We start from the raw sequence: 43,345 nt of genomic DNA on the forward strand, positions 1-43,345 counted from the left end.
CGGGGAGTGGGACCTTTCGGGAGGGGGCGGGTCAGTGGGTGAGACCGTAGTGCAGCGTGGGGTCGAGGTGTTCGATGTCGACGAGGCGGTTGTACTTCGCGACCCTCTCGCCGCGCGCGGGGGCGCCGGATTTGATCTGCCCGACTCCGGTTCCCACCGAGAGGTCGGCGATGAAGGTGTCGAGGGTCTCGCCGGAGCGGTGGGAGACCATGCAGCGCATGCCGGCGTCGTGCGCGGCCGCGATCGCGTCGAGGGTGCCGGTGATGGTGCCGATCTGATTGGGCTTGATGAGTGCGGCGTTGGAGTAGCCGTTGCGGGCTCCGTCGCGGATGCGGTCGGCGTCGGTGACGTAGAGGTCGTCTCCCACGAGCTGCACCCGGTCGCTGATGGCGTGGGCGAGGAGGGCCCAGCCCTCGTGGTCGTCCTCGGCGAAGCCGTCCTCGATGCTGCGGATCGGGTAGTCGGCGATCAGCTTCTCGTAGTAGCGGGCGAGTGCGTCGCGGTCGAGATCGGTGCCGGCGACGGTGTAGTGGCCGTCGCCGTGGAAGAAGCCGTTCGCGGCGGGATCCATCGCGATCGCGATGTCACCGGTGCCGGGCTGGTATCCGGCGTCGGTGATCGCTGCGACGAGGAGGTCCAGGGCGTCTTCGGGCCGGTCGATGGGGGGCGCGAAGCCGCCCTCGTCGCCGAGCCCGGAGGTGCCGTAGGCGGTGCGGACGCGGGCGGCGAGGGCGTGATAGATCTCGGCGCCGACCTGCACGGCCTCCTCCTCGGTGCCGGCGGAGACGGGGGCGATCATGAACTCTTGGAAGTCGAGGCCGTTCGCGGCGTGCGCGCCACCGTTGATGACGTTGAAGTGCGGGACGGGCAGGGAGGCGGTCGCCCCGGTGTGATCGGCGATCCACCGGTGAAGGGGCAGGCCGGTGCGCGCGGCGAAGGCGCGGGCGGCCGCGATGGAGACGGCGACGACGGAGTTCGCTCCGAGGCGGGCGAGGTTCGCGGTTCCATCCAGTGCTCGCAGCGCTTCGTCGATCTCGCGAAGCGAAGTCCAGGAGTGATCGAGCAGGAGGGCGCGGATCTCGCCGTCGACGGCCGCGACAGCGGAGCGGACTCCGCGTCCGCCGAACGCGGGGCCGCCGTCGCGCAGCTCGACCGCTTCGAACGCGCCCGTCGAGGCGCCCGCGGGGGCGGAGGCGTCCAGGACGGTGTCGTCGTCCAGACGCAGGGTGACAGCGACGGTCGGGAAGCCGCGGGAGTCGAGGATCTGCCGTGCGGCGACGTCGGTGATGACCAGCGGCTGTCCGGCGGGGTGGGTGACGTACTCGCCCGTCCCGTGGATGCTGGTGCGGGTGTGGCTGATGTAGGCGTTCATCAGGTTCCTCCTTCGTGGGCGAGCGTGATCGCCGCCCGGTCGGCTCTTGCGGGGTCGAGGTAGCGTCCGCTCCTCGAGATCGGTGTCCCGGACGGCCCGGTGTCGTACAGGTACGGCTGACCCGTCGGGATGTTCAGATCGCGGACCGCGGCATCGCCGAGGTCCTCGAGAAGGGCGCGCAGCGCGCGCAGGGAGTTGCCGTGCCCGACGATGAGCACCGTCTCGCCCTCCTGGAGGGCGGGCAGGATGCGCTCCTCGAGGAGCGGCTGCAGTCGGTGGACGACGTCGCGCAACGACTCCGTCTCCGTCATCGCCTCGGCCGGCTGCCCACGGAACGCCGCGGACCTGTGCAGCTGCACGAAGGCGGCGGCGGACAGAGCAGGCGGGCGGACGTCCATCGACCGGCGCCACTCCAGGAAGGCGTCGGCCCCGTACCGGGCTTCGACGGCGCTTGTGGACAGGCCGGTGAGCGCTCCGTAGTTGCGCTCGTTCAGCCGCCACTGGGCCGCGACGATCCGCGGCCGCCCTGGAAGGGCGCCGGCGATGATCCGGGCCGATTCGGTGGAGCGCTGCAGGGTCGACGTGAGGATCAGATCGGGGTCGATCGATGCGTCCCTCAGTAGCGTCGCGGCCTGTCGCGCTTCGTCACGTCCGAGGTCGGTGAGGGGGACGTCGAGGACGCCGCAGAAGAGACCGTCGGCGTTGCCGGTGCTCTCACCGTGGCGCACGAGGACGAGCGGGGGATGCGCGGGCATGGGTCACCTACCTGGTCTCTGATCGAGAAGGTAGGAACCATCAGCCTCGGCGGCAGTTCGAGCTCACGCTCGGGCGGGATCCATCACCACTGCTGTCAGCCTACGCCCGCACCTCGGTCAGGACCAGGGCAGCGGCTCCGAATCATCGACCGGGGCGAGGGGGATCATGAGGGCCGGCCGGTGCTGACGGTGAGCGAGACGGGCGCCGACGGCACCGGAGAAGACCTCCTGCACGGTGCGACGCAGAGACGGCTCCTTCGTGCCGACAATGATCATGACCGCATCGACACGGTCCGCGAGCGTCGCCAGAGCGTGTGCAACGTCACCGGCCATCTGATGCGTCTGCCACGGGACACGGTCACCGACGATCCGGTCAGGCCGCTCGAGGATCGCAGGATCTGGAGCCAGTGGAGTGTCGCAGATGCACTGCGGGCGACACCGGCCCCTTCCCCAGGGTCCGGTCCCCGCCAGCTGCCCGCGCGTACACGTGCGGACGCTGCGGCGTACCCGGATCGGCTGCTACTGACGAAGCGCGCCTCGGGAACGAACGGTGGGATCACGCTCGACCCGACGATCGGGGTGTCGTCGAGGATGGCACGCGGTCGAACCGATCACCACGGAGACCACCGCGCGCGAGGCGGTGAGAAGCAGCTCAGGCGCAAGGGGGTCGCGAATCGTCGTCGGCGCGGTTCACTCACTGCATGGATGGTCTGCCCTTCGTTGTTCTCGTCGTCATCTTTCTCGCCGCCGCCGCAGTGGTGTGGGTCGCCGGCATCCAGTTGTCGAAGGCCACGGACGTTCTGGACGCGCGTCTGCACCTGGGGAGTGCGCTGGGCGGTCTGATCGTTCTCGCCGTCGCGACGAACCTGCCGGAGATCGCGATCACCGTGTCCGCCGCGCTCTCCGGGAACCTGGACGTCGCGGTCGGCAACATCCTCGGCGGCATCGCGCTGCAGACCGTGGTCCTCGTCGTCCTCGACCTGTTCGGCAAGCCCGGAAAGGGTGCGAAGCCGCTCACCTACCGTGCCGCGTCCCTCACACTCGTGCTCGAGGGGCTCGTGGTCGTCGCGGTGCTCGCCGTCGTCATCGCCGGCAGCCAGCTGCCCTCCGGACTTGAAGTGCTGCGCCTGACCCCGGACGTCGTCCTCATCGCCGGCCTCTGGGTCGTCGGGCTGCTGCTCGTGCAACGCTCCGGCAAGCACCTCCCCTGGCACGAGGACGGGCGGGCCCCCGACGCGACAGCATCCCCCTCGAAGAAGAAGACGCACCCGATGAGCACACGCAAGGCGACCATCGTGTTCACGATCTCCGCCGCGGCGACCCTCCTCGCCGGTGTCGTGCTCGAGCGCGCCGGTGATGCAGCATCCTCGCAGCTCGGTCTCTCCGGGGTGCTGTTCGGAGCCACCGTGCTCGCTCTCGCCACCTCCCTCCCCGAGATCTCAACCGGGCTGCAAGCCATCAAGCAGGGCGACGACAACCTCGCCATCAGCGACATCTTCGGCGGCAACGCCTTCCTCCCCGTCCTGTTCCTCGTCGCCACCGTCCTCTCCGGCACCGCAGTCCTCCCGCAGGCGAACTCGTCCGACATCTACCTCACCGCTCTCGCCGCCCTGCTCACCCTCGTCTACATCGTCGGACTGATCTTCCGACCCACCCGCCGCATCGCCGGCATGGGAATCGACTCGTTGATCGTGCTCGCGCTCTACACCGTCGGCATCTTCGGGCTCTTCGCCATCACCGCGACATGACGTCCGCGCCGCCGTGGGCAGATCGACCAGATCGCTGTAGCTCGAGCAGACACGGCCGCTGGCGTGATCGGCGTAGCGACGAGCCGTGCACCGGTCAGCGCAACTCGTGTGCGATCTCCAGGAACGCCGCCGCGGACGACCCGATTCGATCGGACCAGATGGCGCGGAGGGGTCGCACGAGTGCTGGTCCGCGGAGGGGCACTCGTATCAGTGAGCGCGCGGCGAGATCTGTTTCGACGGTGAGGATGCTCATGACGGCGGGCGCGATGCCGGCGCGGGCGTTCGCTCGGATGATCGCCGTCGTCTCCAGGATCGCGGCGGGAGTCGTGAGCGCGAGCCCGGCGTCGTGGAGCCATGCTTCGAGGGTCGTCCGGGTGCCGGAGCCTTCCTCTCGCGTCAGCAGTGCGGTCCCGGCCAACTCCTCGGCGCCGATACTCGCCGCGCGTGCCCAGGGGTGGTCCGGTGCCACGACGACAGCGAGTTCGTCCTCCGCGACCACGTCAGAGGAGAGCGTGGCCGTGGACGCCGGTGTCTCGACGAATCCGAGCTGCGCGGCACCGGATCGCACGAGCTCTGTGACCGTGGCTGAATTGCCGGCGATCAGCTGCACACTCACCTCGGGTGTGCGCTGTCGGAATTCGAGGAGCCAGCGTGGGAGCAGCAGTTCGGCGATGGTCTGCGACGCCGCGAGAACCAGTGAGCCGGTCGGCTGTCGCAGTGCCGCCGCGCCCGCCTCGAGGCGGCGGGACGCCTCGAGGACCGGGCCGGCCAGCTCGAGCACGAGCCGGCCCGCGTCGGTCATCAGGGACCCGATCGGAGAGCGGCGCACGAGCGGCTGCCCGATGGCGCGCTCCGCTACCCGCAGACGCGCCGAGACGGCCTGCTGGGTGACGCCGAGGGCTTCGGCAGCGCGGGAGAGCGAGCCCGCCTCGGCGATGCGTTCGAGCACCTCCAGCGTGTCGAGATCCAGGATCCGGTCCGTCAATCGCCGCGTCGCCACAAGCACTCATTGTGCCCCGCCAACACGATCGCTGTATCGGCTGGTGACGGCGATGCTCAGGCTGGAGTCATGACAACTCTCTCCCCCGCCCGCGCATCTTCCTCGATCGGGCATCCTCCGCGGTCGAGGCGCTTGTTCCGGGAGCTGGAGCATCCGGGACTGATCGTGTCGAACCTGACGCCGAACTGGTTCGCGTCGATCATGGGCACCGGCATCGTCGCGGTCGCCGCCGCGTCCCTGCCACTCCAGTTCCCCGGACTCCGTACCGGGGCCACCGTCGTCTGGGCGATCGCCGCGATGCTGCTCGTCGCGCTGACGGTCGCGACCGGGCTGCACTGGGTCCGCTACCGCGCTACAGCGATGAGGCACCACCTGAATCCGGTCCTCTCGCACTTCTACGGCGCGCCTCCCATGGCGTTCCTCACCGTCGGCGCGGGAACCCTCCTCCTCGGCAAGGACTGGATCGGCCTGCCGGCCGCTGTCACCATCGACTGGGTGCTCTGGACCGCGGGGACTCTCGGCGGGCTGGTGACGGCGGTCCTGGTGCCCTACCTCGCGTTCACCCGGCATGAGAACAAGCCCGATTCGGCGTTCGGCGGCTGGCTGATGCCGATCGTTCCGCCGATGGTGTCCGCTTCCACCGGCGCATTGCTGCTGCCGTACGCGCCCGCCGGGCAAGCGCGGGAGACGCTCCTGTGGTCCTGCTACGGCTTCTTCGGCCTCAGCCTGGTCGCGTCGCTGGTGGTGATCACCCTGATCTGGAACCGGCTCGCGCAGCACAAGGTAGGAGCGGCGGGGATGGTGCCGACGCTGTGGATCGTCCTCGGTCCGGTCGGACAGTCGATCACCGCTGTGAATCTGCTCGCCTCGAACGCGCCCACCGTCGTGGACGCCGGCATGGCGCGTGCGCTGCTGGTCGTGGCTCTGGTGTACGGCTTCGCGATGCTCGGCTTCGCGCTGCTCTGGACCGTCATCGCCCTCGCGATCACCCTCCGCACCGCGAAGGAGCACCTGCCGTTCAGTCTGACGTGGTGGTCGTTCACGTTCCCCGTCGGCACCTGCGTCACCGGACTGAACGGCCTCGCCCTGCACTCCGGTCTCACGGTCGTCGCCGGCCTCGCCGTGCTCTACTACGTCGGCCTGGTCGCCGCGTGGATCATCGTCGCCGCCCGCACGTTCCACGGTTCCGTGATCCGCGGCACCCTGCTCGCACCACCGCGGCCGGCCTGACCGGGATCGAGGAGCATCGTGGATGTCCGAACCCTGAACGCCCTCGCCGAGACCTGGCGGAGTACCGCGGACGCGACCGGACGCTTCGTTCCGGGCTTCGATCCCCGCTCCGGCGGCACCGCCAGTCGCGTCCTGGTGCTGATGCAGTCACCCGGCCCTCGGACGATCGCCGCGGGATCCGCTGCCGTCTGCAGCGAAGACAACCTCGGGCCCACCGCCGCCGCGTTCCGGGCGGCCCGCATCGAGTCCGGACTCTCCCGCGACCACTACGTCCGGTGGAACCTCATCCCGTGGGAGATCCCTGGCCGCGTCCGCCCCGCGGACATCGAGCAGGGCCGGCTCGCGCTCGGTGAGCTGCTGGAGCTGCTGCCCGCGCTCGAAGCCGTCGTCACCTACGGGACCGTGGCGCTAGACGGGGTCATGCGCTATCTGACCCTGCACGATGATCCCCGTGTCGTCCCCGTCCTCGCGGCACCGCACCCCTCACCGGCCAACGGGCGTCACCGCGCCGACCAGCACCTCCGCTCCGTGAACGCGCTCCGCCTCGCGAATCGTCTCGGATCCGGTCGGCGAGTCGCAGACTGACGGCACTGAAGGGAGACGTCCGCGTCTCGGTCGTCACCGGTCGCCGTGACCGATGGGGTGTTGATCTCAGACGGCCCCCGTCCTCGAACCGCTGACGGGAACGGCCTGGTCGTGCACGACGTCGACGGTGTACGCCGCGCCGTGCTCGAGCGTGTGGCCGACGGTGCACTGGCGGTCGACCGCCCGGTGGGTGCGCTCGGACAGTGAGGCGATCCGCTCGGGATCGAGCGCCGACAGGTCGGCGCGGATCACGGCGGCGATCGAGTCGTAGCGGTCCTCGCCCTCGGGCTTGGTCGCGGTGATGTCGGTGGTCGCTTCGAAGTCGGCTCCGAGCCGGCTGGCGAGGATGTGGTCCGAGGAGAGCATGCCGCAGGCGGCGAGGGCGAGGTGCAGCAGCTCGCCGGGCGAGAACACGCCGTCGGCGTCCGACCCGCCGATGCGGACCTCGGCTCCTCGCGCGTTGCGGCCGATGAAGCTTCTCGGGCCCTCGCGGGTGATGTGCAGCGGCGTGGTCTCGGTGCTCATGGTCTGCTCCTGTCCGGTGCCCGCGGCACCGCGGGCAGTGTCGGTGTCTCCTGCGGGTGGGCGGTGTCTCAGGTGTCGGTGCGGACGAGGGGGGAGTTCGTGCCGCGGACCCTGATGTCGACGCCGGTGATCTCCGACCGGGCGACGCCCGTGGACGCCGCCAGGTCGACGGCGCGCCGCCCGGCCGCCGTCCAGGTGGCGACGGTGATCGTGCTGCCGTCTGTGCGGGTGATCACGAGTTCGTACTCCGCGTCGGCGGGCGCATCACCACTGTAGGTGCAGCTCCACTCCAGCCGGGTGCCCCACGGCTTCCCCTCGACCTGGATGTCCGCAGCGAGAGCGGGATCGGCCGCGATCGGGTCCATCGGTTCGAGGGTCGCCTCGCTCGCCACGGGAGCGCCCGCGATGCCCGTGCCGAGAGCGACACCTCCGAAGACGGAGGCGGTGACGGCGGCCGCGACGGCGAGGGACGTCACCAGCCGGCGCCGACGTCGGCGCGTCCGGACACGGTGGGCGATGGCGGGCAGCGTCACCATCGACGGCGGCGCCTCCTCGCCGTCGTCCGATGCGCTGATGGCGAGAGCGTCCTCGACGGAGAGGCGGCCGACGATGCCGGGCAGTCCTGCCAGCTCTGCCACGGCCGCGCGGCAGGCCGCGCAGCCGCTGAGGTGCTGCTCGTACTCGAGTCGCTGATCCGCGGGGAGAGCGCCGAGGACGTAGGACGCGTCCCAGTCGCGGTACTCGTCCTCCGTCGCAGAGCTTCCGTGGTGGTCGTTCATCGGGTGACGCCCCTTTCCTGCAGAGCCAGTCGCAGTCCGCGCAGTCCGTAGTGCAATCGAGATTTCGCTGTTCCCTCGGGGATGGAGTGCCGGCGGGCGATCTCGGGGACGGTGTGTCCGAGGAAGTACGCGTCCACCACGATCTGACGATGCTCCACCGACAGCGATGCGAGAGCGTCGGCGACCAGGATGCTGTCCAGGACCGCGTCGGTGCGATCGGGGACGGCGCCGCCGCCGTCCTCGTCCTTCGCCGGCACCTCGCGTCGGCTCCGAGCGGATCGGGCGTCGTCGATGACGAGGTTGCGGGCGACGGTGAACAGCCACGCGCGAGCGGCGTCGGCGTCGCGTTCGAGGACCTGCGGGCGCTGCCAGGCCCGGACCATCGTCTCCTGCACGACGTCCTCCGTCAGCGCCGCGTTCCGAGTGAGGTTCTGCACGAAGCGCCGCAAGGCCGGGCCGTGACTCTCGTACAGCGCCGCCAGGAGCTCATCGACGGGGCGGGGCACAACGCTCACCGCCTCGAAGCGCTACGGTGCGCTCCCTCATCACGGTTGCTGCGATCACTGCCGGTCATCCCTTCCGTCCATGCCTGTCGAGAACCGGCGACCCGGCCCGACGATGCGCTTCGCTGCGCGGGGACGGGTCGCCGTCGCATCAGGACGCCGGGGTGGCGGTGCTCATGGCCGCGGCTTCCTTGTTCATCGTGCCGTCAGGGAGGAGGACGTACCAGGCGTCCTTCACACCCTGCCCGTTGACCTGGCCCGGCGCGGTGTCCTTCGCGAACCGGTAGACCGGCCATCCGTCGACGGTCAGCTGGGTCGTCCCGTCGGTGCGCGTGATCGAGCCGACCTCTCCGGTGATCCCGTCCGCGGCGGTCGTGCTGGACGCCGACACGGCCGGCCAGGTCGTGGCGCACTCGTCGTAGCAGCTGCTGCTGCCCGAGTTCTGCGTGTCCTTCATGAACGTGTAGACGGTGTAGCCGGCCTCGTCCGTGATGATCTCGCCCAGCGGCGAGGACGCCGTCGTGAGAGCCGCCGTCCCAGCGGAGGCGGTCGCGGTGGCGGAGGCCATCGCGGTGGCGGAGGGGCTGTCGGCCGGCGCTTCCGACGAGGCGGCCGAGCCGGCGGCCGTCGAGCATCCGGCGAGAAGGACGGCGGCGAACGCCGCAGTCGTCACAGTGGTCGCGATTCGCTTGAGCATGATGCCTCCTGTAGTGCGGGGGCCGAGGTGGTCCCACCGAGGACACGACACAGCAGTCGCGGACGTTCAACGACGCGAGAAGATCGCTGGGAGAGCATCCGCGCAGCGGGCGGATTCAGTGAGAGCGACGATCCGTTGCGCGCTCCTTCGCGTGAAGGCCCGAGGCTGCGCGCTGCTCTCCACGGCGGCGTGCGAGCAGTGATCGACCATGTGCGCGACGGCTGCGGCCTGCCCGGCCGCCCGCGCGGCAGCGGTGGCGGCAGGCTCGCCCGCCTGCGTCGCGGCGCGGGCTGCGGCGTGCGCCGTGAAGGCCGCCGCGCGGCACTCGGTCATCGGAGCCTCGCCCCGCCCCCAGGCGAGGAGGACGTCGAGCGCGCGCCGGGGCCGGGCATTGTCCGGGTCCCGCTCCTCGAACGCGGGGAGGGCGCGCTCCGCGCACTCCGCCGCCCACCGCGCGAGCGCCCGGTGGACCTCCGGCTCCGGATCCGCCCAGGCCGGCTCCTCCGCTCCGCTCACGGGTCTTCCTCCGATTCCGGAGCTCAGCTGGCTCTTCCCAGATGAGGGTGTAGGTCGGCCGGGAGCGTCGGTCCGCAGATAGACGTCGAGGTCTCCCGACGACGGAGGTTCCTACGCCATCCGTCCGAAAGACCTCGACGTGACCGACGCTACCCCGCCGGCCGGCTTCGGCCGCCCTGACCTGACCGCCTTCTCGTCTCATCCCAGTCGACCCTGATCGAGTCTGCTGACCCCCTCGACGAGAACGCAGCGACATCACAGCCACCCAACCCCGACCGTCCGGGAAGCCGGGACACGTCACATGACCTGTGCTGCGGGCGTGTCGAGTGGGCCGTCCAGGGGCGACGCAGGAGCGTCGACGCGACGTGCTGAGAGGTGGTTCCAGTCGAGCGCTAGGACACCGGCTACAGGCATGGCGATAGGTCAGGAACGGCGTCGCTCCCTGCGCAGGAGGGAGCGCAGAGTCTCGGCATTCGCGTAGCCGACCCGTAGCGCGATCTCGGCGGAGGTGAAGTCCGTGGTTGCTGAGAGGTGCCGAGCTCGTTCGATGCGAAGCCGTTGGACGAAGCCGAGCGGAGTGAGGTTGAGCGCCGCACGGACTCGTCGTTCGAGGGTGCGCCGGCTGGTGCCGAGCGACTGCGCGACGAAGGCGACGTTGAACGGTTCGTCCAGGCGGGCGCGCACGAAGCGTTCGAACTCGACGACGATCGGGTCCTCGTGCCGGAGATGTTCGTAGGCGACGAAGGCCGCCTGAGACGGACGCTCGTCGATGATGAGGAGCTTGGCGACATGTTGGGCCAGGTCGGGGCTGATCGATCGCACGAGTGAGAGCGCGAGGTCGATGTGGGCGAACGCGGCGCCGGCGGTGACGAGGTTCCCGTCGACCACGACCATGGTGTCGAGATCGAGGGCGACGGTCGGATAGCGCTTCAGGAACTCCGGCCCCAGGAACCAGCTGGTCGTCGCCCTCCGATGATGCATCCGTCCGGTCTCGGCGACAGCGAACACGCCGGTGCACGCCGCGGCGATCCGGGTGGTCGCCTCGTCGAGGCGCCCGAGCGAGGCGATGACCGAACGAGCATCTCGGCTCTGGAGGACGTCGTTGGTAGCGGCGGCCGTAAGGGTTCCAAGCGCAGGGACGACGACCACGTCGAACTCTCCGGACTCCGACAGCGGATGGTCCACCGACAGGGTCATCGATGCCGTCGTGGTCACTCGCCGTTTCGGTCCGAGGATGGCGAGTTCGATCGGGTCGATCCGCGGGTCGACATCGCCGCGGGCTCCATCGGCCACCCGCACGATGTCGATGATCGACGCGATAGCCGAACCGAAGCAGCCGTCGATCGCGATCAGTCCGATACGCATGACGTAAACAATAGCAATACTGCCGTATACGCCACTCCCCACCGGCCCTCGCTCGTCATACGCTGAACTCGTCCCACGAAGAACCCCGACGTCAAGGAGAGTCCCTCATGTCCACACCCGCATCACCTCCGTATGCCTTCGTCGCCAAGATCGTCGCGGCCGATGGACAGCACGACGCGGTCGCCGATCTGCTCGGCGGCGCTGTCGCACTCGCCAACGAAGAAGTAGGAACGATTGTCTGGTTCGCGGTCAGGACCCACGCCGACACCTTCTGGATCTTCGATGCATTCCCCGACGAAGCCGCTCGCGACGCCCACGCCAACGGCGCCATCGTCGCAGCCCTGATGGCCAACCAGCACCTCCTCGGCGCAGCACCCGAGATCCTGGCGGCCGACGTCCTCGCGTCCAAGCTCCCGTAGTCCGCCAACGCACGAGACGATCGCGCCCCGCCGAGCCGTCGCCAGGTCGCGACGCAACGCCACGCTGCGTTGCCGAGCGGTGCGAGGCCTTTCGGCACACGGACAGGATGCCGGCCGCGAGCGCTCAGCCGGCGAGGGGTCCGTTGCAGAGGAGAGCGACGTCGGTGTCGGGCAGAGCCGTGAGGCCAGCGCATCGCGCGACCACCAGAACGGTTCGCCGGAGCCGCCTGTCGGAATCGAACGGACGACCTAATGACGTCGGCTTTGCGTCTATCGCTTGATGCGCCCACTGGGCGAACGAGCCGCTGACCTGCGCAAACGCCGAGCGTGGAGGACGCCGCCATCCGGTGGTGACCGACGACGACCGACCAGTACCGACCGTTTCACCGGAGCTTGCGGCGGCGTCGAAGCCGAGCAAGCTCCATTCTTCTAACTCACCGCGCCCTCCTCCTCGCCGGCCCCGTCGTCGGCGAAGACGTTTCAGGGGTCTTCTCAGATGACGGTGTAGGTCGGCCGGGCGCGTCGGTCCGCAGATAGACGTCGAGGTCTCCCGACGACGGAGGTTCCTACGCCATCCATCCGAAAGACCTCGACGTGTCCGACGCTACCCCGCCGGCCGGCTTCGGCCGCCCTGACCTGACCGCCTTCGCTCGACTCGACGGCCTCGGTCTGCACACCGGCGCGGACCTGCTCACCGACAAGCAGAGCGACAGGCTACGCGCGCTGTTCGTTGATGACGCTCACGTCGAGGTCGAGGCGACCTGGGGTGTCTACCAGCGCATGATCGCCGCCTATCGCCACGAGGACCGGCAACGTGGCCGCGAGCTCATGGAGAAGCTGATCACCGACCTCAGCGCCGGCGTCCCCAAGGTGCTCACCGAGCTCACCACCCTGGGCCGGACCCTGAACAAGCGAGCCGCTGACGTGCTCGCCTACTTCGAACGACCCGGCACCAGCAACGGGCCGGCCGAGGCGCTCAACGGACGGCTCGAACACCTGCGCGGCTCCGCACTCGGGTTCCGCAACCTGACCAACTGCATCGCCCGAAGCCTGCTCGAGACCGGCGGCTTCAGACCCCAACTCCTACACCCCCGATTGGGATGAGCCGCTCAGCTCCGGCGCGGCCGCCCCGTGAAGTGCTTCACCCCGTAGACCAGGAGGAGCAGGATGCCGCTCAGCTGCAGGGCGAGCGAGAAGCCGGAGGCGAATTCACCGGCCGGCCACACCAGCCTCAGCACCAGCGCGACGAACATCGCTGTGACCCCGACGACGAACAGGACTCGATTCCGCATCCGTCGAGTCGACCATCCGCACGCGGGCCCTGGCCAACCGCCAGTGCTCAGCTCAGGCGCTCGGTCAGGTGGACGGTGACGACGTCGCCGAGGTCCTTGCCGATCGTCTTCCGCAGTTTCGCGCTGATCGACAGCATGTGGCCGCCGGCGCCGGTCGGCAGCAGGCCCGCGGTCACCGGCTCGCCGTCGACGGTGGCGACCACCTTCACCGACCTCCCTGTGCCGAGTAGCTCGACGGAGCCGGGCACCTCGACGCACGACCAGAGGTCGCCCTTCACGGCGACACCGATCGGGGCGGTGAAGGCGAGGTCCAGGGGGCCGGCGCTCATGCGCTCTCCTCCGCGGACGCCGCGCTCTCGCCGGAGGAGTCCTGCCCGCTGTACCGGTCGAGGATCTCGTCGTACATCGCGGCGTCGAGCAGACCATCGGACAGGGCCCGGCGGACCTCCTCGAACTCCCCCGGGTCGAGGGTCGTCCAGTCGAAGCCGTCACTCGGCGATCCGGGCCGGTAGCGCCGGCGGCCGAGCTCGTCGACGGCCTGCTCCCGCGTCAGCTCCCCCGCGGCGAAGCGCTGCGCGATCCCGTACGGTGTCGCGCCGGAGAAGCCGGAGCGCACGTACGGCAGCGCGGCGGCCGCCTCGATCCCGTCGGACACCTCGTCGATCGACATGCGGACCCCTCCCGTCCGAGGGCCCACCGACCCTCCCGTCGACCCTACGACGAGACGTCGCATCCCGGTCGGGCCGGGCGACGCCCACTGCCCTCGACATGCGGCTACCGTTCCTCCATGACCGGACGCGCCGCTACGTCCCGGTACGAGTTCCGCGTCGACTCGCGCACGCTCGTCGCCCACGACCTCCCCGGGACTCGAGCCCCCCGCGCTGCAGTCGTCTGGTGCGGAGGGACACCGCACACCGGCGCACTCCTCGCTCCCCACGTCGACGCCGCTGCGGCGCGCGGCATCCGGCTCGTCTCCGTCGCCCGTCCCGGCTTCGGCGGCTCGATGCGGGCTCCCGGACGGAGCCTCGCGGACGCGGCCGCCGATGTGCTCCGCGTCGCCGACCTGCTCGGGATCGAGCGCTTCGTGGTGACGGGCTACTCCGGCGGCGGCCCGCACGCACTGGCCGTCGGGGCTCTCGGAGGTGATCGCGTCCGGGGCGTCGCGACGTTCGGCAGCCCGGCGCCCTTCAGTGACGACGGAGCGTGGTTCGAGGGCATGCAGGATCCGGGCGCTCTCCGCAGCGCGCGCGACGGCCGGGCTGCGCGCGAGGAGTGGGAGGAGACGGCCCGCTTCGATCCGGAGCAGTTCACCGGTGACGACTACTCGGCCCTCGACGGCCCGCTGACGGCGCTCGGCGCAGAGGCCGGACGCGCCGCGGAGCTCGAACAGGGCGGGAGCGTCGACGACGACCTCGCCCTCGTCATGCCCTGGGGAGTCGACCTCTCGCGCCTCACCGCGCCGGTCCTCCTCCACCACGGCGCGGCGGACAGGGTGGTCCCGGTGGCCCACGCGGAGCGGATCCGCCGCCTCCACCCGGCTGCGGAGCTCACGATCCGGCCCGGTCGAGGCCACATCGGCGTCCTGCTCGACTGGCCGGACGTCCTCGACCGCCTCCTCGCGGACGGGACCCCCGGGGACCGCCCCGGCAGCGGAGGCTGAGCGTCTCATCGCGGCCGGCAGCGGATCCGACGCGCAAGGTGGGCCTGGAAGGGCCACGCTTCGGGAGGGCTCCCTCCGCGAGGATCACGGCATGGCCCCCCACACGGATCCCCGCCGATGACTCTGCAGGACCTCGCCGACGAGCTCGCCCAGGCTCTCGACCGCCCGGTGACGATCGAGGACGCCTCGAGCCGGGTACTGGTGGCGACGCGCGCGCGCGAGGAGGCGCCCCGCGACGGGGTGTTCCCCGTCCAGGATCCGCGGGGCCGGCTCGCGACCCTCCTCCTCCCCCGGGAGCGGCCCGCACCGCTCACTCCGGCCGAGTACTCGCTCATCGATGCGGCCGTCGGAGCGATCCGCCGCCTCCTCGGCCCCTCGACGCGGGCGGGCGGCAGCTCCCGGCGCGCGGACGTCCTCGCGGCGCTCCTGGCGGCCGACGGCGGCACCCGGCGCGCCTCCTTCGCCGAGGCGGTGGAGCGCCGCTGGCTGCGCCGTGACGCCCAGACCGTGGTCCGCGCGGTGCGGCTGACCGGCTCGACCGGCTCCCTGCAGCGGACGGCGCTGGCGCGGCGGATCGACGCGAGCGCCGCCTCCGGGCTGACGTTCCTCGGCGACCAGGAGGGCGTGCTGTTCTTCGTGAGCGTGGAGGCGCCCGAGGCCGCCGCGGAGGCGGACGATGTCCTGCGGGCGGAGGCGCGCGGCCGCGGCACGGCCGTCGACGCGATCGGCTCGGCGCGCTTCGACGTCCGCGACGACGACCTCCTGCCGACCGCCGAGCGGGCCGCTCTCGCGGCGACCATCGTCGGCTCCCTGCCCGACGGCCGTAGCCGGGCCGACATCGCCGAGCTCGGGGCCTGGGTGCTCCTCGCCTCGATCGGGGCGGACAGCTCGCAGCTCGCCATGCTCTCGCCGGCCGCGGCGACGCTGCTCGAGCGGGGCGACGAGGTGCAGCGGCGGACCGTGGAGGCCTACCTCGACGTGCGCGGCAGCGTGCGGGAGGCGTGCGGGCTCCTCCACATCCACCGCACCACGCTCTACTACCGTCTCGACAACCTGCCCGAGGCGGTCCGGGACGCGCTCGACGACGGCCTCGCCCGCAGCACGCTGCACCTCTGCCTCAAGCTGATGAAGTTCCGCGACGGGCTCGAGCGGCGGCGTGCCTCGTGATTGTGCCCGGGGACCTCCCGCAGGTCCGCCTCTACGGGCGGCGCGAGAGCCGCGACGCGTGGGAGATCCGCGACCTCCTCTCGCGCAGCGTCGTCTCGTTCTCGTGGACGCCGATCGACACGGACGAGCAGTGCCTCGCCGTCGCGGGGCATCCGCTCGCCACCGCGTCGCTCCCCCTCGTGGTGTTCCCGGACGGCAGCCGCGCCTCCGATCCGACGCTCGCCGAGGTCGCGGCCCGGCTCGGCTGGGTGGGCTCGCCGCGGCTCGCGGAGTACGACCTCTCCATCTACGGAGCCGGCCCGGCCGGGCTCTCGGCCGCCGTGTACGCCGCCTCGGAGGGGCTGAAGGTCGTGGTCCTCGAGCGCTCGGCGATCGGCGGGCAGGCCGGCTCCAGCAGCCTGATCGAGAACTACCTCGGCTTCCCGCACGGGATAGCGGGAGCCGATCTGGCCGAGCGCGCGCGGCAGCAGGCCGTCTCCTTCGGCGCCGAGCTGCTGCGGATGCGCGAGGGGATCCGCGGGCGCTTCGCCGACGACCGGATCCACGCGCTGCTCGCCGACGGGACGACCGTCGTCGCCCGCACCAACATCTGCGCCACGGGCATCCAGTGGCGCCGGCTCGGCCTCGAGCGCGAGGACGAGCTGCTCGGCGTCGGCCTCTACTACGGTGCCGGCACGAGCGAGGCGCCGCTCTGCGAGGGCGAGGACGTCGTGGTCGTCGGAGGCGGCAACTCGGCCGGGCAGGCCGTGATGAACCTCTCGGCGCACGCGCGGCACGTGACCATGCTGGTCCGCGGCCCGGATCTGGCCGACAGCCTCTCCTCCTACCTCGCGGAGCGCGTCGTCCGGCAGCCGAACGTGACGATCCTGCTCGACTCGCGCGTCACCCGCCTGCACGGCGCCGACGCCCTCGAGTCGATCGAGGTCGAGAACTCGGCGACCGGCGCGCACGGGGCGCTGGCCACCTCCCACCTCTTCGTCTGCATAGGGGGCGAGCCGGATACGACGTGGGCGGCGGAGACCGCGATCGTCCGCGACTCCGGCGGCTACCTCGTGACGGGACCGGACCTCGCCGGCGAGCACGCGGCTCGCGACTGGCCGCTCGAGCGGGCGCCGTTCTACCTCGAGACGAGCGTCCCCGGCTCCTTCGCCGCGGGGGACGTGCGCCGCAGCTCGGTCAAGCGCGTCGCCTCCGCCGTCGGCGAGGGCGCGATGGCCGTCACCTTCGCCCACCGCCACCTGCAGGAGACCTCGTGAGCCGCCGACTGCCGACGGTGCGCCACGGCGTCGGCTTCTGGATCGTCGCCGCGACCTTCCTGCTCGTGATGGCGTACTCGACGGTGCCGACACCCCTCTACCCGCTCTACCAGCAGCTCGACGGCTTCCCGCCGTTCGTGATCACCGTCGTCTTCGCCGCCTACGCGGTCGGAGTGATCGTGAGCCTGTACCTCGCCGGTCACGTCAGCGACTGGCTCGGCCGCCGCCGAGTGCTGCTGATCGCGGTGCTCGTCTCGGCGGTCTCGGCCGTGCTCTTCTCGCTGACGACGGAGGTGCCTGGGCTGATCGTCGCCCGCTTCGTCAACGGCGTCAGCATCGGGATGCTCACCGCCACCGCGACCGCCCACCTCGGCGAGCTGCGCGCCCGCGCCCGGCCGGACGAGAACACGATCGTCGCCGCGTCGATCTCGGGCGCAGTGAACCTCGGCGGGCTCTCGCTGGGCCCGCTGCTCGGCGGGGTCTTCGCCGAATTCCTGCCCGATCCGCTCCTCCTGCCGCACCAGGTGTTCCTGGTCGCGCTGCTCGTGGCGGGCCTCGCGCTGCTCCTCGTGCCCGAGACGGTCGACGTGCCGGAGACGGCGCCCGCCTACCGGCCGCAGCGGCTCTCGGTGCCGGCGGATACGCGCCGGGCGTTCCTGCTCGCGGCGTTCGGAGCGTTCTCGGCCTTCTCCGTCCTCGGCCTCTTCACCTCGCTCGCACCGACGTTCCTGGTGCAGACCTTCCAGGTGCGCGACCACCTGCTGGCCGGCGCGACGTCCTTCGCCGTGTTCGCCTCCGCGGCCCTCGGCCAGCTGCTGCTCGTGAAGGTGGGGACGCGCCTGCAGCTCTCGATCGCGGTGGCGGGCTGCGCGGTCGGGCTCGCGGCGGTCGCGGCCGGAGCGATCGCTCCGCAGCTGGGAGTGTTCCTCGCCGGCGCCGGCGCCGTCGTCTCGGGCTTCGGGGTGGGGCTGCTCTTCAAGGGCTCGATCGGCACGGCGGTCGCCCTCGCGGATCCCGCCCGCCGGGGCGAGACCCTGGCGGTGGTGTTCCTGGTCGCGTACACGGGGCTCGCGGTGCCCGCACTGGCGGCGGGAGCGGCGCTCAACCTCGTCGCCGCGACGACGGTGCTGACGGTGTTCGCGGCGCTCGTGCTGGCGGCGACCGCGACGGCCGGCGTGCTGCTGCGCGCCCGCAGCGCGGCGGCCGGGCGATGAGCGGCGGAGCGGGGCGGCGCTGCGGGGTGCGGGCCGGCGGCCGTCCGGGTGCCGGCCGCGTGCACCCCGGACGGCCGCCCGCCGCATCAGAAGTCCTCGCGCCGCTCCTGCTCGGCCTCGGCGGCCGGCTCGAGCGCGGCGAGATCCCCGAGCGCGAGGCGCAGCTGGCGCAGCAGCCACTCCTCGGTCAGCGCACCCGCGTCGAGCGCGTCCAGCCGGCGGAGGCGCTCGGCGGCCGACCCGGTGAGGTCGGCGGGCGTCCCCGCGCTCATGCGCCGTACCCCGCTCCGCGGAGCAGGCGGCGCAGGTCGACGAGCTGCTGCTCGTCCACGTCCTTGTGGTGCGCCCGGTGGAGGGTCTCGGTCGTCGAGCCGACCGTCACCGAGAAGGCGCCGTCGTGCTTCTCGTGGACGGTGCCGACGGCCTCGAGCAGCGTCAGCACGTCCGCCCAGAGGACGTTGTGGCTCGGCGAGTCCTCGAGCAGCCGCTCGAGGGTGTCTCGCTGGTTCGAGTGGAGGTGGCGGGTGTCGGTCATGAACGGCCCTTCGGTGTCTGCGCACGCGCCCCGGTGGCGGTGCTCGGCGTCGCGTCCGACGGTAGGCGCGCGGGTGGAGCCGGTGCGCGAGTCGGATGACTCGAAGAGCGGACGCCGCGGGGCGGCCCCGCGAGAGGTGCGGTCCCCGCGAGAGGTGCGGCCGTGAATCCGGAGCCGGGCGACCGCCTCGACGAGGAGGACCCTCCCCGCACGCCCGCGCTGCCCGAGGCCGCCGTCTCCGCCGCGTCGCTCCCCGACCGGCCGGCCGCGTTCCTCAACGCCCTGCTGACCGAGCACTTCGTGCTGGAGTCGGCGCGCGGCATCACCGTGACGGAGTCGAGCAGCCGCGCCTCGCTCTACCTGACGATGCTCTCCAGCTCGCTCGTGGCCTTCGGCTTCCTCGCCCCGACGCGGTACGCGATGGGGTTCCTCGCCGTGATCATCCCGGTCGTCGTTCTGCTGGGGGTGTTCACCTACGAGCGGCTGGTGCAGACCTCGATGGAGGACATCGCCGCGCTGACGGCCATCCAGCGCATCCGCCGCTACTACGGGACCCTGCTGCCGGGAGCGGGCGCCTACTTCGCGGTGCCGCGCGGCCGCCACGCGCCGAACGAGCTGCTCGAGATCGGCCGGCGGCAGAGCTGGCGGGGCATCTTCTTCACGATGTCCTCGGCGATCGCGGTGGTCAACTCGATCGTGGCGGGCGCCGGAGTCGCGCTCGCGCTGACGCAGAGCGGCGCGGACGAGGTCTCCGCGATCGCGTGCGGGATGGCGGCCGCGGTCGTCCTCGCGGTGCTGCACGGGGTGTACCAGTTCCACCGCTACCGGCAGATGCGGCTGCGGATCGCCGAGGCGGAGGCGCTGGACGGGGTCGAGAGGGGGTGACGGGGCAGGGTCTGGCCGGCGGGGTCTGGAGCTGACGAACGCCGATCAGGCGCGGCGTCGGCCGCCGGCTGGGCAGCTGGCTCCGACCTGCTCCCGCGACTGCTCCCGCGACTGCTCAAGAGTTGTCGCACTCGACGCCCAGTGCGACAACTCCTGGACTCTCGTGGCGCTCTCTCCCCGGCGGGCCGCCGCGAACATCCAGAAGTCGCCGTGGTCGGACGCGAGCACGGCGACTCCTGGCTACTCGCCGCCTGTGGACAAGCGTTGGGTGTCGGCGGCTCCGACGGCCGCGACTGCTCGAGAGTTGTCGCAGTCGACGCCCAGTGCGACAACTCCTGGACTCTCGTGGCGATCGCTCCTCGGCGGGCCGCCGCGACCATCCAGAAGTCGCCGTGGTCGGTCGCGAGCACGGTGACTTCTGGCTGCACGCCGCCTGCGGACGTGCGCAGGGAGCCGGCGGCCGGCGACTGTCCAGGAGTTGTCGCAGTCGATGCCGAGTGCGACAACTCCTGGACTCTCGCGAAAGTCCTGCGCTCTCGCGGAGGCGCGCGGCTCAGCCGCGCTCGGCGCGCTCGGCGAGGAGGTACTGCCAGTCGCGCGGCACGCGGTCCTTCGGCCCCGGGGTGGTCTGGCTCGCCGGGTGGCTCTGCGGGTCGGCCAGGGCGGGGCCGTCGGCGTAGTCGTCGGTCCGGTAGTCCCAGAACCAGTCCTCGCCGGGCTCGAAGCTGCGGATGATCGCGTGGCCCGTCGAGCGGTAGTGGGCCGTCGCGTGGCGGTTCAGCGAGTCGTCGCAGCAGCCGATGTGCCCGCAGAGCGCGCAGCGGCGCAGGTGCAGCCACCACGAGCCGGACTGCTCGCACTCGACGCAGCCGGGGCCGCTCGGCGGGACGGAGGGGTCGATCATCTGCTGCGACGTCATGCGCTCAGCATGCGCCTCCCGCGGCGGCAGGCACCAGGTCGGATGACTCGATCCTGCGGCTCCGTCACGCGCTCCGGGCGTCCTCGAGGCTGAGGAGCGCGTCGCGGAGCCCTGCCCGCGAGGTCACCCCGAGCTTGGGGAAGATCCGGTACAGGTGCCCGCTGACGGTGCGGGGCGAGACGAAGAGCTGCTGGGCGATCTGCTTGTTCGACAGGCCGGCGGCGGCCAGGGAGACCACGCGCCGCTCCTGCTCGCTGAGGTCGGCGGCGACCGGCGCCTCCCCCGCTCCGCCCGCCGCCCGCAGCTCGTGCTGGGCGCGGGCGAGCCAGAGCTCGGCTCCCACCGCGGCGAACCCCGCGGCGGCCTGGCGGAACCGGGTGCGGGCCTCCAGCGGGCGCATCCGGCGGCGCAGCCACTCGCCGTGGCAGAGCTGGACGCGTGCCCGTTCGAACGGCCACTCCTCGGAGGCCGGGTCGAGGGCGCGCTCGAAGAGGGCGCCCGCGCCGCCGGTCGGATCGAGGACCGCGGTCGCCGCGAGGGCGAGCATCCGCCCGCGGGGAGCGAGGGGCCGCGCGGCGAGGTCCGCCGCGGCCGCCGCCAGCTCGGCGCAGTGCTCGGGCAGGCGGAGGCGCGAGGCGGCCTCGGCTGCGTCGAGGAGCTCCAGCGGATCGCCGCCGGCGCGGGAGGAGGAGCGGGCGTGCGCCTCCTCGAAACGGCCGCCGCCGAGGTCGAGCGAGCACAGGGCGTGATCGGCGGCGCGCGCGACCGACGCCGCTCCGTGCCGCAGCGCCCAGGCCGTCGCGCGCTCGGCGCACTCGAGGGTGCGTGCGCGGTCGCCCTGCACGGCGTGGATCCGGGCTCGAGTCGCGTCGATCAGCGCGCGCACGGCGGGCAGGTCGTCGGCGCGGGCGGCGGCGCGGTGGAGGTCGGCCGAGGCGTCGTCGATTCGACCGCCGTCGAGTGCGGTGGTGCCGCGGCGGAGGAGGGCGAGGGCGCCGCGTAGGCCGTCCGCCTCCTCCCCGCCGTCGAGGAGCCCGGCGAGGCGGTCGCGGCGCTCGTCCGAGACCTCGAGCAGCGACCAGGCGAGGTGCAGCGCGACCGTCTTCCACGGGTCGCCCGTGACCGCGGAGTCCTCGGCGAGCAGCAGGCGGCGCTCCCACTCCTCGTCCGGTACCGGCCGCACGCAGGCCTCCACGAGGCGCAGGACGGGATCGAGGGGGTGCTCCTCGCCGACGGCGAGCGCCTCCTGCCACCACGCGGGATCGCCGCGGAGCATGCAGGCGAGGTGGAGAACGGTCACCAGCAGGTCGGCGGCGTCGTCGTGAGGGGCGACGCGGTCGGCGGAGAGGCTGCCGGCGTCGTCGCGGGAGGCGTCGGTCTCGGCGGGAGTGACACCGCCGACAGGAGAGACACCACCGACAGGAGAGACACCACCGACAGGAGAGTCACCGCCGACGAGCGAGGCACCACCGACTCCCGCGCCCCCACGCCCCACCCGAGCGCCGAGCCCCCGGAGGGCCGCGCGGCGGACCCCGCCCACGTCCCCCGTGCGGAGCAGCGCATCGGCCAGCCGCGCCGCCTCGACGCCGGCCCCGGGAACCCCGCCGTCCTCCCGCGAGCGCTCGACCACCCGCTCGAGGGCCGCCGCGTCGCCGGTGAAGGCCGCGACGGCGGCCGCGCGCGCCTCGAGCTCCTCCCGCAGAGCAGCACCGCGCGCACTCGAGCGCGCCTCGGTGAAAAGGAGCAGCGCCTCCTGCGGCCGACCCGCGCGGAGTCGCTCCTCCGCCGCGTCCCTCAGCAGCCGCGCCCGCTCCTCCGGCCCGGCGGCGTCGTCCGCCGCGAGCAGCAGGCGGAGGTGCGGGGCCGACTCCGGGCGCTCGGCGAGCCGCCTCCGTGCCGCCCGCAGCGCTCGGGGCGTCGCCGTCGAGAGCACCACCGCTCGGACCACCGGGTCGCGGAACGCACGGCCGCCCGCCGTCAGGATCCCCGCCTGCACCAGGGCGCTGTCCCCGTCTCCGAGGGCCGACCCGATGCTCTCCGGGAACTCGGCGCCCGCCACCGCGGCGACCAGGAGCGCCTCCCGGCACTCCTCCGACAGCGGAGCCAGCAGGTCGAGCACCCTGGTCTCGGCCTGCTCGAGCCGCGGGTAGACCGGGAAGGGCGAGGGAGCGTCCTCGTCGGCCCACGCCCGCCCGAGGACGTCGAGGAGCAGCGGATTCCCCTCCGCGACCCGCAGCAGGCGCGCCTCGACGGCGAGCGACCGCCGGCCGCCGTGGGCGCGCAGGAAGCCGCAGGCCGCCTCCGCGTCGAGGGGCTCGGTGCGACGGTGCCGGAGGCCCTCCCAGCCGGCGAGGACGCGCCGGTCGCCGGTGGCGAGGAGGCAGGCGGCGCCGACCTCGTCGACCAGCCGGGTCACCAGGGCCTGGAGGGTCTCGCGGGCGGCGACGTCGAACCGCTCCCAGTCGTCGACGACGATCAGGAAGCCGGGGTCGCAGGGCGAGGCGGAGGAGTCGCGCACCCGCTGCAGACGGCCGATCAGCGTGGCGAACAGCGCGAGCGAGGACGCGCCGATCACGGCGTCGCCCCGGTCCGGCCGCACCTCCACGACCTCGCAGCCGGCGGCGCGAGCGGTGGCCGCGGCGGAGCGCAGCATGTGCGTCCGGCCCGAGCCGATCCCGCCCTCGACCACCAGGAGCCGCTCCCGCGCGGGCGACGCCGAGCTCAGCATCCGGACCACCACGTCCTCGGGGGCGCTCGGGTGCGCGGGCGGCGAGGAGAGTGCACTGATCGTCATCGCGACTCCTGAGGGACGGGTTCCGAGGACCCCATGCTGACCGCCGGGCGCGGCCGCGCTCTCCTCCCTCTGTCGGAACCCTCCGGAGCGCACCCTCTGTCGAACCGTCCCGAGCGCCCGGCCCCCGATCGGCGCCGGGCCGGGGGGCACAGGAGGGCAGTGGGCCCCGCGAGCGCCCGACGGTACTCTGTGTCCCACCGGACGACCGGTACGGCCCCACCCCCGCACGACCGCCGCTCGACGCGGCGGGTGATCCGATGGAGTCGCACGATGAGCTCTCGCAGCCCCCTCGCGGAGTTCCTCCGCGCTCGCCGGGCGGCGCTGCGGCCGGAGCAGGTCGGCGTGCCGACCGCGGGCACCCGGCGGCGGGTGCCGGGCCTGCGCCGCGAGGAGGTCGCCGACCGCGCCCGGATCAGCCGCGACTACTACCTCCGCGTCGAGCAGGGGCACGCGGTCGCCCCGTCCGACCAGGTGCTGAACGCCCTCGCCGAGGCGCTCGCCTTCGACGAGTTCGAGCGCGCCTACCTCGTTCCGGCTCGCCCGGCTGCGCCCCGGCCCGCACGGTCCCGACTCTCCTCCGCCGGGCCAGGGCGTGGAGTCGCTGCTCGCCCACTGGCCGAGGACCCCGGCGTACGCGTTCGACCGCAACCTCGACGTCCTCGGCGCGAACGACCTGATGAGCCGTCTCGCCCCCGACAAGGGCGTGCCCGGCGCCAACACGCTGCTCTCCACCTCCCGCGGCTACGCGCGCGCCGTGGCGAACGGCGACCCGCCGGACCAGCTGCGGGCGTGGGGCCAGGTCTTCCGCGAGCTGATCGCCGCGCTGCGGTTCTACAGCGACCCCGACGATCCGCGGCTGCACGAGATCGTCGGCGAGTGCTCGGTCGAGAATCCGCTGTTCCGGTCGATCTGGGCCGAGTACCAGGTCCGCCCCTTCACCCACCGGTGGATCCGCGTCCACGTCGAGCCGTTCGGCTGGATCGACCTCGAGATGCAGACCCTGGAGCTCGCCGGCGCTCCGGGCCGGTACGTCGTGACCTACCTCGCGGCAGCGGGGACTCCGGCGGCCGCGGCCGTCGACGTCCTCGCCTCGCTGCGGCCCGCTCCGGAGTCGGGCACCGCGCTGGCGGCCCCGGCCGGCGCCTGATCAGCGGCGGCGAGCCGGGCGAGAGCCTCGCGACCCGCCGCGTCACCCGCCTCGAACAGGAGCAGGAGGCGCGCGCCGTCCCGGACCAGCCGGTAGTCCATCGGAACGGAGCCGACCGCGGTGACGAGGAACACGACCGACCCGCGTGCGTCGGCCTCCGCCCCTGCCGCCCACGAGTCCGCGAACCGGGGGCTCCTCGCCGAGAGCTCCCCGACGACCGTCAGGAACTCCCGGTCCCCCCGATGCCGCTCGAGCGAGTCGCGGAGCATCGCCGCGACCTGATCGGCCGCGGACCCCCAGCAGGGCAGGTCCTCGACCTCGGACGAGTCCAGGAAGGTGAAGCGGGCGATGCTCACTCCCGGGGCGAAGGCGGGCGAGAGCGCCCGCGCGAGCGGAGTCGCGGCCAGCACCCGCAGGTGCCGATCCAGCAGCACCGCCGCCCTCCCCGCCCACGGCAGGAGCGCCGCCTCGTGATCCTCCGTCATGTCCCCGTCCCCTCCGCGCGTCCCTCCCTCAGCGCAGCGGAGTGATCCCCTGCGTCCCGGGCGGGAAGGTCGCCAGCACCTCCTCCGGGATGTTCAGGTGCTGCGCGACCAGCGACGGCGGCAGGTGGCTCAGCCACTGGGCGAGCGACACCTCCTCGTAGCGGGAGCTCTTGAAGGTCTCGATGTAGACGAGCGTGTCGTCGCCGGTGTTCTCCACGTAGTGGCCGAAGTTGCGGCGCACGACGCCCACGTCTCCGGCGTGGAAGTCGGTCGTGTTGGCGTGCGGGCCGGTGTTGAAGACGGTCATCCGAGCGGATCCGCGGAGGTAGTACTGCCACTCGTCGGCGTTGGGGTGCCAGTGCAGCTCGCGCATCGAGCCGGGCTCGACGGTCGTCAGCGCGGCCGAGACCGTGCGCGAGGCCGGGAAGTTCGTGCTGTCGGCGATCTGGATCCGGCCGCCGCTGTTCTGGTACGCGGGCTCGGAGCGGGAGAGCCGGAAGATCACCGCCTCGTCGCCGTCCTGCACCCCGGCCGCGGCCCGGTCGGCCTGGAGGTCGCCGGGCACGTCGCCCGGGAAGATCCAGAGGTCGTGCAGCGGGATGTCGCGGAAGACCTCCTGCGCGACGCCGAAGTTCTTCGCCAGCACGTCCGGCGGCGTGTGCGCGAACCAGTCGGTGAGCAGGAGCGTGTTGCTCTCGGACTGCTCGCCGTCGTCGAACGCGAGCACGAACTCCGCCCCGTCCGGGCCGAGGCCCTGCAGGGAGTGCGGCAGGCCGGGCGGGAAGTACCAGAGGTCCCCCTCCTGCACGTCGTCGACGCTGGGCCGGCCGGTGCGGCTGAGCGTGGTGATGCGGCAGTTCCCCTTGGTCATCAGCGCCCACTCGGCGCTCTGGTGCCAGTGCAGCTCGCGGATCCCGCCGGCCTCGAGGTACATGTTCACGCCGGCGATCTCGTTCGAGATCGCGAAATCGGCCTGCGTGAGCTCGCGCGCCCAGCCTCCCCGCTGCACCCGCCGCGGCGAGATGTTGAAGGAGGACCAGAAGAACGGCTGCGTGCTGATGTCCGTCGCGGGCGCGGCGATCTGGTTCGGGAACAGTCCCTCCAGGACGCGGTTCTGCGGGCCGGTCATCGTGTTCGCCGAGGGATCGGCCTCGGTGTTCACGATCCCCTCCTGGGGGAGGTCCGGGTCTCCGAAACCGGGGGTCTCGTGGTGCGGAGCGGTGCTGTCGTCGGGTTCCACGGCGTTCTCCCTGCTGATCGTCCTGCGCGCCTGCGCTGCTCCGATCCCACCGCTCCGGCCCGGGCGGCACCACGGTCATCCGACTCGATCCGCGCCCCGACGACCGGCCCGGGTCAGCCGCCCAGGCCCTCGAGCACGTCCCGCGAGGGCACGAAGTAGACCCCGCCGGTCGTCGCGGTCGAGAAGTCGAGGAGGCGGTCGTGCCGGCCCGCGGGCACGCCGACGAACATCCGCGTCAGCATCGTCTCGATCACCGACAGGTCGGCGGCCAGGCCGAGGAAGTACGTGCCGAACTCGCCCCTGCCGGGCCGGCCGAAGGGCATGTTGTCGCGGAGGATGTCGTGCTCGGTCCCGCCGGCGTCGACCACGGTCGCGAGCCCCTTGTGCGAGAGCTGCGCCGGATCGTCCTCGCGCTCGACGTTGTCGGCCTTGCTCCGGCCGATGACCCGCTCCTGCTGCTCGGTGGTGAGCGCGTGCCACGCCGTCAGGTCGTGCAGGTACTTCTGCACGACCAGGTAGCTGCCGCCCGCGAACGCCGCGTCCTCCGCGCCGATCAGCGCGACGCGGGGCAGCGCCTCGCCGGTCGGATTCTCGGTGCCGTCGACGAAGCCCAGCAGGTCGCGGTTGTCGAAGTAGCGGAAGCCGACCACCTCGTCGCGGACGACGACGTCCTCGCCGAGCGCGTCGAGCAGGAGGCGCTCGAACTCGAAGCAGGCGTCGTCCCGCTCCGCCCGGATGTGGAACAGGAGGTCGGTCTGCGTCGAGACGGCCGTGTGCGCCGCGCCGACCACCTCCCGGAACGGGTGCAGCTGCGCGGGGCGCCCCTCCCCGCCGAAGCGGTCCCACGCGTCGCTCCCGATCCCGACCAGGCAGGAGAGGCGCAGGCCCAGGTCGCGGAAGCCGACCGCGCGGAGGATCCCGCCCACGTCGGCGACGACGTCCCGCACGCGGTCCGCGGCGTCCTGCCCGCCGACGATGTCGAGCGAGAGGAAGACGGCGGACCGGCTGAGCGGAGCGACGACCGCCTGCGGCTCGATCGGGACGCGGTCCTCGACGGTCACCGGAGCACCGCCCGCTGGGGCGTCGTCGTCCTGCGCGTCGGCAGGGCCGTCGTCGTGGGCGTCGTCGTGGGCATCGCGACCTCCGATCCGCGCGCCGCGGGAGGGCGCGTCCGCCGCGATCCTGTCAGCGTCCGCGGTGCCGGTCACGAGTCATCCGACCCCACTCGGCGAGCGCGGCCGGCGGCCCCGGCACCGCCCGGGCGACCAGGTCTGGACGATCGTCGGAACATCTCCCCGCGCTCTTCAGGGAGCGCTCCCACGCCCCTATCGTGGAGCCGCTCCCCACCCTCATCCGGGGAGGCACCACCTTGGACACGACCCGGGCCGGGCTCGGGATCGACACGAGCACGGAGGTTCGAAGATGCCGTTTGTGACCACGGACGACGACGTCGAGATCTACTACAAGGACTGGGGCGGCACCGACGCGCAGCCCATCGTCTTCCACCACGGCTGGCCGCTGTCGTCCGACGACTGGGACGCGCAGATGCTGTTCTTCCACGCGCACGGCTACCGCGTCATCGCGACCGACCGCCGCGGGCACGGACGCTCGACCCAGGTCGGCACCGGACACGACATGGACCACTACGCCAGCGACGTGAACGCGGTCGTCGAGCACCTCGACCTGCGGAACGCGATCCACATCGGCCACTCCACCGGAGGCGGCCAGGTCGCGCGCTACGTCGCGAAGTACGGCGAGCCCCAGGGCCGCGTGGCCAAGGCCGTCCTCGTCTCGTCGGTCCCGCCGCTGATGGTGCAGACCGAGGCGAACCCCGAGGGCACGCCGATCTCGGTGTTCGACGGCTTCCGCGACGCTCTCGCGGCGAACCGCGCCGAGTTCTACCAGGCCGTGGCCTCCGGGCCCTTCTACGGCTTCAACCGCGAGGGGGTCGAGCTCTCGCAGCCCGTGGTCGACAACTGGTGGCGCCAGGGCATGACCGGATCCGCGCTCGCGCACTACGAGGGCATCAAGGCCTTCTCGGAGACGGACCAGACCGAGGACCTGAAGGCGATCACCGTCCCCGTCCTCGTCACCCAGGGCGACGACGACCAGGTCGTCCCCTACAAGGACGCCTCGCTCAAGCAGCACGAGCTGCTGCAGAACTCGACGCTCAAGATCTACGAGGGCTACCCGCACGGCATGCTGACCGTCCACGCCGACGTCATCAACCCCGACCTGCTGGCCTTCATCCAGGAGTAGCGAGGCACGCTCGCAGGCGCGTCCCGGCCGTTCCGGGGCGCGCCTGCGCGTCTGCGCTCGGAGTGGGGCCCGGCGCCCCTGCGAGCGGAGTCCGGCCTCAGACGTCGGCGCCCGCGTCCCTCCCGAGCACCGCGGCGAGCTCGCCCCGCCCGCCGATCCCGAGCTTGCGGTACGCCGCGTACAGGTGCGCGCCGACCGTGCGCGGCGAGAGGAACAGGTTCTGCGCGATCGCGCGGTTCGACAGCCCCGTGCTCGCGAGAGCGCAGATGCGCAGCTCCTGCGGGGTCAGCGTGGCAGCGGCCGGCGACGGCGCGTCCGCGATCCTCCCTCCGGCGGCCCGGAGCGCGTCACGGGCCCGATCGGCCCAGGCGTGGATCGGCAGCTCCTCGAGCATCGCCAGTGCCTCGCGGAGGAGGGGCCGCGCCTCCGCCGCCCGACCGGCCCGGTGCAGCCCGTCGCCCACGAGCAGCAGCGCCCGCGCCCGTACGTACGGGAGCGGCGGCGGAGTCCGGCGGAGCAGCCCGGCCGCGGCGTCCGGCGCTCCCTCGGCGAGCGCCACGGCGATCTGCGCGTACCGGAGGGCCGCCTCGATCATCGGCTGGTGCCAGCGCTCGAAGAGCGATTCCAGCCTCGCGGCGTGCAGGCGCACGACTCCGACGTCCCCGATCGCGAGAGCCGCGTCGACGAGATCGGGCGTGGTGAGGATCGCGAAGCCGGGGTTCAGGGAGTCGTCGTCCCTGTCGAGGAGGGGCAGGAGCTCCGGCACGGCGTCGCCCGGTCGCGACTCGAGGACCGCCACCGCCGCTCGCGATCCGCGGAGCGTCGCCCGCATCACGCTCGAGCAGAGGACGGCCGCGCCGATCGCGCTGCCCGCGCTGATCGCCTCGGGATCGGGCGCGACGCCCTCCATCGCGTCGAACCAGGCCAGGCAGGCCCGGGACGCGGTCTCGAAGCCGACGTCCCCCAGGTCGCTCCCGAGGACGAGCGCCTCCTCGGCGAAGGAGCGGGCGCGCGAGATGCGGCCTGCGAGCGACGTGGTCATCGAGGCGGCGAGGAGCGCCTGCGGGAGGATCCGGATGTCGCCGCGCGCGCGCAGCCCGGTGATCGCCTCCTCCAGGAGCTCCCGGGCGACCTCGACCTCGCCCGCCGTGTTCAGCGCGTAGCCGAGCCACCACGCCTCCTCCGGACCGCTCGCCCCGCCGGCCGCCGCGAGCGCCCGCCGGACGACCTCGTCGCCGCGGGCGATCGGCTCGGTGACCGCCGCGAGCAGGACGGCGCGCGGGTCGGAGTCGTCGAGGGCGAGCGCGCGCACCGCCTGGATCATCGGCTCGCCGGGCGACGCCTCGCGGTTGTGGTCCCAGGCGATGGCGGCGAGGTGCAGGAGCGCGGCGGTCGCGGCGTCGACGGCTCCGTGGCTCTGCAGCGCCGTCACTGCGGCGAGCGCGGGCGAGAGGTCTCCCCGCGAGAGGGCCGTGCGCCCGGTCGGCAGCGTCTCGCGCGTCCAGGCGGCGCGGGCGGTGAGCACCGGATCGACGGTCTCGCCCGCCGCGCGGTGCACGAGCAGCGCCGCCTCCGCGGTCCGGCCGGCGAGTCCGGAGTACTCGGCCGCGTCGATCAGGCGCGAGACGCGCAGCGGCCCCGCGGGGGTCAGCTCCGCCGCCCGCTCCATCGCCTGAGCCGCCAGGACGACGTCGCCCGTCGCCAGGCCGGACGCCGCGAGACCGGCGAGCTCCTCGCCGACCGGCCCGTCCGAGCCCGTCGCGAGCTCCGACCGCCACCAGAGCGTCCGGCTCGGGTCGTCGCGGTGCTCCTGGACGAGCGTGCGGAGCACGGCCGCGCGCTCGGAGGGGCGGCTCACGCTCGTCACCGCGGACTGCACGAGAGGGTGCCGGAAGCGGAGTCCGCTCCCCGGCGTCCAGCTGAGCAGCGACGCGGCGACGGCCCGGTCGATCCAGGAGGGGTCGGGGTGGCGGCCGATCGCCAGGTTCGCCAGCCGGCTCGCCTCCTCCGCCGTCGCGACGTCGCCCAGCGCCACGGCCAGCACGGCGAGCCGCGAGGGCTGGTCGAGCTCCGCGAAGCGCTCGGCGAAGGCCGACTCGAGGCGTCCGGTCACCGCGCGGTCCTCCGCCTCGTCGGCCGACGGGTCGCGTCCGGTCAGCTCCACCAGGGCGAGCGGATTCCCGCGGGCGAGGTCGAGCAGAGCGCGCCGGGCGGCGCCGCGAGGAGGATGCAGGAGCGTGTCCAGGAGGGCGGCCGAGTCGGCGGCCGACAGCGGCCCGAGGTGGAGGTGCTCGAGGCCGGAGTCCTCCTCGGGCCGGTCCCTCGTGGTCATCACGACGACGACGCGGTCCTCGCCGATGCGCCGGGCGAGCATCCGCAGCGCCCACGCCGACTCCGGGTCGATCCGGTGCAGGTCCTCGACGACGACCAGCAGGGGCCGATCGGCGGCGGCGTCGCTCAGGAGGGTCAGGGCCGAGAGGCCGGCCAGGAGCGGCGTCGGCTGCACTCCGTCCGCCAGATGGAAAGCCACGCGGAGCGCGTCCCGCTGCGGCAGGGGCAGGCCGTCGAGGCCCGGGCGGAGCGGGTGCAGGAGGAGCTGCAGCGCCGCGTACTGGTCGCCCGACTCCGCTGCGGAGCCCGCGGTGCGCAGCACCCGCACATCGCGTGCGCGGGCGTAGGCGACGACCTCCTCGACCAGGGTGGTCTTGCCGACCCCGGCGTCCCCGTCGATGACGAGCGCCGACCCGTGGGCGGCGATGCCGTCGACCATCAGCCGGAGCCGCGCGAGCTCCGATCCCCGACCGACGACGAGCGCGTCCCGCTTCACGCGTCGAGTATCGCACCCTCGCGCAGACACTCCTCGACCCGGTGACGGGCCCGGATGAAATCGATCGCGGCGGCCGCGGCGCTGCCGGGGGCGCCGAAGAAGGAGGTCAGGAAGTGGTCGCCTCCGTGCACCTCCAGAGTCTGCCAGCGGAAGGCGATGAAGCCGAAGGGGTCGACGCGCACCGGCGACGAGCCCTCGCGGAGCGGATACGCCTCCTGGCTCGCCCAGACGCGGCGGAAGACCCGCGAGCGGCCTCCGAGCGAGGCGACCAGGACCCGCAGACGCGGGTCCGCCGGGTCGGAGTGGAAGCGGAGGGCGGCCGTCATCACGGCGATCGTGCGGTCCCAGTCCTCGTGCCGCTCGGCGTCGGTCTCGAGCGCCGCGGCGTCGATGACGGCCTCGATCATGTTGGTCCCCTGCTCGCAGGCCAGGGGGAGGAACAGGCGGCCGAGCTCGTTCACGGCGACGAGGTCCAGGTAGCGGTCGACCACGTAGGCGGGCGTCGTGGTCCAGGACGAGACCATGCTCGTCAGGCTGCCGACCTGCGCCGGGGTCGGCCCGGCCTGTGCCCAGCCCGGTGAGCGGCGCGGCGCGGCGTGTCCGCCGAGCCGGAAGAGGTAGTCGCGCCCGTCCGCGTCGAGGCGGAACGCCCGGGCCAGGGCGTCCAGGACCTGCGCCGAGGGGCGGCGGTCCTTGCCCTGCTCGAGCCGCAGGTAGTAGTCCGGGCTGATCCCCGCGAGCACGGCGACCTCCTGGCGGCGCAGCCCGCTGACGCGGCGCCTGCCGTCGGCGCCCAGGCCGACCTCGTCAGGGCGCAGCCGGTCGCGGTGCCCCCGGAGGTAGGCGCCGAGCCGTGCGGTGTCCGTGTCCACGATCCCGCCCTTCTCTCCCTTCGAGGCTAGGGAGGAGGCGGGCCCGGCTCCACGCGACGCCGACCTAGATCCGCGGCGGGAGTACCTAGATCGGCGGGGCGGGCTTCCGGGTGGGGGCGGTGCGCGGCGGGGTGCGGAGGAGCGCACCGGCACGCGGCACACCCCTCTGCGATCGGTACGGCTCCGCGGTCAGCTCAGCTCCGCCGCGGCGTCGGCGATGACCCGCGCGACCTCCTCCGGGTGCGAGCGCATCACCAGGTGCGGCGCGTCGAGCTCGACGACCGAGCGCACGCCCGCCCGCCGGTAGCCGAACCGCTCGACGTCCGGGTTGATCGTCCGGTCCGCGGCCGCGACGACGCCCCAGCTCGGCCGGGTCCGCCAGGCGGCGACCGGGGCGGCCTCACCGAAGGCCAGAGCGGCGAGCGGGCGCTGGCCGACCGCGAGCACGGCCGCCTCGGCCGGGTCGATCCCGGCCGCGAGCACCTCCGGGAACGCCGACACCGCGACCGACACGTCCGTGCCCGGCTCCGCCCCGTCGATCGGGAACGGGGTGTAGACGAGGTTCGCCGGCAGGTCGGAGTCGGGGAAGGCTCCCTGCAGCTGCCCGAGGCTCTCCCCCTCCTCGAGCGCGTAGGCCGCGAGGTAGACGAGGCCGACCACGTTCTCGGCGGCGCCCGCCACCGTGATCACGGCGCCGCCGTAGGAGTGGCCCGCCAGCAGGACCGGCCCGTCGAGCTGCTCCACGAAGGAGCGGAGGTACTCCGCGTCGCCCAGCAGGCTGCGGTTCGGCACGGCCGGGACGCGCACGGCGTGGCCGGCGTCGAGCAGGATCCGCGTGACCGGGGCGAAGCTCGCGGCGTCGGCGAACGCTCCGTGGACGAGGACGATGGTGGGTGCGGGCATGGGGTGTCCTTCCGGTCGGGCTGCGGTCCGGCAGCCGGCTGCGCAGCCGATCCGGACCCGGGCCGAACCTAGGACGGCGGACGGCGCGCGTCGTGACCCCGCGACTCCCCTGCCGACCGGGCGGCCGCCTGTCGCCCGCCCGAGGACACGCTCCAGCGCTCGTCCCGCCCGCTCACGGCGGGCCCGGCCCGCTGCAGCGTCCGCGTCCTGGTCCCGGCGGGGTCACCCTTCGACGGCCGGACCGCCCGGGATCGCGGCGCGGTCGGCCGGCGGCCTCTCCGGCCGGATCGCCGGCGACAGCGGCGGATCGGCACGCGGACTCCTGCGGCCCGAGACCCGGGCCGCGGCGCGTCAGCTCGCGAACTCCTCCGGCCAGCCCAGCGCGGCCAGCGACCGGCGCACGCGCTCGATGTCCTCCTCCGAGGGCAGCTCCGAGGTCACTCCGGCGATCGCTGTGCCGACGTCCGCGCGGGAGGCGGGCGCGTCGGCGGCGAGACCGGCGGCCACCTCGGCCACCTCCTCGTCGCTCAGACGGCGGCGGAGGAGCGCCAGCAGCGGCACGAAGTCCTGCTCGGGCAGCCCGGCCGGGTAGCCGGCGCGCAGCCAGCGGACGATGCGCGTGACGAGGCCCTCGCGGGTGTCCGGCTCGGCCAGCGACTCCGGGCCCGCCAGCGGCCAGCCCGCCTTCGCGAGCCGTGAGGAGACGCGGGCGACGTCCTCGGGCATCGCCGGTCCGAGCAGCAGCTGCTCGATCCGCTCGCGGACCACGGCCCGTGAGACGACCGTCTCGGCCCGCTCCGACTCCGACAGGAGCCGCGCGACGACCTGCTCGACCTCGTCCGTCGTGAGGCTGCGGCGCAGCAGGCCCAGCAGCGGCAGGTAGTCCTGCTCCGGCACGCCCGACGGGTAGCCCGCGCGCAGCCAGCCGACCACGCGGGCGACGATCCCCTCCCGCGCCGCGATCGGATCGGTCGAGGCCATGCTCAGCCCTTGGGCACGAAGGTCGGGATCACGTGCTCGAAGCTCACCGACTGGCCGAGGCCCGTCGCGATGATGACGCTCAGGCCGATCACGACGGAGCCGACGACGAGGGCGAAGCAGAGCACGCCGATCCCGCGCAGCACCGGGGCGGGCAGACCGCTCCGGACCGCGCGGGCGTCGGACCCGCCCGAGGCGGGAGCACCGGCGGCGACGGCGAAGGAGCGGACGCCGACGGCGAAGAGCACGGGCAGGCCTGCTCCGAGGAGCACGGCGACGAGGGCCACCTGGCCGGCGGCGGAGAGGAAGAGGGAGAGCACGGTGCGGATCCTTTCGCTCAGACGCCGGCGGTCTCGGGCGCGGGGCGTGCCGCCGCGTCCTGCCACTCGTCGTTGACGTTGTGCGCGCCGATGCTGTCGCGGCGCGAGCGGATGTAGATGAGGGAGGCGACGGCGACGAGGATCGCGGCCATCAGGAGGCCGCCGGCCGCGCCTCCGACGAGGTGGCCGATCCACCACATCACGGCGCCGACGAGGGCGGCGGCCGGGAGCGTGATGACCCAGGCGATCACCATGCGCAGCGCCACGCGCCAGCGCACCTGCGCTCCGGGGCGGCCGACTCCGGAGCCGAGGATCGAGCCGGTCGCGACGTGGGTGGTCGAGAGGGCGAAGCCGAGGTGGCTGGAGGCGAGGATGACCGCGGCGGAGGCGCTCTCGGCGGCCATGCCCTGCGGGGTGTCGATCTCGACGAGGCCCTTGCCGACGGTGCGGATGATCCGCCAGCCGCCGATGTAGGTGCCGAGCGAGATGGCCAGCGCGCAGCTGAGCTTGACCCAGAAGGGGACCGACTCGGTGTCGCTCCAGCCGCCGGCCGCGATCAGCGCGAGCGTGATCACTCCCATGGTCTTCTGCGCGTCGTTGGTGCCGTGCGCGAGCGAGACGAGGGAGGCGCTGCCGATCTGGCCGAAGCGGAAGCCGCGGTGGAGGCTCTTCTCGGCGAGGTTGCCGATCACCCGGAAGACGAGCCAGGTGCCGATCGCCGCGACCGCTCCGGCGAGCACGGGCGACATCAGCGCCGGGAGGATCACCTTGCCGACGACGCCGTCGAGCTTCGTGCCGTCGCCGGCCCAGTTCACGCCGTTGAGGCCGAGGCCCGCGAGAGCGGAGCCGATCAGGCCGCCGAAGAGGGCGTGCGACGAGCTCGAGGGCAGGCCGAGCAGCCAGGTCAGCAGGTTCCAGACGATGCCGCCGATGAGGCCGGCCAGCACGATCAGCAGCAGAGCCGAACCGCCGTCCTCGAGCAGCGCCGGATCGGGTGCGCCCGAGGAGTCCTGGATCTTCACGACCGCGTTGGTGACGGTCAGCGCCACCTCGATGCTGAGGAACGCACCGACGAGGTTCAGCGACGCCGAGAGGGCGACGGCGGTGCGGGGCTTCAGGGCACCGGTCGCGATGGACGTGGCCATCGCGTTCGCCGTGTCATGGAAGCCGTTGGTGAAGTCGAAGGCGAGGGCCGTGACGACGACGAGCGCGAGCAGGATGAAGGGATCCACGCAGACATGATGCTCCCGCGGCGGGAGGCGTTCCGGCGTGGTCGCGAGGCTTCACCTGCTGTTCACCTCGCGGGGCACGCCCGCCCGAGTACCCTGTGCGGATTCTCAGGCGGGCGGCGCATCGGTGGGTGCGATTCACCTGAGTCCGCACCGGCATGCGGCGCTCAGACGGGTGCGCTCAGGAGGCCGAGCGCGGCATCGGCGGGGTGAGGTCCGGGGTGTGCGCGGGGTCGGAGTCGGGGGCCGGCTCCTGCTGGGCGGCGGACTCGGCCGCGGCACCGGTGTCCTCGGCGGACTCCTGATCCTCGGCGGGCTCCTGCGAGCCGGGCAGCGGCGGGGTGAGGTCGAGGGCGCCGACCGCCGGCTCGGCGGCGTGCTTCGGCGTGGTCGGGCGGTTCTCGGCCGCGGCCGCCTTCTTCGCCGCCTTCTCCTGGGTCCGCTTGAGCTTCTCGGTCTGCTCGGCCAGCTTGCGGGCCTTCTTGCGCAGCTTCTTGCTGGAGTCGCGGACCGCCTCGTGCGCCGCGCGCACCGACTTCTCGGCCTTCTTCAGCGCCTTCTTCGCGCGCTTCTGCGCCGCCTTGTCGCGTGCGTCCTTGTCGTTGCCGGTCCCGGCCATGTCCGCTCCTCCGCTCGTCGACCGCTCCGGCCGACTCCCCCACGCTACCGAGCGGCACCCGCCCCGCGAACCCGCTGGCGAGCGCGCCCGGGCCGCGCTAGGCGCGCGGGCGGCGGCCGTTCTGCGCCCGTGCCGTCCCGCCTCCCCTTCCCCCTGGTCGCCGCCTCTCCTCCTTTCTCCTCGGCTCTCGCTTCAGCCCTGCGGTGCCGTTCGCGGCTGGGAGTCGCGGGCGAGTGACCCCGCGACGCGCGCGGGTTCGGCAGGCTGGGGGCATGGTCTTCCAGCACGATCCCGGCGGCTACCAGGGCCGCGCCGGCCTCCGGCGTCCCGTGCGCGGGCCCAGGCGCGACAAGTGGATGTGGTGGCGCCTGGGCTCCGGAGTCGCGGCGACGGTCGCCGGTGTGATCGCCCTGCTCGTCTTCACCGCCGACCGCTGAGCACGCCCACCGGCGACCCGGCGCACCCCCGCCACTCCGGATCGAGAGCCGATCGATGCGCTCAACCGCTTGACTCCGGAGGTTTCTCTCAGGTCGGATCCGGCGGAACGCGGGTAGTTTGGAGGGTCGCATCGGCTCAGCCGTGCGATCAGCCCCACTGCCCCACCCGGCGCTCGCCTCCCCCCTCGAGCGTCGGCAGACCTGGAACCTCCTCTGCATGCACCGTTCGTCACGCGCCTCGACTCCCACCCCCGCAGGAGCCGAGACCGGCAGTCCGTCCGCCCTCCCGACCCGTCGCTCGCTCCGTGAGCAGGAGTCCCGCAGCCGTCGCCCCTCCCGCGGCCCGTCGCGCCCCCGCGTCTCCGCAGTCGCCGCGATGACCCTCGTGGCCGGCATCGCGATCACGTCGACGATGCCCGCGTTCGCCGTGGGCGGCACCGCCGACTCCGAGCTGACCCGCGACACGGCCACCGCCGTCGCCGCGGCCCGCCCGCAGAGCTTCGTGGCGGCCGGAGTCGTGCAGCAGAGCGTCACCCGCGACGCCTTCGCCGCCGAGGCCAAGCCCGAGGTCCTCGTGCCCACCGCGTCCCTCGACGCGATCACCGCCACCTCCGGCGAGTCGACCGCGGCCGCCGCCGGAGCGTCCGGAGCGTGGGTCGTCCCGATCTCCGGTCACATCAGCAGCAGCTACGGCCCCCGCCCCGACGCGCCGGTCGCCGGCGTGAACCTGTTCCACAAGGGCACCGATCTCGCCGGCGCCTGCGGCACGCCCGTCCTCGCGGCCTCCAGCGGCACCGTCGAGGAGGCGTCGTACCAGGGCAGCTACGGCAACTGGATCCTGCTCGACAACGGCGGCGGCATCGAGACCGGCTACGCCCACAACAGCGAGCTGATGGTGTCGGTCGGCGAGACCGTCACCGTCGGCCAGGTCATCGCGCTGCGCGGCTCGACCGGCGCCTCCACCGGCTGCCACCTGCACTTCGAGACGCGGGTCGACGGCGAGGCGGTCGACGCCGTGCCGTTCATGGCCGAGCTCGGCGTCCCGATCGGCTGACGTCCTCGACGACTCGAGAACGCAGACGTCGCGGTGGCCGCTCTCGACCACCGCGACTTCTGTGTTCTCGTGAGCGCGCAGGCCGGCGTCAGGGCCCGGGGACCGTCCGCGCCCCGGTCGAGACGGCGGCCGACCAGTGCGCGTCGTCCGGCACCGTCGTCACCCTGATCTCGGCGTCCTGCTCGACGGCGATCTGCATGGTGCCCGTGTTGCCGCCTCCCGTGCCGGTGCGGGTCGTGCTCGGGCTGTAGACGCACGACGATCCGCTCGTCATCAGGCCGACGACCTCGATCGTCACCTCGGCGTCCGCGGTGTCGCAGGCGACCGAGACGGTGATGTGCAGCGGATCGCCGCTGAGGTTCACGGTCTGCGGATCGACGGGGCCGACCTGGTCGGTCCACCGCACGGCGGCGGTCGCTCCCTCGGGCAGCGTCACGGGCCCGAGCGGAGCGTCGGTGGGCGTCGCGGTCGGAGCGGCCGTCGGAGCAGCGGCGCCCGGGGCGGCGGGTGTCGCCTCCTCCGCCTGGTCGGCGCCGCTCGTGCAGCCGCTCAGAGCGAGCGCGGCGAGCAGTGCCGAGGCGCCCAGCGCGGTCGCGCGCCGTCCCGCCCGGAGCCCCGTCGCCCGGCGCGGAGCGGTCGTTCTCGTGGTGTCCATGGTGGTTCCCCCTGTCCACTGGCGTCCCTCCGGTCTACCCGAGCCCGCGCGGCCGCGGACCGCACTCTGCGGCGGTTGCCAGGGTCGGGAGCCGTGCTGCGGATCGATGGGGAGCTCCTCCGTACCGGCGCGGCGGCCCGTCGATCCGCTCGGGTGCCGCGGATGATCGGCACCGGGCGGATCCGACGCCCGCCGCTCCCGGCGCACCCCGCCGAGCCGCCCCTCTGCACCCGGAAGGCACCGCCATGATCGCCTCGAACACCTACCCCTTCGCCGGACGCACCGTCCTGGTCACCGGAGCCGGCTCCGGCATCGGCCGCTCCATCGCACGCGCTTTCCTCGAGCAGGGCGCGAGCGTCGCGGTCGCCGGGCGCACCCCCGCCACGCTCGAGGAGACCGTCGCCGGCTTCCCGGCCGAGCGCGTCCTGGTCGTGCCCACCGACGTCTCGGTCCGAGCCGAGGTCGACGCGCTCGTCGAGGGCACCGTCGCGAGGTTCGGCGGGATCGACGTCCTCGTGAACAACGCGGCCGGCCACCTCGGCGGCCCGATCGAGGAGGTGGAGGACGACGCCTGGCGCTCGCTCTTCGCCACGAACGTCGACGCCCTCTTCTACGCGGTGAAGGCGGCGCTCCCCCACCTCAAGGCGAGCCGCGGCAACATCGTCGTCGTCTCCTCCGTCTCGGGCATCCGCGGCGACTGGGGTCAGGCCGCCTACAACGCGACCAAGGGCGCGATCACGACGTTCGTGCAGTCGCTGGCCCTCGACTTCGGCGCGCACGGGGTGCGGGTCAACGCCGTCGCCCCCGCCTTCACGCAGACGCCGCTGACCGAGTCGATGGCCTCGACCCCCGAGGAGCTCGCGCCCTTCATCGACCGCATCGCCCTCGGACGCACCGGGCAGCCGGACGACATCGCCCCGCCGGTGCTGTTCCTCGCCAGCGCGGACGCGGCGTACATCACCGGCGCGATCCTGGCCGTGGACGGCGGAACGAGCGCCTCGACGGGGCAGCCGCACCTGTAGGCGGGCGAGCGGCGGATCGGCGGCGACTCGGCGACTCGCCTGCTCGGCCGGGGCGGCTCGGTCGCCCGGAAGCGGCGGCCAGGCGAATCGGGGTCGGGGGGCGGCGGCTCTGCCCAGAACCCGAGTGCTCGCGTCGGATCCTGCGGCCCCGCTCGCGAGGGTCCACCGGGCTCGACTGCGGGCGCCCGCAGCCCGGATCACTCCATCCCTGACCGCGCACTCAGACTCAACCGACACCTGTGGAGTATCGTGGAGCCAATTGCATGCAGACGCATGGATACGGACTCGCCGACCACACGGCCTCCGAGCCCATCCCTCTTCGAGCAGGAGTCGTCATGACCACCACCAGCACCCGCTTCACCGACCGCGTCGTCCTCATCACCGGAGGTGGATCCGGCCTGGGCCGCGCCGCAGCCGTCCGCCTCGCCCAGGAGGGCGCGAAGCTCGCCCTCGTCGACATCTCCGAGCAGGGCCTCGCCGCCACGGTCGACGTCCTGCCCGAGGGCACCGAGTCGATCACCGTCCTCGCCGACGTGTCGAAGGAGGCGGACGTGGACGCCTATGTCGCGCGCACCCTCGAGGCCTTCGGCCGGATCGACGGCTTCTTCAACAACGCCGGCATCGAGGGCCGCCAGAACCTCACCGAGAACTTCACGGCCGACGAGTTCGACAAGGTCGTCGCGATCAACCTCCGCGGCGTGTTCCTCGGCCTCGAGAAGGTGCTGAAGGTGATGCGCGAGCAGGGCTCGGGCATGGTCGTCAACACCGCGAGCGTCGGCGGCATCACCGCGATCGGCAACCAGTCCGGCTACGCGGCCGCCAAGCACGGCGTCGTCGGCCTCACCCGCAACTCCGCGATCGAGTACGGCGAGTTCGGCATCCGCATCAACGCGATCGCGCCCGGGGCCATCTGGACCCCGATGGTCGAGAACTCGATGAAGCAGCTCGACCCGCAGAACCCGCGCAAGGCGGCCGAGGAGTTCATCCAGGTCAACCCGACCAAGCGCTACGGCGAGGCCGACGAGATCGCCTCGGTCGTCGCCTTCCTCCTCTCGGACGACGCCTCGTACGTGAACGCGACCGTCCTCCCGATCGACGGCGGTCAGTCCATCAAGTACTGAGGTCCCGCGGAGGGAGCGGAGGGAGCGCCTGCTGCGGCGGGCGAGCCCTCCGCTCTCCCGCTGACGCCGCGTCCTTCGCGAAACGGACTCGACCGCTCCTCCACAGGTGCTCCCTCCGACGGACATCCCCACCGGGCCTCCCCCACGCAGCACCCGGCACCGCAGCGGGAGCAGAATGGGGGTCGGTCCCGCCAGCGGCCGGACCTCGACCGCTACGGAGACATGCATGAACCCCACCGGGAGCTTCCGCGCCGCCCGCGACACCCTCCTGCAGCACCGCCGCGATGCGGTCGCCGCGAACGAGGCCTTCCAGTGGCCGGACGTCGGGCCCCGCTTCAACTGGGCGGTGGACTGGTTCGACGCGATCGCCATCGGCAACGAGCGCCCCGCCCTCTGGATCGTGGAGGAGGACGGCTCCGAGGAGAAGTACTCCTTCGACCGGATGCGCTGGCGCTCCGACGAGGTCGCCGCCTGGCTCCACTCGGTCGGCGTCGAGCAGGGCGATCACGTGATGCTCATGCTCGGCAACCGCCTCGAGCTCTGGGAGTCGATGCTCGCGATCATGAAGCTCGGCGCGGTCATCCTCCCCACGACGACCCTGCTCTCACCCGCCGACCTGGCCGACCGCCTCGAGCGCGGCGAGGTCGCGCACGTCATCGCGGACGCCTCCGAGACCGCCAAGTTCGACGAGATGGAGGGCGGCTTCGGCCGCATCGCGGTCGGCGGCGCCGTCGAGGGCTGGCTCGACTACGCCGACTCGCTCGAGCCCTTCGGCATCAGCCCGACCGTGGTCGTCCAGAGCTCCGATCCGTGCCTGATCTACTTCACCTCCGGCACCACCTCGAAGCCCAAGATGGTCGTGCACACGCACGAGTCGTACCCCGTCGGGCACCTCAGCACGATGTACTGGCTCGGCGTGCAGCCGGGCGACGTGCACATGGCGATCAGCTCGCCGGGCTGGGGCAAGCACGCGTGGAGCTGCTTCTTCGCGCCGTGGAACGCCGAGGCGACGGTGTTCGTCTACAACTACAGCCGCTTCTCCCCCACCGCTCTGCACCAGCAGCTCGACCGGGCCGAGGTCACCACGTTCTGCGCGCCGCCGACCGTGTGGCGGATGCTGATCCAGTCGGCGCTGGGAGCGAAGCCGCGCGCGCTGACCGAGATCCTCTCGGCGGGCGAGCCGCTCAACCCCGAGGTCATCGCGACCGTCGAGCGGGAGTGGGGACTCACCATCCGCGACGGCTACGGCCAGACCGAGACCACCGCGATCATCGCGAACCCGCCCGGCGCCCCCGTGGTCCCCGGAGCGATGGGCCGCGCGCTGCCCGGCGTCGCCATCGCCCTCGTCGATCCGCTGACCGGCGAGCCCGCCTCCACCGGTGAGATCTGCCTCGACCTGTCCGTCGAACCCGTCAACCTGATGTCCGGCTACCTCGGCGACGAGGACCGCACCGAGCGCGCCCGCGCGGACGGCTACTTCCACACCGGCGACGTGGCGGTCCGCGCGGTCGACGGCACGATCACCTTCGTCGGCCGCACCGACGACATCTTCAAGTCCTCCGACTTCAAGATCTCGCCGTTCGAGGTCGAGAGCGTGCTGCTGCAGCACCCCGCCGTCGCCGAGTCCGCAGTGGTCCCGGCTCCGGACGAGGTGCGCCACAGCGTGGTGAAGGCCTACGTCACCCTCGCCGACGGCTGGGAGCCGACCGCCGAGACGGCGAGCGCGATCTTCGCCCACACCCGCGAGCTGCTCTCCTCCTTCGAGCGGGTGCGGCGCGTCGAGTTCCACCCCCTGCCCAAGACGATCTCGGGCAAGATCCGCCGCGTCGAGCTGCGCGAGCGCGAGGAGGAGGCGTTCCGCCGCGGCGAGGAGATCCCCACGGAGTGGCGCGCCGACCGCCTCTAGGCGCGGCGGCCCTCGTCCGCCGATACACCGCCGGGATCGCCGAAGCACCGCTGAGACGGCGGCGCCTCGGCGGGGCGGTGGTGTCTCGGCGGGATGCGGTGGGCCGGGACGCCGGCCGCCGGTGACCAGCGGGAGCGGGAGCCGTCAGCGCGGAACCAGCGCGGCGTCGGCGGCGTCCGGATCAGAGGCCGGCGATCAGCTCGGCGTCAGCGCGGGAGTACAGCGATCAGCTCGCCGTGGTCGCGGACGCCGGGGGCGCTGCGGTGGAGCGAGTGGGTCACCTCGAGGCCGGCCTGCTCGGCGAGCGCGCGCATCTCGGCGAGCGGGTGAAACCACGCCGGTGCGACGGCGTGCGCGAACGCCTCCGAGCGCGGCCCTTCGAAGAAGCCGATCAGCAGGCTTCCGCCCGGTCGGAGGTGCGCGGCGAGCGCCGCGACCGCGCCGGGCAGCTCCGCCGGCGGCAGGTGGATGAGCGAGTACCACGCGAGAACGCCCCCGAGGCCGTCGACGTCGAGCTCGAGCGCCGAGCCGAGCCGGAACGGGACGTCCGGGAACCGCGCTCGAGCCAGCGCGACGAACTCCGGCACCGGGTCGACGCCGACCGCGGCGGCTCCGCGGCGCCGGAGGAACTCCGTCCAGTGCCCGGGCCCGCAGCCCACATCGGCGACCGTGCCCCCCAGCCCGTCGGCCCACGACCCGATCAGCTCGCGATCGGCCGCGGGCCCCGCGTCGACCGATCCGAGCAGCGCCGCGTACTCCTCCGCCCGCGCGCCGTACGCGTCCCGCACCTCGTCCATCCGGTGAGCGTAGGCCGTCTCGAAACAGCGCGCAGCGGGCACGCGGAGGCGCGTGGCACGTTCCGCGGTGCCGTTGGCACAGCTCGGCGGCACGGTCCACTGGCGCGTTCTGACGTTCTGGCGCGCCTGCCTCGTGAGCGTTCGCGCCCGGCCTCCCGAGGCGCTCCGCGAGGACGGATCATCGAGGTGCCGCGCCCCGTCCCCGCCCCGAAGGAGACCCGATGACCCCTGCCGACGCCGACGAGCAGGGGGAAGACG

The 43,345-nt window shown here is 72.9% G+C and carries 45 protein-coding genes, 2 pseudogenes and 1 riboswitch; of the genes and pseudogenes, 18 read left to right on the forward strand and 29 right to left on the reverse strand.

Annotated features, from left to right (window positions below):
• Positions 1 to 31: 31 nt before the first annotated feature.
• From eno to C5C30_RS14725, 3 genes are all read right to left on the reverse strand, one after another.
• Positions 32 to 1,372, reverse strand: a complete 1,341-nt coding sequence (gene eno, locus C5C30_RS14715; protein ID WP_104333996.1) for a phosphopyruvate hydratase — start codon at positions 1,370 to 1,372, stop codon at positions 32 to 34.
• Positions 1,372 to 2,127: a 2,3-diphosphoglycerate-dependent phosphoglycerate mutase gene (locus C5C30_RS14720; protein WP_104261249.1), complete on the reverse strand. Its 756-nt coding sequence runs from the start codon at positions 2,125 to 2,127 to the stop codon at positions 1,372 to 1,374. Before C5C30_RS14720 ends, eno begins: the two co-directional genes overlap by 1 nt.
• A 24-nt stretch (positions 2,128 to 2,151) precedes the next feature.
• A riboswitch (Fluoride riboswitch) is annotated at positions 2,152 to 2,224 on the reverse strand.
• 20 nt (positions 2,225 to 2,244) lie between these two features.
• Positions 2,245 to 2,403: a hypothetical protein gene (locus C5C30_RS14725; protein ID WP_181027259.1), complete on the reverse strand. Its 159-nt coding sequence runs from the start codon at positions 2,401 to 2,403 to the stop codon at positions 2,245 to 2,247.
• Between the two features lie 425 nt (positions 2,404 to 2,828).
• On the opposite strand from C5C30_RS14725, the gene C5C30_RS14730 reads away from it, so the two are divergent.
• Positions 2,829 to 3,875, forward strand: coding sequence for a sodium:calcium antiporter (locus C5C30_RS14730; RefSeq protein ID WP_104333997.1), 1,047 nt, complete (start codon positions 2,829 to 2,831; stop codon positions 3,873 to 3,875).
• 94 nt (positions 3,876 to 3,969) lie between these two features.
• On the opposite strand, the gene C5C30_RS14735 is transcribed toward C5C30_RS14730, so the two are convergent.
• Positions 3,970 to 4,860, reverse strand: coding sequence for a LysR family transcriptional regulator (locus tag C5C30_RS14735; protein ID WP_258065988.1), 891 nt, complete (start codon positions 4,858 to 4,860; stop codon positions 3,970 to 3,972).
• An 84-nt stretch (positions 4,861 to 4,944) separates the two neighbouring features.
• On the opposite strand from C5C30_RS14735, the gene C5C30_RS14740 reads away from it, so the two are divergent.
• On the forward strand, positions 4,945 to 6,105 hold the full coding sequence (locus C5C30_RS14740) for a TDT family transporter (protein WP_104333998.1): 1,161 nt from the start codon (positions 4,945 to 4,947) through the stop codon (positions 6,103 to 6,105).
• 18 nt (positions 6,106 to 6,123) lie between these two features.
• Complete coding sequence (locus tag C5C30_RS14745) at positions 6,124 to 6,690, forward strand: uracil-DNA glycosylase family protein (RefSeq protein ID WP_258062371.1); 567 nt, start codon at positions 6,124 to 6,126, stop codon at positions 6,688 to 6,690.
• A 66-nt stretch (positions 6,691 to 6,756) separates the two neighbouring features.
• On the opposite strand, the gene C5C30_RS14750 is transcribed toward C5C30_RS14745, so the two are convergent.
• From C5C30_RS14750 to C5C30_RS14775, 6 genes are all read right to left on the reverse strand, one after another.
• Positions 6,757 to 7,215, reverse strand: a complete 459-nt coding sequence (locus tag C5C30_RS14750; RefSeq protein WP_104333999.1) for an OsmC family protein — start codon at positions 7,213 to 7,215, stop codon at positions 6,757 to 6,759.
• Positions 7,216 to 7,283: 68 nt separating this feature from the next.
• Positions 7,284 to 7,994 (reverse strand): anti-sigma factor, encoded by a 711-nt coding sequence (locus tag C5C30_RS14755; protein ID WP_104257433.1) that lies wholly within the window; start codon positions 7,992 to 7,994, stop codon positions 7,284 to 7,286.
• Positions 7,991 to 8,509, reverse strand: coding sequence for a sigma-70 family RNA polymerase sigma factor (locus C5C30_RS14760; RefSeq protein ID WP_104224788.1), 519 nt, complete (start codon positions 8,507 to 8,509; stop codon positions 7,991 to 7,993). The genes C5C30_RS14755 and C5C30_RS14760 overlap by 4 nt, the downstream gene beginning before the upstream one ends.
• A gap of 139 nt (positions 8,510 to 8,648) precedes the next feature.
• On the reverse strand, positions 8,649 to 9,194 hold the full coding sequence (locus C5C30_RS14765) for a hypothetical protein (RefSeq protein WP_104261243.1): 546 nt from the start codon (positions 9,192 to 9,194) through the stop codon (positions 8,649 to 8,651).
• 66 nt (positions 9,195 to 9,260) lie between these two features.
• Positions 9,261 to 9,710: a putative immunity protein gene (locus tag C5C30_RS14770; protein WP_146081553.1), complete on the reverse strand. Its 450-nt coding sequence runs from the start codon at positions 9,708 to 9,710 to the stop codon at positions 9,261 to 9,263.
• A gap of 423 nt (positions 9,711 to 10,133) precedes the next feature.
• Positions 10,134 to 11,075 carry a GlxA family transcriptional regulator gene (locus C5C30_RS14775; protein WP_053548963.1) on the reverse strand — a complete coding sequence of 314 codons (942 nt, stop codon included), beginning with the start codon at positions 11,073 to 11,075 and terminating at the stop codon, positions 10,134 to 10,136.
• A gap of 107 nt (positions 11,076 to 11,182) precedes the next feature.
• Between C5C30_RS14775 and C5C30_RS14780 the strand changes: the two genes are divergently transcribed.
• A complete protein-coding gene (locus C5C30_RS14780; RefSeq protein WP_104334000.1) occupies positions 11,183 to 11,494 on the forward strand; it encodes a putative quinol monooxygenase in 312 nt (103 codons plus the stop codon).
• Between the two features lie 669 nt (positions 11,495 to 12,163).
• Positions 12,164 to 12,598: pseudogene (locus C5C30_RS14790) on the forward strand (transposase); the annotation flags it as partial.
• 5 nt (positions 12,599 to 12,603) lie between these two features.
• Here the strand turns inward: C5C30_RS14790 and C5C30_RS14795 are convergent.
• From C5C30_RS14795 to C5C30_RS14805, 3 genes are read right to left on the reverse strand one after another with little or no spacing between them, the layout of a single operon-like run.
• A complete protein-coding gene (locus tag C5C30_RS14795; protein ID WP_104224784.1) occupies positions 12,604 to 12,786 on the reverse strand; it encodes a hypothetical protein in 183 nt (60 codons plus the stop codon).
• Positions 12,787 to 12,833: 47 nt separating this feature from the next.
• The gene (locus tag C5C30_RS14800; RefSeq protein ID WP_104250445.1) at positions 12,834 to 13,115 is read right to left on the reverse strand and encodes a DUF1905 domain-containing protein; all 282 of its coding nucleotides are present in this window, start codon (positions 13,113 to 13,115) and stop codon (positions 12,834 to 12,836) included.
• On the reverse strand, positions 13,112 to 13,456 hold the full coding sequence (locus C5C30_RS14805; RefSeq protein ID WP_104309218.1) for a hypothetical protein: 345 nt from the start codon (positions 13,454 to 13,456) through the stop codon (positions 13,112 to 13,114). Before C5C30_RS14805 ends, C5C30_RS14800 begins: the two co-directional genes overlap by 4 nt.
• A 117-nt stretch (positions 13,457 to 13,573) precedes the next feature.
• On the opposite strand from C5C30_RS14805, the gene C5C30_RS14810 reads away from it, so the two are divergent.
• The 4 genes from C5C30_RS14810 to C5C30_RS14825 all read left to right on the forward strand — a co-directional run bounded on the left by C5C30_RS14810 (position 13,574) and on the right by C5C30_RS14825 (position 18,083).
• Positions 13,574 to 14,446 carry an alpha/beta fold hydrolase gene (locus C5C30_RS14810; protein WP_104334001.1) on the forward strand — a complete coding sequence of 291 codons (873 nt, stop codon included), beginning with the start codon at positions 13,574 to 13,576 and terminating at the stop codon, positions 14,444 to 14,446.
• Positions 14,447 to 14,563: 117 nt separating this feature from the next.
• Positions 14,564 to 15,613: a helix-turn-helix domain-containing protein gene (locus C5C30_RS14815; RefSeq protein ID WP_104224780.1), complete on the forward strand. Its 1,050-nt coding sequence runs from the start codon at positions 14,564 to 14,566 to the stop codon at positions 15,611 to 15,613.
• A 2-nt stretch (positions 15,614 to 15,615) separates the two neighbouring features.
• Positions 15,616 to 16,869, forward strand: a complete 1,254-nt coding sequence (locus C5C30_RS14820) for an NAD(P)/FAD-dependent oxidoreductase (RefSeq protein WP_104224779.1) — start codon at positions 15,616 to 15,618, stop codon at positions 16,867 to 16,869.
• The gene (locus C5C30_RS14825) at positions 16,866 to 18,083 is read left to right on the forward strand and encodes an MFS transporter (RefSeq protein ID WP_258065990.1); all 1,218 of its coding nucleotides are present in this window, start codon (positions 16,866 to 16,868) and stop codon (positions 18,081 to 18,083) included. Before C5C30_RS14820 ends, C5C30_RS14825 begins: the two co-directional genes overlap by 4 nt.
• An 86-nt stretch (positions 18,084 to 18,169) precedes the next feature.
• Here the strand turns inward: C5C30_RS14825 and C5C30_RS14830 are convergent, their stop codons facing one another.
• Both C5C30_RS14830 and C5C30_RS14835 read right to left on the reverse strand, forming a co-directional pair.
• Positions 18,170 to 18,355: a hypothetical protein gene (locus tag C5C30_RS14830; protein ID WP_104224778.1), complete on the reverse strand. Its 186-nt coding sequence runs from the start codon at positions 18,353 to 18,355 to the stop codon at positions 18,170 to 18,172.
• On the reverse strand, positions 18,352 to 18,618 hold the full coding sequence (locus C5C30_RS14835; protein ID WP_104334002.1) for a hypothetical protein: 267 nt from the start codon (positions 18,616 to 18,618) through the stop codon (positions 18,352 to 18,354). Before C5C30_RS14835 ends, C5C30_RS14830 begins: the two co-directional genes overlap by 4 nt.
• 162 nt (positions 18,619 to 18,780) lie before the next feature.
• On the opposite strand from C5C30_RS14835, the gene C5C30_RS14840 reads away from it, so the two are divergent.
• Entirely contained in the window at positions 18,781 to 19,503 is a 723-nt protein-coding gene (locus C5C30_RS14840) for a hypothetical protein (protein WP_104257442.1), read from the forward strand.
• A 553-nt stretch (positions 19,504 to 20,056) separates the two neighbouring features.
• Here the strand turns inward: C5C30_RS14840 and C5C30_RS14850 are convergent.
• Together C5C30_RS14850 and C5C30_RS14855 are read right to left on the reverse strand one after the other, a co-directional pair.
• A complete protein-coding gene (locus C5C30_RS14850) occupies positions 20,057 to 20,422 on the reverse strand; it encodes a UBP-type zinc finger domain-containing protein (protein WP_104308308.1) in 366 nt (121 codons plus the stop codon).
• 64 nt (positions 20,423 to 20,486) lie between these two features.
• Positions 20,487 to 23,216: a LuxR C-terminal-related transcriptional regulator gene (locus tag C5C30_RS14855; RefSeq protein WP_104334004.1), complete on the reverse strand. Its 2,730-nt coding sequence runs from the start codon at positions 23,214 to 23,216 to the stop codon at positions 20,487 to 20,489.
• A 270-nt stretch (positions 23,217 to 23,486) separates the two neighbouring features.
• Between C5C30_RS14855 and C5C30_RS18240 the strand changes: the two are divergent.
• Together C5C30_RS18240 and C5C30_RS14865 are read left to right on the forward strand one after the other, a co-directional pair.
• Positions 23,487 to 23,732: pseudogene (locus tag C5C30_RS18240) on the forward strand (helix-turn-helix domain-containing protein); the annotation flags it as partial.
• A 76-nt stretch (positions 23,733 to 23,808) separates the two neighbouring features.
• Positions 23,809 to 24,363: a hypothetical protein gene (locus C5C30_RS14865; RefSeq protein ID WP_104334005.1), complete on the forward strand. Its 555-nt coding sequence runs from the start codon at positions 23,809 to 23,811 to the stop codon at positions 24,361 to 24,363.
• On the opposite strand, the gene C5C30_RS17425 is transcribed toward C5C30_RS14865, so the two are convergent.
• From C5C30_RS17425 to C5C30_RS14875, 3 genes are all read right to left on the reverse strand, one after another.
• Complete coding sequence (locus C5C30_RS17425) at positions 24,255 to 24,848, reverse strand: hypothetical protein (RefSeq protein WP_146081554.1); 594 nt, start codon at positions 24,846 to 24,848, stop codon at positions 24,255 to 24,257. The two genes, C5C30_RS14865 and C5C30_RS17425, sit on opposite strands and share 109 nt — an antisense overlap.
• Positions 24,849 to 24,876: 28 nt before the next feature.
• Positions 24,877 to 26,088: a cupin domain-containing protein gene (locus tag C5C30_RS14870; RefSeq protein ID WP_258065994.1), complete on the reverse strand. Its 1,212-nt coding sequence runs from the start codon at positions 26,086 to 26,088 to the stop codon at positions 24,877 to 24,879.
• Between the two features lie 113 nt (positions 26,089 to 26,201).
• Positions 26,202 to 27,296 (reverse strand): Dyp-type peroxidase, encoded by a 1,095-nt coding sequence (locus tag C5C30_RS14875; protein WP_308471026.1) that lies wholly within the window; start codon positions 27,294 to 27,296, stop codon positions 26,202 to 26,204.
• Positions 27,297 to 27,510: 214 nt separating this feature from the next.
• Here C5C30_RS14875 and C5C30_RS14880 point away from each other — a divergent pair, with 214 nt between their 5' ends.
• Positions 27,511 to 28,347 carry an alpha/beta fold hydrolase gene (locus C5C30_RS14880; protein ID WP_104334006.1) on the forward strand — a complete coding sequence of 279 codons (837 nt, stop codon included), beginning with the start codon at positions 27,511 to 27,513 and terminating at the stop codon, positions 28,345 to 28,347.
• 97 nt (positions 28,348 to 28,444) lie between these two features.
• Here the strand turns inward: C5C30_RS14880 and C5C30_RS14885 are convergent, their stop codons facing one another.
• The 7 genes from C5C30_RS14885 to C5C30_RS14915 form a co-directional block, all read right to left on the reverse strand.
• Positions 28,445 to 31,174: an AAA family ATPase gene (locus tag C5C30_RS14885; RefSeq protein ID WP_104334007.1), complete on the reverse strand. Its 2,730-nt coding sequence runs from the start codon at positions 31,172 to 31,174 to the stop codon at positions 28,445 to 28,447.
• A complete protein-coding gene (locus C5C30_RS14890; protein ID WP_181065753.1) occupies positions 31,171 to 32,046 on the reverse strand; it encodes a helix-turn-helix domain-containing protein in 876 nt (291 codons plus the stop codon). Before C5C30_RS14890 ends, C5C30_RS14885 begins: the two co-directional genes overlap by 4 nt.
• A gap of 189 nt (positions 32,047 to 32,235) precedes the next feature.
• Positions 32,236 to 32,949: an alpha/beta fold hydrolase gene (locus C5C30_RS14895; RefSeq protein ID WP_104288717.1), complete on the reverse strand. Its 714-nt coding sequence runs from the start codon at positions 32,947 to 32,949 to the stop codon at positions 32,236 to 32,238.
• A gap of 351 nt (positions 32,950 to 33,300) precedes the next feature.
• Complete coding sequence (locus C5C30_RS14900; RefSeq protein WP_104261233.1) at positions 33,301 to 33,930, reverse strand: DUF3349 domain-containing protein; 630 nt, start codon at positions 33,928 to 33,930, stop codon at positions 33,301 to 33,303.
• 2 nt (positions 33,931 to 33,932) lie between these two features.
• Positions 33,933 to 34,247 carry a hypothetical protein gene (locus C5C30_RS14905; protein WP_104263561.1) on the reverse strand — a complete coding sequence of 105 codons (315 nt, stop codon included), beginning with the start codon at positions 34,245 to 34,247 and terminating at the stop codon, positions 33,933 to 33,935.
• A gap of 17 nt (positions 34,248 to 34,264) precedes the next feature.
• A complete protein-coding gene (locus tag C5C30_RS14910; RefSeq protein WP_104224012.1) occupies positions 34,265 to 35,479 on the reverse strand; it encodes an inorganic phosphate transporter in 1,215 nt (404 codons plus the stop codon).
• Between the two features lie 178 nt (positions 35,480 to 35,657).
• A complete protein-coding gene (locus C5C30_RS14915; RefSeq protein ID WP_104288719.1) occupies positions 35,658 to 36,095 on the reverse strand; it encodes a hypothetical protein in 438 nt (145 codons plus the stop codon).
• A 272-nt stretch (positions 36,096 to 36,367) separates the two neighbouring features.
• On the opposite strand from C5C30_RS14915, the gene C5C30_RS17800 reads away from it, so the two are divergent.
• Together C5C30_RS17800 and C5C30_RS14920 are read left to right on the forward strand one after the other, a co-directional pair.
• Positions 36,368 to 36,532: a hypothetical protein gene (locus C5C30_RS17800; RefSeq protein WP_159940529.1), complete on the forward strand. Its 165-nt coding sequence runs from the start codon at positions 36,368 to 36,370 to the stop codon at positions 36,530 to 36,532.
• A gap of 376 nt (positions 36,533 to 36,908) precedes the next feature.
• Positions 36,909 to 37,586, forward strand: a complete 678-nt coding sequence (locus C5C30_RS14920; RefSeq protein ID WP_181074628.1) for a M23 family metallopeptidase — start codon at positions 36,909 to 36,911, stop codon at positions 37,584 to 37,586.
• An 88-nt stretch (positions 37,587 to 37,674) separates the two neighbouring features.
• On the opposite strand, the gene C5C30_RS14925 is transcribed toward C5C30_RS14920, so the two are convergent.
• Entirely contained in the window at positions 37,675 to 38,241 is a 567-nt protein-coding gene (locus C5C30_RS14925; protein WP_104261232.1) for a hypothetical protein, read from the reverse strand.
• Positions 38,242 to 38,486: 245 nt separating this feature from the next.
• Here C5C30_RS14925 and C5C30_RS14930 point away from each other — a divergent pair, with 245 nt between their 5' ends.
• The 3 genes from C5C30_RS14930 (at position 38,487) to C5C30_RS14940 (ending at position 42,290) form a co-directional block, all read left to right on the forward strand.
• Entirely contained in the window at positions 38,487 to 39,263 is a 777-nt protein-coding gene (locus tag C5C30_RS14930) for an SDR family NAD(P)-dependent oxidoreductase (protein WP_258063352.1), read from the forward strand.
• 335 nt (positions 39,264 to 39,598) lie between these two features.
• A complete protein-coding gene (locus C5C30_RS14935; RefSeq protein ID WP_258063242.1) occupies positions 39,599 to 40,384 on the forward strand; it encodes a glucose 1-dehydrogenase in 786 nt (261 codons plus the stop codon).
• Positions 40,385 to 40,610: 226 nt separating this feature from the next.
• Positions 40,611 to 42,290 (forward strand): AMP-binding protein, encoded by a 1,680-nt coding sequence (locus C5C30_RS14940; protein WP_104287985.1) that lies wholly within the window; start codon positions 40,611 to 40,613, stop codon positions 42,288 to 42,290.
• A gap of 206 nt (positions 42,291 to 42,496) precedes the next feature.
• Here C5C30_RS14940 and C5C30_RS14945 read toward each other — a convergent pair whose 3' ends face one another.
• Positions 42,497 to 43,087: a trans-aconitate 2-methyltransferase gene (locus C5C30_RS14945; protein ID WP_104248165.1), complete on the reverse strand. Its 591-nt coding sequence runs from the start codon at positions 43,085 to 43,087 to the stop codon at positions 42,497 to 42,499.
• Positions 43,088 to 43,345 lie beyond the last annotated feature (258 nt).

The sequence above is a fragment of the Rathayibacter sp. AY2B5 genome (assembly GCF_002931645.1).
In the GTDB taxonomy this organism is placed as follows: Bacteria; Actinomycetota; Actinomycetes; order Actinomycetales; family Microbacteriaceae; genus Rathayibacter.

Coding starts and splice junctions, on each gene's coding strand:
- eno (WP_104333996.1), bottom strand. CDS start 1,372: ATGAACGCCTACATCAGCCACACCCGCACCAGCATCCACGGGACGGGC.
- C5C30_RS14720 (WP_104261249.1), bottom strand. CDS start 2,127: ATGCCCGCGCATCCCCCGCTCGTCCTCGTGCGCCACGGTGAGAGCACC.
- C5C30_RS14725 (WP_181027259.1), bottom strand. CDS start 2,403: ATGATCATTGTCGGCACGAAGGAGCCGTCTCTGCGTCGCACCGTGCAG.
- C5C30_RS14730 (WP_104333997.1), top strand. CDS start 2,829: ATGGATGGTCTGCCCTTCGTTGTTCTCGTCGTCATCTTTCTCGCCGCC.
- C5C30_RS14740 (WP_104333998.1), top strand. CDS start 4,945: ATGACAACTCTCTCCCCCGCCCGCGCATCTTCCTCGATCGGGCATCCT.
- C5C30_RS14750 (WP_104333999.1), bottom strand. CDS start 7,215: ATGAGCACCGAGACCACGCCGCTGCACATCACCCGCGAGGGCCCGAGA.
- C5C30_RS14755 (WP_104257433.1), bottom strand. CDS start 7,994: ATGAACGACCACCACGGAAGCTCTGCGACGGAGGACGAGTACCGCGAC.
- C5C30_RS14765 (WP_104261243.1), bottom strand. CDS start 9,194: ATGCTCAAGCGAATCGCGACCACTGTGACGACTGCGGCGTTCGCCGCC.
- C5C30_RS14775 (WP_053548963.1), bottom strand. CDS start 11,075: ATGCGTATCGGACTGATCGCGATCGACGGCTGCTTCGGTTCGGCTATC.
- C5C30_RS14780 (WP_104334000.1), top strand. CDS start 11,183: ATGTCCACACCCGCATCACCTCCGTATGCCTTCGTCGCCAAGATCGTC.
- C5C30_RS14795 (WP_104224784.1), bottom strand. CDS start 12,786: ATGCGGAATCGAGTCCTGTTCGTCGTCGGGGTCACAGCGATGTTCGTC.
- C5C30_RS14800 (WP_104250445.1), bottom strand. CDS start 13,115: ATGAGCGCCGGCCCCCTGGACCTCGCCTTCACCGCCCCGATCGGTGTC.
- C5C30_RS14805 (WP_104309218.1), bottom strand. CDS start 13,456: ATGTCGATCGACGAGGTGTCCGACGGGATCGAGGCGGCCGCCGCGCTG.
- C5C30_RS14810 (WP_104334001.1), top strand. CDS start 13,574: ATGACCGGACGCGCCGCTACGTCCCGGTACGAGTTCCGCGTCGACTCG.
- C5C30_RS14815 (WP_104224780.1), top strand. CDS start 14,564: ATGACTCTGCAGGACCTCGCCGACGAGCTCGCCCAGGCTCTCGACCGC.
- C5C30_RS14830 (WP_104224778.1), bottom strand. CDS start 18,355: ATGAGCGCGGGGACGCCCGCCGACCTCACCGGGTCGGCCGCCGAGCGC.
- C5C30_RS14835 (WP_104334002.1), bottom strand. CDS start 18,618: ATGACCGACACCCGCCACCTCCACTCGAACCAGCGAGACACCCTCGAG.
- C5C30_RS14850 (WP_104308308.1), bottom strand. CDS start 20,422: ATGACGTCGCAGCAGATGATCGACCCCTCCGTCCCGCCGAGCGGCCCC.
- C5C30_RS14855 (WP_104334004.1), bottom strand. CDS start 23,216: ATGACGATCAGTGCACTCTCCTCGCCGCCCGCGCACCCGAGCGCCCCC.
- C5C30_RS17425 (WP_146081554.1), bottom strand. CDS start 24,848: ATGACGGAGGATCACGAGGCGGCGCTCCTGCCGTGGGCGGGGAGGGCG.
- C5C30_RS14880 (WP_104334006.1), top strand. CDS start 27,511: ATGCCGTTTGTGACCACGGACGACGACGTCGAGATCTACTACAAGGAC.
- C5C30_RS14895 (WP_104288717.1), bottom strand. CDS start 32,949: ATGCCCGCACCCACCATCGTCCTCGTCCACGGAGCGTTCGCCGACGCC.
- C5C30_RS14900 (WP_104261233.1), bottom strand. CDS start 33,930: ATGGCCTCGACCGATCCGATCGCGGCGCGGGAGGGGATCGTCGCCCGC.
- C5C30_RS14915 (WP_104288719.1), bottom strand. CDS start 36,095: ATGGCCGGGACCGGCAACGACAAGGACGCACGCGACAAGGCGGCGCAG.
- C5C30_RS17800 (WP_159940529.1), top strand. CDS start 36,368: ATGGTCTTCCAGCACGATCCCGGCGGCTACCAGGGCCGCGCCGGCCTC.
- C5C30_RS14920 (WP_181074628.1), top strand. CDS start 36,909: ATGACCCTCGTGGCCGGCATCGCGATCACGTCGACGATGCCCGCGTTC.
- C5C30_RS14925 (WP_104261232.1), bottom strand. CDS start 38,241: ATGGACACCACGAGAACGACCGCTCCGCGCCGGGCGACGGGGCTCCGG.
- C5C30_RS14930 (WP_258063352.1), top strand. CDS start 38,487: ATGATCGCCTCGAACACCTACCCCTTCGCCGGACGCACCGTCCTGGTC.
- C5C30_RS14935 (WP_258063242.1), top strand. CDS start 39,599: ATGACCACCACCAGCACCCGCTTCACCGACCGCGTCGTCCTCATCACC.
- C5C30_RS14940 (WP_104287985.1), top strand. CDS start 40,611: ATGAACCCCACCGGGAGCTTCCGCGCCGCCCGCGACACCCTCCTGCAG.
- C5C30_RS14945 (WP_104248165.1), bottom strand. CDS start 43,087: ATGGACGAGGTGCGGGACGCGTACGGCGCGCGGGCGGAGGAGTACGCG.